Below are 57,671 nucleotides of genomic sequence, written 5' to 3'. Positions count from 1 at the left end.
GTTGTCGTCCTGGATCCGCGACTATCTGTATATCCCGCTCGGTGGAAATCATGGATCGCGCCTGCGGGTAACCTTGAACCTGTGGATCTGCTTCCTCGCATCCGGGCTCTGGCACGGTGCGAGTTGGACCTTCGTGTTCTGGGGCGCCTATCATGGCCTATTCGTCTCGCTTGATCGCATCGCGCGCGAGCGCGCATGGCCGCGTTTGCCGTCATTGGTCGGTATCGCCGCGACTTTTTTTCTGGTGCTTATAGGCTGGGTCTTGTTTCGTGCCACGACGATCTCCCAGGCCTTCGCATTTCTCGGCGCGATGGCCGATCCGACCCGTGTCTCCGGACTGCCCGATCTGTGGGTGACTACCGACGTCTACATCTTGCTCGCTGTCGGTTTCGTGTTGTCGTTCCTTCCGCTGCAACAGGTCCGACGCTGGACAGCGTCGCTGTCGGAGCCATTGGTTCGCGCGACGCAGCATGTGTTTCTGTGGGCCGCGACGGCGTGGAGCCTCGGCCACGTCTATACGTCGTCGTTTCAACCCTTCATCTATTTCCGGTTCTGAACGATGCGGTCAGTTCAATCCATTCTGTTCCTGCTCGGTGTCGCCGTCCTCGTTCTGGCGCCTGGCTTGGCGCTGCTGGCCCAGACGAGCGATTCACCGCAGTGGGACGCACTGCGCCGGAACAGACTGGTGGGTGCGGTTATCAACGCGAAAACACCGGCACTTGACGCCCAGAGCTTCTGGGACGGTCAAGGGCAATCCGGCATCGAACCATGGCTCGCCGAGCGGATGGGCGCGCCGCGCGAGTTCCTCATCCGCGTCAATAACATGTTCGACTACTGGGCCGGCCGCACCAAGGTGCCGGGCCTTCTGATCGGTCGGGACGGCTATCTGTTCGGCCCACCGATGCTGACGGACTGGTGCCTGCGTCGCGATCCCGGACTTTCGGCGGAGATGGCCATCGGCCTGAAACGCGCGCAGCAGAAGCTCGAAAGCCTCGGTAAAACGTTTGTCTACGTTATGAGTCCGAACAAGGCGGCGATCTATCCGGAATATGCGCCCGGCTATTGCAAGCCATCCACCACTCCGCGCTTCCACGATCGCTTCGCGGAGGAACTGACGCGCAACGGCGTCAATTTCGTCAATGCCCATGCCCTGCTCGACGCCGAGCCCAAGACGCCCATAATGTTCGGCAAATATGGCGGTCACTGGAACGACATCGGCCAATTTTACACCGTGCGTGCGCTGCTCGCTTTGCTGGAAGCCAAAGGCGGTCGCGCGATCGGCCAGCTCGAACTACGTGACGTGCGAACCGATCGAAAGCCGCGATGGGATGAAGCCGATGCGGGCGCCCTATTGAACCTGCCCTATGAGCTGGCCGCGGAATCGCCGCACGCCCGGTTCGGCATCGCCGCCCGCGGCAAGCCGATCAATGCCATCTTCATCGGCTCCAGCTTCATGTGGGGGCCGATGCGGCTCCTGAGCGAGCAAGGACTGATCGGGAACGCCAGGCTCTACTACTATTTCAACTCTACCTACCGTTACACCGGAACATCGGAACAGCAGGTGCATGTTCCGAACGTGGTGCGCGAAGACTTCGGCAAGGCTCTGCTCGACGTGGACTACGTCATCCTCGAAAGCAACGACGAGTGGCTGGAATCGCCGCATGTCACCAACTTCATCAAGGCCGTCGACAGCCTGTAAGGCGCTGGCGCCGTGTCGCGGCAGCCGACGCGGCTGCCCATCCGCGCCGGAGCGGTCGGGAACGTCCGCACGGACCATCCCGCCGCCATTCCCTCTCGCCCTACTTGCCCTGCCAGTTTGGCTTGCGCTTGTTCAGGAAGGCATCCATGCCCTCGCGGAAATCCTCGCTCATATAGGCCTTGAGCACGAGATCCTTGCCCTCCTCGCGTGTCAGGGTCGGGCGCAGCCGGCGCACGGCTTCCTTGGTCACTTCGAGAGTGATCGGCGCGTGGCTGGCCACCAGTTGCGCGAGTTCCAGCGCGCGGCGCTGCAGCGTCTCGACATCGGGCACGATCTCGTTGATCAGACCGAGTGCCAGTGCCTCGTCGGCCTCAATCAGGCGCGCCGTGAAGATCATGTCCTTGGTGCGCGCCGGTCCGACCAGCGCCATCACGCGGCTGATATTGGACATCGACAGGCAGTTGCCGAGGGTGCGGGCAATCGGGAAGCCCATGCGCGTGGCAGCCGTACCGATGCGCAGGTCGCAGCAGGCGGCAATGCCGGCGCCGCCGCCGGTGCAGGCGCCGGCGATCGCGGCGATGGTCGGCACCCGGCAGGTCTCCAGCGCGGTGAGCACACGGTCGATCCGCGCTTCGTAATCGAGCGCGTCCTGCGCTGTCTTGAACTCGCGGAATTGCGAGATGTCGGTGCCCGAGGCGAAGGCCTTGTCGCCGGCGCCGGTCAGGATGATCGCCTTGATCGAGCGGTCCTCATTAGCGGCCTGGCAGATCTCCGCCATCCGCTCATACATCGAGAACAGCATCGCGTTGCGCGCCTGCGGGCGGTTGAAGGTGATCTTGGCGATCCCGTTCTCGACGGAATACAGCAGGTCTTCAGTGGCGGGCGTTGGTGCGTTCATGTGATTCGTCCTCTGGTGCAGCATTCCGCCGCAACATGTTGAAAAGGCTGGAGCGATTATGCTCCAGCCTCCAGTAGATTGTTAGGCCTCAAAGACGGGATTTCGTGGCCTTTAAGCCACCGCAGCCTTGGTCATCGGCACCACGCTTTTGCCGGTCAGCACATCCATCGCTGCCATCACGCCGCCGGCGCGATGGGGGACCTTGGCGAGTTCGAGACCCATCTCGACGCCGGCCAGTGTGCCCATCAGCATCAGATCGTTGAAGTGGCCGATATGGCCGATGCGGAAGATCTTGCCCTTCCACTTGTTGAGGCCGGTGCCGAGCGACATGTCGAAATTGTCCAGCACCACTTTACGGAACTTGTCGGCGTCGTGCCCGTCCGGCATCAGCACAGCGGTCAGTGCCGGCGAGTGATCATGCGACTCGATGGAAACCGTCTCGAGGCCCCAGGCCTTGACGGCGGCGCGAGCGGCGGCGCCGTGGCGCTTGTGGCGCGCGAACACGTTTTCAAGCCCCTCTTCCTCCAGCATCGCCACGCCTTCCTTCAGCGCATAGAGCAGATTGGTCGCGGGCGTATAGGGCCAGGAGCCGAGCTTGTTGGCGGCGATGATTTCGGCCCAGTCCCAATAGGAGCGGAACGAGCTGTTGGCCTTGGAGGCGGCCAGCGCCTTGTCGGACACGGCGTTGAAGCCGAGACCCGGCGGCAGCATCAGGCCCTTCTGCGAACCGGCGACGGAGACGTCGATGCCCCAGGCGTCATGTTCGTATTCGAGCGAGCCGAGGCCGGAGACGGTGTCGACCATCAGCAGCGCGGGGTGCTTCACGCGGTCCATGATCTTGCGGACATCCTGCGGATGGGTGACGCAACCGGTCGAGGTCTCGTTATGGACGATCATCACGGCCTTGATGGCGTGCGACTTGTCGGCGGCGAGACGCTTCTCGATCTCGGCGAGATCGGCGCCGTGGCGCCAGTCGCCCGGCACGAAGTCGATATCGAGCTTGAACTTCTCGGCGAGGCCCCGCCACAGCGTGGCAAACTGGCCGGTCTCGGCCATCAGCACCTTGTCGCCCGGCGACAGCGTATTGACAATGGCGGCTTCCCAGGCGCCGGTGCCCGAGGACGGATAGATGATGACCGGCTGCTTGGTCCGGAATACACGCTGCATCGCAGCAATGACATGGAGACCGAGTTCGGCGAATTCGGGACCGCGATGGTCCAGCGTGGGCATATCCATCGCCCGCAGCACCCGGTCGGGTACGTTGGTCGGGCCAGGAATCTGCAGGAAATGCCTTCCGGTGTGCACGGTCATGTCTCGTCCTTCCCAGGGAGTCCATTTTTATTGAAACGCCCGGATAGCACCTTTCAAACGGCTTGTCCCGCGTCTGGTATACCAGAGCGCCGAAGAAAAACGTGGGGCAGCCATGAGGATTTCTTATCCCTCCCGTATCTCCTTGTTGCCACTGCCGGAGCGCGGCACCTCCGGGTTGCCAAGCCGGAATCCGGATGCAAGACAGGGCGATAGAGGGACAAGGCTGGAATCCATGGCGAAGGCGGCAATCATTCGGAGCACGGCTGCAGACAGCGCGCTGGCTGCCAGGCTGTCACGGGAAGTCTCCGGCGACGTGTTCTTCGACCCGTTCAATCGCGGCCGTTATGCCACCGATGCCTCGTTCTACCAGATCGTACCGTTCGGTGTGGTCGTGCCGCGCACCATCGACGAGGCGCTGCGCGCGCTGGCAATCTGCCGCGACGATGGCCGCATCGTTACGCCGCGCGGCGGCGGCACCTCGCAATGCGGACAGACCGTCAATGACGGCATCGTCATCGACCTCTCCAAACATCTCAACAAGCTCCTCTCGCTCGACGTCGAGAACCGCACCTGCATCGTCGAGCCCGGCATCGTGCTGGACGATCTCAACCGGCAGCTCAAGAAACACGGGCTGTGGTTTCCAGTGGATGTCTCCACCGCGTCGCGCGCCACCATCGGCGGCATGGCCGGCAACAATTCATGCGGCGGTCGCTCGCTGCGCTACGGCACCATGCGCGACAACACGATCGCGATGGATGCCGCACTGGCCGACGGCAACCTGCTGCATTTCGGCGAATTAAATTCCGGGGACGATGCGCCTGCCCTGTTTCGCGACATGCTGGCGCTTGGCGAGCGTGAGGCCGCGGAGATCGCGGAACGCTTCCCGCAGGTGCAGCGCCGTGTCGGCGGCTACAATCTCGATGCGCTGACACCGCGCAACACCGCCAACAACCTGGCGCATCTCCTCGTGGGTTCCGAAGGCACCCTCGCCTTCACCACGCAGGTCGAACTCAAGCTGTGGCCGCTCATCGGCAGCAAGGCGCTCGGTGTCTGTCACTTCGGCAGCTTCTATGAAGCGATGGATGCGACCCAGCATCTGGTCAAGCTCAAGCCCATCGCCGTCGAACTGGTCGACCGCACCATGATCGCACTCGGCCGCGACATCGCGATGTTCCAGCCGATCATCAAGAATGCCGTGCGCGGCGATCCGGATGCACTCCTGATCGTCGAATTCGCGGAAGAGGATCAGGCCGCCAATGCCGCCAAGCTGAAAGAGCTAGGCACATTGATGGGCGATCTCGGCTTTGGCTGGAATAACGAGCCGCGCAAATGGGGCGGCGTCGTCGACGTCACCGAGCCCGCGCTTCAGGCGGGTATTGCCGAGTTTCGCGCGGCCGGCCTAAACGTCATGATGTCTATGAAACAGGATGGCAAGCCGGTCTCCTTCATCGAGGACTGTGCAGTGCCGCTGCCGCATCTGGCCGACTATACCGAACGCCTTTCCGCGATATTCAGGAAGCACGACACCACCGGCACCATGTATGCGCATGCCTCCGAAGGCTGCCTTCATGTCCGCCCGGTGCTGAACCTGAAGCTCGACAAGGACGTCAAGGCAATGCGCGCCATCGCCGAAGAAGCCTTCGCGATGGTCAGGGAATACAAGGGCTCGCATTCCGGCGAGCACGGCGACGGACTCGTGCGCTCGGAATTCCACGCCGAAATGTTCGGCGAGCGCATCATCAGCGACTTTGCCGAAGTGAAGCATCGCTTCGATCCGCAGAATGTTCTCAATCCCGGCAAGATCGTCGATCCGCCCAAGATGGACGATCGTTCGCTGTTTCGTTACACGCCGGACTATCGCGTCGGCGAATTGAAGACCGCGCTCGACTGGTCCGCATGGCCCGGCGCTGGCGGCGGTTTTCAGGGCGCCATCGAGATGTGCAACAACAACGGCACATGCCGGAAGTTAGAAGGCGGCGTGATGTGCCCGTCCTATCGCGCGACGCGCGATGAGAAGGATGTCACCCGCGGCCGTGCCAACACGCTGCGGCTGGCAATCTCCGGCCAACTTGGCCCGGATGCGCTGACGTCGGATGCCATGGCCGACACGATGAAACTTTGCGTGTCGTGCAAGGCCTGCCGCCATGAATGCCCGACCGGCGTCGATATGGCCAAAATGAAGATCGAGGTTCTGTCCGCACGCGTCGCGAAACATGGTCTCACCCTGCGCGATCGCCTCGTCGGCTATCTGCCGCGCTATGCCGCTTTGGCCGCGCATGCCGCGCCGCTGGCGAATTTGCGCAACAAGAGCCCGCTGCTGCGTAACCTGCTGGAACGCTATGCGGGTATCAGCGCCAAGCGCAGCCTGCCGGAATGGCGCAGCGACGTGTTTCACAGCGACGCCGAAGCCGTCGGTCCCATCGATGGCCGCGAGGTCGTGCTGTTCGCCGACACCTTCAACCGCGCCTATGAGCGCGAGAACCTCGACGATGCATTGCGCGTGCTCACCGCCGGCGGCTACCGCGTGCATCTGCCGAAGCCAGTGGATCGCAGCAGTCGTGCCCTGTGCTGCGGCCGTACCTTCCTTTCGGCAGGCCTCATCGATCAGGCCCGCGCCGAACTCGACCGTCTCGTCACCACCTTTGCGCCCTTCGCGGCACGCGGCGTCCCCATCGTCGGCCTTGAGCCGAGCTGCCTGCTGACGCTACGCGATGAATTGCTGTCGCTACGTTCCGACGATAAGGCCAGGAGCGTCAGCGCGCACGCCATGCTGTTCGAGGAATTCCTGGTCCGCGAGGCCGAGGCCGGCCGGCTGCAACTGCCGCTGAAGCCGATCGCGCCGAAGGCGATGGTTCACGGCCACTGCCATCAAAAGTCATTCGGTGCGTTCAAACCGGTCGAACAGGCCTTGCGCCTGATCCCTGATCTGAAGGTCGAGACCATCGAATCCAGTTGCTGCGGCATGGCGGGCGCGTTCGGCTATGGTGCCGACACCTATGACGTCTCGATCCAGATGGCCGAAGCGTCCTTGCTACCCGCCGTGCGCAAGGCCGACGCCGATACGCTGATCGTCGCCGACGGCACATCCTGCCGGCATCAGATCGCTGACGGCGCCTCGCGCCATGCGCTGCATGTCGCGCGCGTGCTCGCGATGAGCCTCGACGGCACTGCAACAAACGTCCATTCTTCCACGCTCAACTAGGAAACAACCGACATGGCCGACCTCACCCTTGACGTAGCCCGCAAGATTCTCGACGCCTCGCTCGCCAAGGTGATCGAGATGAAGTTCAAGCCGATGGTCATCACCGTGCTCGACGCCCGCGGCTGCGTAAAGGCCACCATCGCGCAGGATGGCACCAGCCTGATGCGCGGCGAAGTCGCCCACGGAAAAGCCTATGGCGCATTGGCCATGGGGCTCGGCTCGAGGGCTTTGCTCAAGCGTGCCGAGGAACAGCCGTTCTTCATCGATGCCGTGAATACCATGGCGCGCGGCGCGCTGATCCCGGTGCCGGGCGGCGTTCTCATTCATGACGCATCGGACAGCCTGCTCGGTGCCATCGGCATCTCCGGCGACACATCGGACAATGACGAGATCGCAGCCGTCGCGGGCATCGAGGCGGCCGGCCTCAAGGCCTCGACCGGCTAGATCGACGTTGACTCAGCCACCGCATCCCCCGATCGACGACAGCGCGCTGCGCCCGCTGATCGACCGTATCGGGGATGCGCATGTGAAGGCACGGCTGGAGATCGAGACCCATCGCGATCACCAGCTGTTCGGCCAGGGCCGCTTGTTCTTCAATCTGGAGAACTGGCTCACCGCACCACCGATCGTCCGCACCGTGCTGCAACTCGCCGGCCTCTATGGCCGCGCCCGCCGCGAGGCCAACCGCGTGTTGGTGCGCGAAAATATCGTCGCCTCACCGCGCCTGCCCGCCGCGTTCGACGGCTTCACGATCCTGCATATCAGCGATCTCCACGTCGATCTCAGCGAGGCTGCGCTGCGCCACCTGATCTCCTTCGTCGGCGATCTTGATTACGACATCTGTGTGCTGACGGGCGACTATCGCGGCAAGACCTATGGGCCATATCAGCGCGCCACCGAAGGTGTCGGTGAACTTCGCACGAGGCTGCGCGATCCCGTCTATGGCGTTCTCGGCAATCACGACAGCATCCGCATGACGCCGGCGCTGGAAGCCATGGGCATCCGCATGATGTTCAACGAATGCGAGACGATCGCTCGCGGCGACGAGAGGATCTATCTCGCCGGTGTCGACGATCCGCATTTCTACCTTGCCGACGACATCCCGAAGGTCGCGTCGCAAATTCCGAAGGACGCCTTCTCGATCCTGCTATCGCACACGCCGGAGACCTATGCCGAGGCGGCCGAGCACGATTTCGATCTGATGTTGAGCGGCCACACCCATGGCGGCCAGCTCTGCCTGCCCGGCGGCTACGCCATCAAGCTGGAAGCTGTGCTGCCGCGCCATATGGGCAACGGCGCGTGGCGCCATGAAGGCATGGCCGGCTATACGTCCGTCGGCGTCGGCACCAGTCTGCTCCCGGTGCGGCTGAATTGCCCTCCGGAAGTGACGCTGCACCGGCTGAAACGCACCGGCTAGTTGATAGATACGATTTACTAACCAAAGCCGCTGTCGGCCGCCACCTGTCACCACGAGCTGCCGTTTATTAAGCTGACAGGGCTAGTGTCAATGGTCGCCCGACGGCTTCCAGGCAGGACCATTCCGACATGACGGTGATGATTACAGGCGGTGCTGGGTTTATAGGTTCGCATATCTGCGTGGAGCTGATCCAGGCCGGCCGCAACGTCGTCGTCTATGACAATTTCTGCAACAGCCATCCCGAAGTCATCAACCGCATCCGGCGGATCACCGGCACCGCTCCCGAAGTGGTCAAGGGCGACGTGCGCGACGTCGAAGCGCTGATATCGGCGCTGTCGGCGCATCGCTTCAGCGCCGTCATTCATCTCGCCGGGCTGAAGTCGGTTGCGGATTCCGTCACCAGCTCGGCCGAGTATTACGACTGCAACGTGGTCGGCACGCTGAGGCTAGCGCAGGCGATGCAGCAGACCGGCGTGCGCAATATCGTGTTCTCGTCGTCGGCGACCGTCTATGGCGAGCCGGACGTACTGCCCTTGCGGGAGGACCACAAGCTCGCACCATTCAGCCCCTATGGCCGCACCAAATTGCAGGCCGAGGAATTACTGAGCGACATTGCACATTCCCTGCCCCCGTTGAATGTCGTAATTCTCCGCTATTTCAATCCGGTCGGCAGCCACGAAAGTGGGTTGATCGGGGAAGATCCCAACGACGTTCCGAACAATCTCATGCCCTATATTTCGCGCGTCGCGATCGGGCGACTGCCTGTGCTTAATGTTTTTGGCAACGATTACCCGACATCGGACGGCACCGGCATACGCGACTATGTCCATGTGGTCGATCTAGCCGCCGGCCATGTCGCCGCCCTTGACCATGTCCACAAGCAGAAGGTCCTCAAAGTCAATCTGGGAACCGGACGAGGCACAAGCGTGCTGGAGCTGGTCGATGCCTATACAGCTGTGAGCGGCAGGACGATTCCTTTTGCCTTCGCACCACGACGGGCCGGTGACATCGCCAGCTACTATGCGAGCGGCGACGTTGCCGAAGAAACGCTGGGATGGCGTGCCCGGCGCGATATTTCGGATATGTGCCGCGATGCCTGGAACTGGCAGCAGAAAAATCCCAATGGCTATCTCGACCAGTAATCCCGCCCCGGCCAACATGCGGTCCGCGGGAATAATCGTTTTTGTATTGCTTGCGGGCGCTTCGCTTCTCCCGACTGTGCTGACTCCGATTCCGGCGATGGTCGATTATGTCAACCACCTCGCCCGCATGTATCTTCTGGCCCAAAATGGGCAGCCCGGCGCCAACCCGTATTACGAGGTGCACTGGGCGCTGTATCCGAATCTCGGCATGGATCTGCTCGTCCCGCAGATCGCACGATGGGTCGGCGTGGAGAACGCAACCCGGCTGTTTTTGCTCTGCAGTCAGTTACTGATCATTAGCGGGGCGCTCGCGCTGGAGCGGGTTGCAAAGGGCCGTGTTCAGATCGGCGGCTTTGCTGCGCTGCTGTTCGTCTATTGCCTGCCCTTCAGCTGGGGGTTTCTGAATTTCGAATTCGGCCTGGGTATCTCGCTCTGGGGCATCGCCGCCTATCTGGCGGTGATCGAGCGTGCTCCGCTGATACGGCTCGTCGTCAATGCCTGTTTCGTCCCGGCACTTTTCGCGGTCCACTTCTTTTCGCTCGGCATCTATGGCGCAGCCATCGGTCTGTATGAACTTTGGCGCGCCCATCAGCGGAAGGTGCCCTATCGCGCGACTCTGTTGCGCCTCGTCCTTCTCGCACTGCCTGTGGTGCTCTTGCTGATCATGATGCGCGCGACCTCCGGATCGGTCGGCAGTGACGGCACGGAGTGGCTGCTTCAGTACAAGCCAGTTTGGGTATTCCGTATCCTCAATGGCTATAACATGACGGTCTCCGCCATCAGCGTTCTGGTCCTGCTGGTATCGCTGTATCTGGCGTTCAAATACGAGGTTCTGAAGATCGAACCGGTCGGCATCTGGCTTGTTGCCGGCTTTTCGTTTCTCTATCTCATCATCCCTTCGAAGCTTCTCGGCACATCATTTGCTGACCTCCGGATTATCCCCGGCGCGGTGATCATCGTTGCGGCCTTCTGCTCACTATCCCTGCCGGAACGGCGATCGCTCGCTGCCGCCTTGCTGGTGGTCAGCGGCGTCATCCTCGCCAATCTCGCAACCGTCTTTGCCGTCTGGCTCTCCTATCGCGCCGACTATGCGGCGCTGATCGCTTCGTTCCAGAAGCTTGATCGCGGTGCACTGGTTCTTGTCGGGACAAGCGGCAATGGCGATGACCCGCCGTTCAACGACCTGACAGATTATCCGATGGCCTATGCCCCGACCCTGGCCGTGCATTACGCCAATGCGTTCGTCCCCAACGTGTTCACCGAGACCGGCAAGCAGCCGCTTCGCCCCAGTGCCACCGTGCAACGTCTTGCCATTCCTTATGGCGGGCCCGTGCCGATGCGGTTGCTCAGTGCAATCGCCACCGGCAACGCGCCAGACGGCGCGCCGTCCTTCATCCAGACCTGGCACAGGGACTTCGACTATCTCTATGTGCTCGGTCCCGCTGCGGCGCCCCCGCTGCCCGACAGATTGCAAGAGGTGGACAGGTCAGCACGATTTGTCCTGTACAAGATTGACAGACGGCCATAGCCGAGCGGACCGCCACGCGGTCTGGTTCGCACCTGGGCCTGCCTCATGGAACCGCGCAAAGGCGGCCCAAGGCGCCTGATTTCAAGGCTCTTTGCAAGGCCGCCTTAACCATCAGGGCCTAGGATCCCGCCATTCAGCAGGGCGGAACTCCAAAATGGCGATTGATGGCGGGCGGATCATCTACAGCATCGTCGTGCCGGTCTATAACGAGGAGGCCGTGCTGCCTGTGTTGGTCCGCCGGCTGGGACTGCTGCTCGACCGCCTCGACGCGCCCGCGGAAGCCATCTTCGTGGACGACGGCAGCTGCGACACCAGCCCCATCGTGCTGCAGGCACTCGCCAAGAGTGATCCACGCTTCCGTTACATCGGCCTGTCGCGCAATTTCGGCCACCAGGTGGCCATCACCGCCGGCATGGACGCCGCGCAAGGCGACGCGATCGTCGTCATGGACGCGGATTTGCAGGACCCGCCTGAAGTCGTCGAACAACTGATCGCCAAGTGGCGCGAAGGCAATGACGTGGTCTATGCGCGCCGCCTGTCCCGCGCGGGTGAAAGCGCGTTCAAGCGCGCCACCGCCCATGTGTTCTATCGGGTGCTTGGCCGTATGACCTCGGTTCGTATCCCGGCAGACGTCGGCGATTTCCGACTGATCGACCGCAAGGTGCTGGACGCGTTGCGCCAGATGCCGGAGCGCGATCGCTTCGTGCGCGGCATGATCGCCTGGCTCGGCTTCCGGCAGGCCGAAGTGAGCTTCCATCGCCTCGAACGCGCCGCCGGCGAAACCAAGTATCCGCTGTTCAAGATGGCACGGCTTGCCATGTCCGCTGCGCTGGGCTTTTCCGACGCGCCGCTGCGGCTGGCGATCTGGTGCGGTCTCACAGTGTCGAGCCTGGCTCTGCTGTATGGCGGCTGGGTGTTGCTGCTGTGGATGACGAACGACCCGCATCTGGTCGCCGGCTGGTCGTCGATCATCGTTATCGTGTCGCTACTCTGCGGGTTGAACATGCTGATGACCGGCATCGTCGGCCTTTATGTCGGGCGCATTCACGCAGAAGCGAAACATCGTCCACTTTATGTCGTGCAAAACCGCGTCGGTTTCGACCGCGATCAAAGCGAAGCATCTTACCGCACCTCGCGCAGCGCCTGACGGAGCGGATTGTCATGAGCCAGCTGTTCGACAGCTACCGCAGCAACTACCGCGACGTCGTTCAATCCTCGATCGACTTTTCCGGCCTGCCGCATAGCTTCTTCATGCGCGCCAAGGCTGATCTATTGCGCGAATTGATCGCAGCGCGGCTTCAATCAAAAAAGCCTGACATGCTCGATGTCGGCTGCGGCGTTGGCAGCTTCCATCCACTGCTGCGCGGCATGGTCGGTCAACTCAGCGGCATAGACGTATCCTCCGCCAGTATTGCGCAGGCACAGGTCGACAACCCCGACGTCGACTACCGGGCCTTCGACGGCAACGTCTTTCCGTTCGCCGATGCCAGCTTCGATCTGGTCACCACGATCTGCGTCATGCATCACGTCCCGCCCGCGGAATGGGCGGGTTTCATGCGTGAGATGCGGCGCGTTGTGCGGCCAGGAGGGCTGGTCTGTGTCATCGAACACAACCCGTTCAATCCGCTGACCCGTTTTGCTGTCGCGCGCTGTGAGTTCGATCGCGACGCGGTATTGCTCGGCGCGGGCAAGACGCAAAAGATCATGGCGGGCGCCGGCCTCCGCGACATCGCTTCGCATCATTTCCTGCTACTGCCCTGGGAAGCGAAAGCCGCGCGGCGTGTCGAAAACGCCTTCAGCGGCCTGCCGCTTGGCGCACAATACGCCACTTTCGCCACTGCTTAATTACTTCGCCGTTGCATTCTGCCGCTTGTGGACCACCGCGACGTCGTCGCCATAGACGCGCTTCCAGTCTGGCAGCCGATCGAGCAACGCCACCGCCGGAGTTTCCGGCTCCAGCAGCGTGGCATCTATTTTGTAATCGTCGAGCAGCTTCAGAAAATCATTCAGGTCCGCCAGCGAGAGGCCGCTGTTGTAGCGATGAAGAAAGCGACCGCCATAGAGTTCACCGCGACCATCGATGAAAGTGGGAATTCCCGCGAAGATCAGATAGCCGCCAAACGAATAATCGTTGAGCACGCGGTTCGCCGCGGTCAGACCGGCGCTGGCCACCGCTGCCTGCGGCGTATTTCGCGCGGCGGGGCGAACGTCGCGCGCCGAAGAGATTACGGTCGCCAGGATCATGACACCGACGGCACCGACCTGCAGCGTCCGACCTGAGCCGACCTCATTGGATGCGGCCCAGCTGCGAAACTGCCGCGCGATCGGCGCGGCAAGATAGAGCGGCGCCAGCATGGCAAGCAGATCGACGTTGCGCACCTGCGCCAAAGCAAAATGCAACAGGCCGATTAAGACCAGCGCCCGCACCATGGGAAGCGTCACGCCGCGCGACAGCGCAAAGATTCCCCCCAGCAGCAGGATCTCAAAGATCCCGATGCGGCCGAAATTCTGTGGCCGCCATTCGCCGATCCAGTTGAGCGCATCGCCAAGACCGAGCGTCGTCAGCGGCATCAACAGCGTGCCGGGCCCGTAAGGGGTCAGGCACGATGCGGCAACAGCGAGAGCCGTGAAAGCGAGCCAATGGAGCACTTCGCGAGGCCGCTCGCGGAGCTTGTTCCGTATCAGGACTTCGAGGATCGCGGGGCCGATCAATCCCAGCGCCAGAATGACGCTGCCATGAAGATTGGCCCACAGAACCAGTAGGGGTAACGCCCAGTAAGGCGGCCGTGCACGCGTATCCATGGCACGAACGAGCGCGGTCGCCCACGTCATCATGACCGGCAGTGCCAATACATGCGGCCGCGCCAGCAGATGCGGCGCGAGAAGAACGACCACGGCTGTAACGATGATCAATACCGGCTTCGGCGCAAGTTCGCGCAGCAGGAACCGGGTCAGAATCCCGACGGAAAGCGCGATGGCTGCGGCAGCAAGCGCCACAACGCCTTGCCAGCCGGCAAACGTATAGACCGCCCCGTAAATGACCTCGGAGAGCCATTCGAAGGCAAGCCAATGACCGCCACGCATGGAGAACGAGAACGAGTCGGTCGACGGAATGACGCCATTCGCCAGTATCCAGCGGCCGATCGCGATATGAGAATAGCTGTCCGGATCGTTCAGCAGCTGCGGCCCGAGCGCCAGCAGCAGGCCATAGACGCACGCGCCCACGAGCAAGGGCATCGCTGCCCGCACCGGGAACTGTTTGGCTGGGCTGCTGATGGCCTGGTCGCTCACGGGCTACGAGGGTACGGCGACACTGTTAATTCCACTTTAAGGCTGACAATGCGCCGGCACGCCGGCTCGATGGTCTGCCGTGGCGCGCCACCGAGAGCCGCCTATTTACCTGGCCATACCGGCTTGCGCTTCTCGCCAAACGCCTTGAGGCCTTCCTTCGCATCCTCGGTCATCGACAGGATCGCGATCTGGCTTTCGGTATACGCAATACTCTCGTCGAACGACATCGCGGCGATGGCGCGCATCGCATATTTGCCGCGGCGGATCGCCGTCGGCGACTTGTCGGTGATGCGCGAGATCAGCCAGTCGACCTTGCTGTCGAGCTCGGCCGCCGGCACCACGTGATTCAACAGGCCAGCGCCAAGCGCGGTCTGCGCGTCGAACGGCTCGCCGGTGATGCACCATTCGTTGACCAGGCGACGTGGCGCAATGGACTGCAGCAGCGCCAGCACCTGCATCGGAAACACGCCGACCTTCACCTCGGGCAGACCGAAGATCACGTGGTCCGCGGCCACCGCCATGTCGGTCATGCACAGCAGCCCCATGCCACCGGCCATGCAGACGCCGTTAACGCGCGCAATGGCGGGTTTCGTGGCGTTTTGCGACAGCCGCATGAGATCGGCGAGATCGCCGTTGGGCTTGGAGAAATCCATCGAGAAGGCCGCACCCGCATTCGCCAGATCAGCGCCGGCGCAGAACGCCTTCTCGCCCGCACCGGTCAGCACGATGACGCGCACGCCGGCGTCCTCATGCGCCATGCGATAGCCGTTGGCGATGCCGGCGATGATATCGCCATTCATGGCATTGCGCTTCTCCGGCCGATTGATGGTGATCCAGAGTGCGGCGCCCTTCTTCTCCAGGATTACGCTATCATTGGCCATCGGTCTGCTCGCTCGTTTTGAATATGGTTCGGTCGGTATAGCCGCTCAGAAGCGGCGCGCCAAACCCAGCGCGTCGCCGGCGCGGTTCTCGGACTCAACCGCACGCAGGTAGCCCTCGCGCTGCTGCAATCGCGCCCAATAGGCTGTGACACTCGGCCCGAATTGCGATGCAAGCCCGAGACGATTGGCCAGCAGCAGTGCATAGCCGACGGAAATGTCCGCGGCGGTGAAACGGCCGGCGCAGACATAGTCTTTGCCGGTGGTGATGGTCTCGATCATACGCAACCGTCCAAGAAAGAATTTCGAATAATCCTCGACCACCTGCGGATGACGGCGCTCTTCCGGCTCGAGCTTCGAATAACGCAGCACCAGCGCCTGCGGGAAGGTCAGCGTCGCCTCGCCGAAATGCAGCCAGTTCAGGAACGCGCCGTAGTCCGGCTCGTCGATGCCGACGGCCAGCGGCGTCGGACCGTATTTGGTCACCAGATATTGCGCGATCGCCGCCGATTCCGTCATCCGGATCTCGCCATCGAGCATCAGCGGGATGGTGCCGAGCGGATTGATGCCGAGATATTCCTTCGCAAAGACACGCGGCGGGAACGGCAGCATCTTCAGCTCATAGGGCAGCCCGAGCTCTTCAAGCGTCCATAGCGGGCGGAACGAGCGCGCGCGGGCGCAGTGATAGAGCGTGATCATCGGGCGAGACCTCCAGGCAGGCACGGACTATCGCCATGCTGCCAGCCAATGAGAAGCAGCCGCGAGGCTTCGTCAAGTCTTGCCCTTCTTCGTCAAGACTCGCCCTTCGCTACATGGTCCCGGCAAACCGGCTTCGCCCTTCCCGATCCGACGACACCCATCACCACGCGCGCGTCACCGAGGCCGATCACGACGGCTTCGCCCCTCGGTTGCAACTGATGCGGCCAGCGGAAACGCTCCTCCACCGACAATGACCAGGTGTGTTCCAGCGGGTTCGGCACCGCATGCAGTGGATGATAGAAATTGAACGTGTAGGTCAGAAGGCTCAGCGTATGCGCCGGACCCAATCTGAAGATGAAGTAGCAGACGAGCACCGTGAGGTAATAGACCGGGAAGATGCGCAGCGCCCGGCGCATATAGAAGTCCTTGAAGGAGATGCGGCCGGTCTTGGCCCGTTCGCGTAGCAGCAAACGCGTGATTGGGTAAACACCACCACGCCAATCCCCCGGAAGCCGTCGAACGCCGGAAATTTCTCCAGCCGCTTGGCGACGCCTGCATTCTCCGACATTGCGATCTCCCCGTTTGAACCGGGGATAGCAACGGCGCGAATAACGAGGGTGAAGGCGATTTACAGGCCTACCACCTCAGGCGAAATGTTCGGGCTTAACGTGAATGTCCGTTTGCGCGGGAGTATTAGGGTCGACGCCGCCGCGTTTACCACAATCAGGACAATCTTCACTGCGAATCCAGCGCCGCTTACGGTCCGTTAAGCATCAGGGGACAGGCTGGGAACGATCAAAATTGACTCAACTTGTATCAGCAAGTGTGAGGGCAACAGATGACCAGGGTTCAGTATCTCAGAGAACAAGCGATCCGTGCCGAACGGTTGGCAAAGACCATTATGGATGCCGTCACCGTCACGCGACTTGTCGAAGCATCGCACGCATACCGCCAGGAAGCCGATCGCCTTGAGCAACACGAGGCGAGCGATCAGGCGACAACGATGCGGATGCCTCACTAGGGCGTGAACCCATAAACTTGGAGCGGACGGCGGACGTCCGCTTAGGTGCCGATAACGGACTCAGGTCGGACATCGCCTCAGGTCCGAAAAGTCCCACAAGCGGAAGTCAACTCATCGAGATGTGCTCGGAAAGGTATCGATGCCGGCCGGCTCTCTCCGGTCGTCCTAGTCAGGCAACCCGAGCTTTCGGAGGTTTTCTGCCATACGGTTCAGAACAGCAGGCGAAAACACCATTGCCTGTTTGAATTTTGAAATCGTCAGATCGGGGTAAGTAAGCATCAACTCCTCGAATGCTTGTTTAGCTTCGCCGACCCGGCCGGCTCCCGACAGGACCGACGCCAAATTGCGATAAATCCAACTAGCGTTTGGCCGTTCTTCGAGGGCGCGCCGATAGAACGCGGCAGCCTTGTCGTATTCTTGCGCTACTTCATGCGCAGAGGCTATTCCTACATAGTTGTTGAAATTCATTGGATCAATCGGGCTCAGGCGCAGAGCGCGCTCGAAATTGTCAATTGCCTTCTGAGGCTGATCGGCATAGTTCTCTAACCATCCGAGCCTACTCCAGGCCCATGCAGCGTTCGGGTCGAGGCTGACGGCTCGCTCAAGCAGTATACGCGCGGTTCCATGGTTGCGTACGAATGTGTGCACTGCGCCGAGTACCGCCAGAATGATAGGGTCATCGCCACTCATCTCTGCTGCCCGCTCGGCGAGCGATCGCGCCATTGCCTGGCTTCCAACGATGTCGTCTGCCCAGTTATAGACCGAGCGCTGGGCGTGGCACCAACCAGCAAGCGACAAAGCTAGGGGATATTCGGGATCAATCGCGAGCGCCTTTTCGAGGAGTTCAATCGCTTTAGCGCTTTCTTCCTTCTCCAACGCCCAGACATGAGGCATCGCTCTCATAGTATAATCATAGCTGCTCAGGTCTTGCGGCCGTTTGCGTCGCGACCGCTCAATCTCGGCAATGCGGATGGAAGGCTGTAGAGCGCCTGCCACCTGCTCGGTTATTCGGTCTTCGAGGTCAAAGAACTCGTCGACTGCGCCGTCAAAGCGTGAGCTCCAAACGTGTGCCCCTCCCTCGGTTTCGATTAGCTGAACGATAATGCGGAGGCGATTGCCGACTTTCTGCACGCTACCCTCAAGCAAATAAGCAACGCCCAACTCCTTACCAACGTTGCGCGCATTTATCGCGCGGCCCTTATAGGTGAACGCTGAGCTACGGGCGATGACGAAAAAAGAGCGAATGCACGAAAGAGCTGCGGTAATTGCCTCGACGATACCATCAGCAAGGTAATCCTGACCCGCCTCAGCGGACATGTTGTCGAACGGCAGGACGACGATGGACGGTTTGTCAGGTAGCGCTAGATCTCGAACTTGTTTCGCAGACGAATTTGACGGGATCGCAGGGGCGCTCTCGCGGGCAAGCCGTATGAGCCATACGCGCATTGGTTCGGCAATATTCTTTAAAGTCTGCTCGCCGATGTCGTCGAAGGCGACGTCGAGCTTGCCGCGAATTTGCCTGTGTGCATCATCGGAGATGCAGATGCCGCCTGGCTCGGCAATTCCCTCAAGACGGGCTGCGATGTTGACACCATCGCCGAAAATATCGTTGTCGTCGATGATGATGTCCCCAACGTGTATGCCGATGCGAAATTCAATCCTGAGTTCCGGCGGAACGGCGGCGTTTTGTTGAGCCATCTCTTGCTGGATTTCCACCGAACAGCGCGCTGCATCGACAGCACTGGCGAATTCGACCAGCATGCCATCGCCAGTGGTCTTGACGATGCGACCGCAGTGCGTGGCGATCCTGGGATCGACAAGCGTCTTTCGAAACGTCTTTAGCTCCGCAAGCGTGCGCTCCTCGGCATGACCCATCAACCGGCTATAGCCGGCGACATCCGCCGCCAGCACAGCCGCCAGTCGCCGTTCCACGCGCTCGCCGGGCAAAAAACGCTCCCTGGCTCGGTGAAAAACTATCTGCCTCTACCAAAGCATAGGCGGTGGCTGTTCCGCTAGGTACAATGTTCAAAACAGGTCCATTTGCCGCGCTACGATCAATCAGGACGGGCGGTGAAGTCGGGTACGCCCTGAAAGCTAACTCTTGCGCGCCCAATGATTGTCCCCAATAACCGAGGGCAGCTTCGACGCAATGCATGGCAATTGGAGCCGTCGCAAACAACGCAATGTCGGGAAATGCATCATGGGACGGAAATATCAAAGTATCGTCGAAACGATCGGTAATACACCGGTAGTGCGGATCAATCGTCTGGCGCCGGAAGGCGTGAATCTTTTCGTAAAGATTGAAGCCTTCAACCCGCTTGGTTCAGTGAAGGACCGATTGGCTCTCGGAGTAATCGAGGCGGCCGAAAAATCCGGAGAGCTCAAGCCTGGTCAGACGGTCATAGAGGCGACAAGTGGAAATACGGGCATTGGTCTTGCCATGGTCTGCGCCGCCAAGGGATACCCGCTTGTGATCACCATGGCAGAGCCATTTAGCGTCGAGCGGCGTAAGCTCATGCGGTTCCTTGGAGCGAAGGTCATCGTAACTCCCGCGGCTGAGCGCGCCGTAGGCATGATCAACAAGACCATCGAGCTCGCCAGGGCGCATGGCTGGTACATGACTAGGCAGTTTGAAAATGAAGCCAATCCCGATATTCATTCGCGTACGACAGCGCGTGAGATACTCGACGATTTCTCCGGAGAACGGTTGGATTATTGGGTCACGGGCTATGGAACGGGCGGAACGTTAAAGGGCGTCGCGCGGGTGCTCGCAGAGGAGCGTCCCGAAACGAAGATAGTGGTTTGCGAGCCAGAGGATGCGCAGTTGTTGGCCAGTGGCACCCCGCAGTCGCGAAACTCAGATGGAACTCCGGCCGCCCCGCATCCGACATTCAAGCCCCATCCGATGCAAGGCTGGACGCCGGATTTCATCCCAAAACTCACCGACGATGCCGTCGCAATGAAGGTCATCGATCGCATCTTAGCGATCTCCGGTCCGGATGCCATTCGCTGCAGCAAGGACCTTGCTACCAAAGAGGGCATCTTTGTGGGTATTACCTCAGGCGCAACCTTTGCGGGCGCGCTCAAGGTTGCAGCCGAGGCAGAGAAAGGGGCAAATATTCTCTGCATGCTTCCCGATACCGGCGAGCGCTATTTGAGCACACCCCTTTTCGCTGATGTGTCGGCAGACATGAACGAGGAAGAGCTTGAGATCTCACGCTCTACGCCGAACGGACAGCTCAAGCCTGGCTCTTGATTTGCAAAGATCGAATAAAAAAACATCCGACGTTATGAGGCCCGGACCGGAACGCTATGCTCTGCGCGCAATCAGTTCGCCCGACAGACGTCTCGTTGCGCTTTGAAAGCAGCAATGAATAACTCGAGGCCGGCCGAGGTTAATCCGCTTTCGGTGATCAGACCGAGCCGCATGAGGTTGACTGTTTCTATCGGACCATCACCATAGGCTGATCCGCCACCGAACAGCTTGTTCATAATTCGCTGTTCGCGGCGCGTTAGCTCGTTCCAGAGGATCAAATCATTCATCCCAAATGCCTCGCGAGAATCATTGCGTGACGTTGAGAGATTAGCCGATCGCTCGGAGGCGAAATCGTGGCGATTCAGTTGTCGCCATTGAAAGTAGATTCGACGCCAGCGACTTCGAAGCAGGACATGCAAAACGCGTGCAGCGGACACCTTGTTGATCACTGGTGATGGCCGTGGCTGACGATGCTCAGCCAAGGCCACCACGCAATAGCGGCAGTCGATCAACTTTCGCTTTCACAGCGAACGCGACGGTTTGCGAGAGTACTACCAGTTATTTCGCGGCGTCGCGGGTGACGTCCCTGTGCTCGCCGCGCTCCTGCGACCGCGCGCGCCGGTGCCCAGGAGATCGAAACAGCCCATGTCTGGTGTGGGTCATTCGGGTCGATTTTGGCATGTCCGGATATGTCCGCTTACGGGGCAATCTCGCAAGTACGGTCTTCCGTTTTTTGCCAGTTGAAGGCATCGGCTTAGACGTGATTCAAGCGTCCAAAGCGGAGCATCGAATCATGCGGTATGAACTCACGGACTTCGAATGGGCAGCCATTGTTCACATCGCACGAACATGGCCGAGCGCCAGGCCGATGGTGCGCGCCGCTTCCATCACGTGAACGGCGTATTCCTTGATCTGCTTTCGCTTGACCCGGATGTCTGGGCCAGACATCCCGATGGCTCCGACGAGTTCACCGGAGCGACCAACGATGGCGCAAGCGCAGGCGGCTATACCTTCCCGCCATTCGCCATGCAGCACTGACGAGTAACCTTGTGCCCGTGCCGCATGGATGTCTTCGCGCAACTCCTCGATGGTCGTTCGCGTCGTATCCGTATAACGCCTGAGATGCGGGCGAAAGTTCTCCAGATATTCGTCTGGCATTTGCGCGAGCATCGCCTTCCCGGTTGCCATGGTGAATGCAGGCGCACGCATGCCGACGCTGGTATGCGCGCGGATATGATGCGCGCTTTCAATCTTGTCCACATAGACAACGTCGGTGCCCTCGAGCACCGACAGATGAACGGTCTCTCCAGTAACTTCGGCCAGCGCCGTCATCGCCGGGCGTGCGATACGGATCAGATCCATGCGCTGAATGACGTGGTTGCCGAGCACCCATAGCTTGGTTGTGAGTTCGTAGGTGCTGTGCGGCGGAATCTGGCGAACGAAGCCCTGCGATTGCAGCGTCGCCAGCAGTCGATGCACGTTGCTCTTGGTGAACTTCAGCTCATTGGCGAGATCGGTGACCCCGCGTGGCTGCTCGCTCATCGCGAGCGCCTCGAGGAGCCTCAGTCCCTTGATAAATGCCTTATCCATCCAAGCAGCCGATGTGAGGTAGTTCTCTGTTGCGAACAGACCGGCGGCGCTGGGCCGCCGCCGGTCTCATTGTTGTATGGCGCGATTTACTGGGCAAGCAGTGCGTTCAGCTTTTCCTGCGCATATTCTTCATTGGTCGAATTGCCAGCGGGCGATGGCGCTCCCCAGAAGTCCGGGCTCCATTCGATCGCCTTGGAGACGTTCTCAGGATTGTTCGCCCAATAGCGCGCGACGTTCTTATCCGTCGCAGCATCGAACACGACCTTCGAAGGAAGCGCGACCGGGAAAGTGGAGGTCAGCTGGGCGGCGCGCTTGGGGTCGAGACGCCAGGACAGCAGCTTGAGCGCGTTATCATAGTTCGGCGCGCCCTTCGGAATCGAGAAGAAGTCGTAATAGACGAAGCCTTGATTGAAGGTGAGATCAATCGGAGCGCCTTCCAGCGCCAGTTTGCTCATCGACCCCGTATAGGCCTGGCACATATCGGCCTCACCATCGAGGATCAGCTGTGGCGGCTGCGCGGCGGTGGTCCACCATTTGACGATGTGCGGCTTGATCTCCTTGATCTTCTTGAGCGCACGCTCCATGTCGATCGGATACAGCTTGCTCTTGTCGACACCGTCGGCCATCAGCGCGGCCTCGAAGGTGAAGCGCGGCCAGGCCGGCATGCAGCGGCGCCCCGGAAACTTCTTCACGTCCCAGAAGTCGGCCCAGTTCTGCGGTGCCTTATCGCCCTTGAACTTGTCCTTGTTGTAGACGAGGCCGACGCCGATCACTTGCAGTGCGACGCCCTTCTTGCGCTTCAGATTGTCCGGCATCGCCGCCAGGGTCTTCTGCGCGGATTCCGACAGTTTGGAATAGTCGATGTCAGCCAGGCAGCAGTCGCCGAGCAGCTTGGTTTCCTGATCGAAGATGAAGGTCAGATCCCACTGCGCCTTGCCGGCTTCGGCCTGCGCCTTGATGCGCGGACCGCTGCGTGCTTCCTGCACGGTGACGACCTTGATGCTGGTTTCCTTCTCGAACGGATCGTACATCACCTTGCGCAGCGCATCGCCATAGCCGCCGCCCGGATCCTGCATGATGACGACGTTGCTCTGGGCAACGGCCAGACCCGTCCCCATGGCGATGAACGCCGCCGAAGCCAAGGCCGGCAGCCTGAAGCGTTTCATTCCCAGCATAGTGTGTTTCCTCCTGTTTGATCGTTTGTCATCAGGTCGCTTTTTGCGACGTTGCGAGCACTGGCCGGGCGATGAACAGTCCTCCCACGACCAGCAGCACTTCGAGCGTGGACACGACGGCCAGTACCGGGTTGAGCCGGTAATTGATGTCGCCCCACAGCATCAACGGAAGCGTCTTCAACTGAGCGCTCGACAGGAACAGGGTCAGCACCAATTCGTCGAACGAATGCAGGAACGCAAAGAAGGTCGCCGCCGCAAGGCCCGGCGCAATCGCCGGCAGCGTCACCAGCCGCAGCACCGTGAGCGACGACGCGCCATGGACCGAGGCGGCCTGTTCGAGCCGCGAGTCCACGCTCTGCAGCGCAGCAGACAGGATCACCACCACGATCGGCAAACCGCCGATGGCATGGGCCGCCGCAAGGCCGAACACCGAGCCGACCAGATCGAACTTCAGGAACAGCGTGTAGAGCGACAAGCCGAGCACCACCGGCGGCACGATGATCGGGCTGACCAGCAGCAGCATGATCGCGGATTTGCCGCGCACATTCCCCCTGACGATGCCCAACGCCGCGCATGTACCGAGACCGACCGCAATGAAGGCCGAGACTGCCGCGATCAGCGCGGATGTCCAGAACGCGCGCATCCAGTTGGTGTCGGAGAAGAACTGCTCGTACCAGCGCAGCGAGAAGCCCGGCGGCGGAAAGGTCAGATAGCTGGCGTTGCTGAACGAGATGATCATGACCACGATAATGGGCAGGATCAGCAGCGCGATCACCAGGCCACCCATCAGGCGGACCGTCCATGTGCCGCAACTGGCCGGCAGCATGCCGAACAGCCGTAACAGCGGCCAGCCAATGGCGTCAGCAAATGCGCTGCCGAAGGTGCGACGTGCGGTGCCGGACGTTGCCGCTGGCGCGACCTTCCCTGCTGTCGTCTCGGTGAGCTTGCGCCCGCCCCAGATGAATTCCAGGCCAAGGAAACGTCCGGCGATAGCGACCACCAGCAGCGTGATCAACAACAGCACGACGCCCAGCGCCTGCAGGAAGCCCTCCGACGTCACCGAGTCCGCCTGCTGCGTGATATGCATGGCGAACATCTGGTCGCCCGGGCCACCGAGCAGCGTCGGCGTGATGAAGAAGCCGATCGCGGCCACGAAAACCAGCAGGAAGCCGGCGCCGATGCCGGGCAGCGTCAGCGGCAGCAGAACCCGCCAGAACACGGCGATAGGCCCTGCACCGCTGGCCAGCGCCGCACGCGTCAGGCCAGGATCGAGCCGCGACACGCTCGAATAGATGGTCAGAACCATCAGCGGCAACAGCACCGCCGTCATGCCGAGCAGCACGGTGCCGCGGTGAAACAAGAGCTGAACCGGCTCGCTCAGGATACCGATCGACACCAGGAACTTGTTGACCGGGCCGTTGCGGCCGAGCAGCACCATCCAGGCATAGGTGCGGATCAGGATCGCAATGAAGTATGGCAGTACGATCGCGGTGGCGATCAGCGCGCGGGTGATGCCGCGGGTGCGATGGATCAGCAGTGCGGTGGGATAGCCGAACAAAAGGCATAGGAATGCGACCGTGACCGAGATCTGCATGGTGCGGACCAGCGATTCCCAATAGAGCGGCACCGCAAAGACGCGCTGGAAATAGGTCAGCCAGCTTGGCCCGCTGATGCTGATGCGAATGAGATCGACCAGCGGCAGCAGATAGATGAACGACAGGAAAGCGACCGCGGGCAGTAGCAGCAGCGCGGGGTTCTTGAGCTTCATGGCCAGGTTGGAACTCGCCTGATGCCGCGGCTCCTGGGACAGCGAGATCGTCGTCATGACAGCACCCAGCAGTCTTCCGGACCCCAGCTCACATGCAGGCGATCGCCGACATCGGGCAGCGGCCGCCTGGCGGTGTCGGTGCAGCGGATCAGCAGCGTGTCGCCGCCGTCCATTTGCGCCTCGATGCGCAAGATCTCGCCAAGGAAGATCGCCGACGTCACAGTCACCGGCGTCGAGCTTGCGGTCGGCTCGTTGGCGATCGCGATGCGCTCGGGCCGCACCAGCACGGTGACGCGGCCGACATCGATGGCGTCGCGGCTCTCGGCATCGAACACATAGCCGGCGCGGTTCTTCAGCGTCACGGTGGTGCCGCGCTTCTGCATGATCTCGGCTTCGATCAGATTGCTCTCGCCGACAAACGACGCCACGAAACGATTGGACGGGTGACGATAGATGTCGAGCGGGCGGCCGATCTGCAGGATCCTGCCGGCATCCAGCACGGCGATGCGATCGCTCATGGTGAGCGCCTCGCCCTGATCATGCGTCACGAACAGGATCGTGCTGCCGATCGTCTGATGCAGATCGCGTATCTCGATCTGGATCGATTCGCGCAGCCGGCGGTCGAGCGCGCTGAGCGGCTCATCCATCAGCACGACCTTCGGCCGCATCACGATGGCGCGCGCAATCGCGACGCGTTGCTGCTGTCCACCGGACATTTCCGATGGCGATTTGTTCGCATGATCCGACAGGCGCATGATTTCCAGCGTCTCGGCGACGCGCCGCTCGGTGGTGGCGCGATCGACGCCGGCCATGCGCAGCGGGAACGCGACATTCTGTGTCACCGTCATGTTGGGAAACAGCGCATAGCTCTGGAACACCATGCCGAATCCGCGTTTATGCGTGGGCACGTTGTGCACCGGCCTGCCGTCCACGAGAATCTCGCCGCCGTCGAGGCTCTGGAAACCGGCCAGCAGGTTCAGCAATGTGGTCTTGCCGCTGCCGGACGGGCCGAGCAGCGTGATGAATTCGCCGGGTTCGATATCGAGATTGATACGATTGACGGCATGGAACTGGCCGTACCGTTTCTCGGCATCGCGAACTGCGATGCGCGAACCGATGACCTGACGCTCGCTTGCGCCGCCCGACTGCGACGCCGGAACACCCGCGCCGGAATGTCCCACGCGCAGCGCCAATGGCTCAGCCATCATCAACCTCCCTGGTCGTTCTATATTATGAGACGTTATTCCAATTATTGTTGGCGTGACGCATCGTCTTGTCAAGTGAATGCGCGATGCGACGACGCGTCGGTCATCATCGACTTACCGACGGGTTTGCATTTTCCCCTATTGGCAAAGCGCTTCGCGACACAAACGGATTGACAGCCGCGGCGCGGCGCGACTAACTTTATTTAGAACTATGTTCTACAATATAGAACAATAAAATCGGGAGGCGAACTGTGGTAAGCGATCTTCGCGCGTTGGCGAAGTATGTGGAGCCGGGAGTCCGGCTGGCGCTGCCGGTGGATTATGCCGGCGTCTCGATGGCGATGACGCGCCCGATCATTGAACGCAACACACGCAATCTCGATCTCGTCTGCGTGCCGACCGGTGGCCTTCAGGTGGACCAACTCGTCGGCGCCGGTCTGGTTCGGTCGGTCGAGACCAGCGCCGTATCGCTCGGCGAAGCCGGCGGCGCGCCGCGCTTCAACGCAGCCGTCAAGGACGGCGCGATCGCATTGAAGGACGCCACCTGCCCCGCTATCCATGCCGGCCTGATGGCCGCGCAGAAAGGCAGCCCGTTCATGCCGATGCGCGGGCTGATCGGCAGCGACCTGCTGCACCACCGCAGCGACTGGCGCGTCATCGACAATCCGCTGGCGGATGGCGGCGATCCCATCGTGCTCATCCCCGCGATCAAGCCCGACATCACGATCTTCCACGCACCGATGGCCGACCGATTCGGCAATGTGTGGATCGGGCGACGCCGCGAACTCGCCGCGATGGCCTATGCATCGGCCACCACGCTTGTCACTGTCGAGCGCATCGTGGATGAAAGCCTGCTCGCCAGCGAAATGAGCGCGGCGGGCGTGCTGCCGGCGCTCTATGTCACCGAAATCGCCGTCGCGCCGAAGGGCGCGTGGCCCTACGGCCTGTGGGGCGAATATCCGACCGACACGACCGAGATTCTGCGCTATGCGCGCGCCGCGCGCAGCGCCGAGGGTTTTGCCGACTACATGACGAACGCGCAGATGGAGCCCGCATGATGAGCGAGGTTCACCCGCGCGAGATCCTGATCTGCACCGTCGCCAAACTGCTCGACGGCGTCCGGCATGTCGCTGTCGGTGCGTCCTCGCCGATCCCCGCGGCCGGTGCCATGCTGCTGCGGGCGCTAAAGCAGCAGGCCGGCGAGAAAGGCCCGCGCATCTCGATCCTCGGATCGGTGGAGCACAATTTCTTCACCAACGGATCGGCCGAACTGTTCGATTGCGCCGGCCAGGGCCGCATCGATGCCTTCTTCCTCGGAGGCGGCCAGATCGACGGACGCGGCAATGTCAATCTGGTGGGCACCGGCGACTATCCGCAAACGCAAGTGCGATGGCCCGGCTCGTTCGGATCGGCCTATCTATATTACGTCGTGCCGCGCGTGATCCTGTTTCGCGAGGAACATACGCCGCGCGCTCTGGTCGAGAAGGTGGATTTCATCAGCACGCCGGGCGTCAGCGACAATGGCGTTTACCGCAGTGGCGGCCCGATCGCGCTGTTGACCAGCAAGGCCCTGTTCCGTTTCGACAAGGCGCGTCCGGGCTTCGATCTACAGAGCATCCATCCCGGACACGACCTCGCAGGTATCAAGGACGCCACCGGCTTTCAGTTCGCCCATGAAAGCCAGCCGGAACAGACCGCGCTGCCGGATTCGCAGACGCTGGCTTTGCTGCGCGGGCGTGTTTACGACGAGGTTGCCGAAACCTATCCGGACTTCGCCGCGCAGATGCGGCGCGAGATCGAACGGCCGCTGTCCCATGCATCCTGACAGGACCGGCGAGCAACGACACGGAGACGATGCGTGAGTGAGATCAAGCGGATCCCGCATTGCAGTCACTGGGGCGCCTATACGATCCTCGTGCAGGACGAACAGATCGTGGGCATCGAGCCGTTCGCCCATGATCCCGCCCCCTCGCCGATCATCCATTCGGTGCCGGAATGGGCCAATCCTGAACGCCGCGTTCTGCGTCCGATGGTGCGCTCCGGCTGGCTCGACAAGCGCGAGCACAGCGATCGGCGCAAGCGCGGCGCGGAGAAGTTCGTGCCCGTCAGCTGGGATGAGGCGACCACGCTGGTGGCCGACGAAATCTGTCGCGTCTCCAACACCCACGGCAATGCGTCGATCTTCGCGGGCTCCTATGGCTGGACCAATTCGGGCCGCCTGCATCATGCGTCGTCTTTGCTCAAGCGCATGCTCAATCTGGTCGGCGGCTTCACCCGGCATGTGGATACGTATTCCATTGCTGCAGGCCCGGTGATCCTGCGCCATACGCTGGGAAGCTCGGATGCTTGCGACGGCCAGGCCAATACGCTCGACACCATAGCCGCACACACCGACACGCTTGTGGTGTTCGGCGCGCTATCGCCGCGCACTGCGCAGACCGAGGCCGGTGGCATCGGCACCCACCGCCTCGAATCCTATCTCAGGAAAATCGCCGAGCGCGGCATCCGCATCGTTCACGTCTCGCCGCTGAAGGACGATATGCCGGATTGGGTCGATGCCGAATGGTGGCCGATCCGCCCGAACACTGACACCGCGCTGATGCTGGGCCTCGCCGGCGAGATCGTGAAGGCAGGCCGGCACGCCCGGGATTTCCTTGATCGCTGCACCAGCGGCGCCGAGCAACTGCTCGGCTATCTCGACGGCTCGTCGGATGGCATTCGCAAGGATGCAGCCTGGGCCGCGGAGATCTGCGGGCTCGATGCCGATGGCATCCGCCAGCTGGCGCGACGCCTCGTCGATACCCGCAGCATGCTCACCGTGAGCTGGAGCCTGCAGCGCGCGCATCATGGCGAGCAACCGTTCTGGGCAGCGCTCGGCCTTGCCTCCATCGTCGGCCAGATCGGACTGCCGGGCGGCGGTGTCGGCTACGGCTATGCCTCGCTCGGCGGCGTCGGCTCGCCCTTCAATCTCGGCAAGTCACCGGCCATCTCGCAACTGACGCGCCCGATCGACAGTTTCATCCCGGTGGCGCGCATCAGCGACATGCTGCTCAATCCCGGCACGACCTTCACCTATGAGGGCGAGACGCGAACCTATCCGGACACAAGGCTGGTCTACTGGGCCGGCGGTAATCCCTATCATCACCATCAGGATCTCAACCGGCTGTCCGAAGCCTGGACGCGACCCGAGACCATCATCGTCCAGGACCCGATGTTCACCGCGACGGCGCAGCGCGCCGATATCGTGCTGCCGGCAACCACATCGATCGAACGCAACGACCTTGCCGGCAACAGGCGCTCCGACTTCATCATTGCGATGAAGCAGGCCATCAAGCCGGTCGGAGACTCGCTGCCCGACTTCGAGATTTTCGACCGCATCGCCGGCAGGCTCGGCGTTGCCGACCGCTTCAACGAAGGCCGCGACGAAATCGGCTGGGTCCGTCATCTTTATGAGGCGAGCCGGCAGGACGCCTCCGAGCGGCTCGGCTTCGACATGCCCGATTTCGAAACATTCTGGCACGACGGCTACGCGCGCTGCCCGGTGCGCGCCGACCACACTTTCCTCGCCGATTTCCGTATCGATCCCGGGGCGCATGCGCTCAACACCGAAAGCGGTAAGATTGTGCTCGGCAGCGAGACCCTCGCCCGGCTCGGTTATGCCGATTGTCCGTCGCATCCGGCCTGGGTTGAGCCGGCGGAATGGCTCGGCAACGGCAGCGCTGCGTCCGACTTGCACATGATCTCGCATCAACCGGCCGGCCGGCTGCACAGCCAGATCGAAACCGGCGTCGCCAGCGTGGCGACCAAGCGCAATGGCCGCGAACAGGCACGGCTGCATCCGGACGACGCCGCGGCGCGCGGCATCAGTGACGGACAGACCATCCGCATCTGGAATGCACGCGGCGCCTGTCTCGCCACTGCTGACATCACCGAAAGCGTGCGCCCCGGCGTGCTGGTACTGCCGACCGGCGCCTGGTTCACCCCGCGCGCTGAGACTGGTCTCGAAGTCGCCGGCAATCCGAACGTGCTGACGCTCGACATCGGCACCTCGCAATTCGGCCAGGGCTGCTCGGCGCATACATGCCTGGTCCGCGCCGAACCCCATATTGCAGATCAACGCGACGCTTTTGAAGAATACCAGGACAGACTGGTCGCACTCGCGACCGCCTGAGAGGAAACAGAAACCATGAACACCCCAGCCATCAGCCGCTTCCCCGTCCCCGAAATCTCCAGCCTGCCGGAGGACATCCGCACGCGCATCCTCGCGGTGCAGGAAAAGTCCGGCTTCGTGCCCAACGTGTTCCTGACGCTGGCGCATCGGCCCGATGAATTCCGTGCCTTCTTCGCCTATCATGATGCGCTGATGGACAAGCCAGGCCCGATCACCAAGGCCGAGCGCGAGATGATCGTGGTGGCCACCAGCAATGCCAACCAGTGCCAGTATTGCGTGGTGGCGCATGGCGCCATCCTGCGCATCCGCGCCAAGAACCCGCTGATTGCCGACCAGATCGCGGTGAACTATCGCAAGGCCGACATCACGCCGCGGCAGCGCGCGATGCTCGATTTCGCCATGAAGGTCTCGATGCAGGCTTACGAGGTCGGCGATGCCGATATCGAGGCGCTGAAGCGCCACGACTTCACGGAGGACGACGTCTGGGATATCGCTGCCATCGCCGCCTTCTTCGGCATGTCGAACCGGTTGGCGAATGTCACCAGCATGCGGCCGAACGACGAATTCTTCGCCATGGGGCGCTGACCCGCCTCGCACCGATATAACGATCGCCCGCAGCGGCCGGTAAGAGCCGCAGCGACGACTTTCGAGGAAACAAGCCATGACGCATCCAAGCGCCGCAGACGTCGCAACCCGACAGGCCATCATCGATGCCTGCCACGAAATGTCGGCTGCCGGTATCAATCAGGGCACGTCCGGCAATATCAGCGTCCGCACCGGGGACGGCATCCTGCTGACGCCGTCCGGTGTTCCCTACGACAGCATGCGGCCGGAAGACATCGTCGCGATGAAATGGGATGGCTCGTGGACGGCGCCGGCAGGCCGCGTGCCCTCGACGGAATGGCGTTTCCACCTCGACATACTCAAGGCCAAGCCCGAAACGAATGCCGTCGTGCACGCGCATCCAATCTTCTGCACGATCATCGCGATCATGAACCGCAGCATTCCCGCGATCCACTACATGATCGCGGCGGCCGGCGGCAACGACATCCCCTGCGCGCCCTATGCGCAATATGGCACCGCGGAACTGTCGCAAGCGGCACTGGAGGCGCTGCGCCATCGCCGCGCCTGCCTGCTCGCCCATCACGGGCTGATCGCCATCGGCCCCAATCTGCGCAAGGCGATGTGGCTTGCAGTGGAGGTCGAGGTGCTCGCCAAGCAGTATCACGGCTGCTTGCAACTCGGCACGCCGCCGCTGCTGCCGGATGCCGAGATCGACAGCATCCTGAAGCGATGGGGACAATACGGCCTGCGCGACAGCGACGGCACGCCGAAAACCTCGACCTAACAAACCAGCACCAACAATTGCGAGACTTGCCACATGGCCCATCCCCACGACGTCAGCGTCTGCGGCACCTACATCCTGGACATCCTCGGCGTCCCCATCACTGAAATCCCGGCCGGCGGCGGTCGCGCGCTGATCGATGAGATCCGGCTCACGGTCGCTGGCACCGCGGGCGGCACCGTGGTGCCCTGCGCGCGTCTCGGACTGAAGGCGATCGCCGTCGGCGCGGTTGGCGCCGACGAGAAGGCCGACTGGGTGCTGAATGCGATGGAACGCGAGGGCATCGATATTTCGGTGATGGAGCGGATGGCCGGCGTGCCGACCTCCGCCACCATCCTGCCGATCCGTCCGGATGGCTCGCGCCCGGTGCTACATGCGCGCGGCGCCTCCGCGCGCTGGAAGATTTCGCCCGAAGCGCAGAAAGCCGCCTGCCGCAGCAAGGTGCTGCATCTTGGCGGCGTCGGCTCGCTGCTGGCGATGGACGGCGAGCCGACGGTGGCGCTGCTGCGCGATGCCAAGGCGGCCGGCTGCATCACCACCGTCGATCTCATCCAGGCACGCGGCGAGACGCTGGCACTGGTCGAACCGCTGATGCCCTATACGGACTTCTTCATGCCGAGCATCGACGAGACCCACGCGCTGGTCGGCACCGACGATCCCGCGGCCTGCGCGCAGTATTTCATCGGCAAGGGCGCCGGTGCCTGCGCGATCTCGCTCGGCGAACACGGCTCTTTCATCGTGACGCGCGACGGGCGGCAGTTCACGGTACCGGCCTTCGAGGTGACGGTGCGCGACACCTCCGGCTGCGGCGATTCCTATACCGGCGGCTTCATCGCCGGCCTGGTCCGCGACTGGGACCTGCTGGACTGCGCAAAACTGGCGACAGCCACGGCCGCCATCGTCGCGACGGGGCTCGGTTCCGGCGCCAATCTCGTGTCCTTCGAGGAGACGGTCAAGGCGATGAACACGCTGCCCGTCCGCGGCGCACGCGCCTAATCCATCCATCGACAGCTTTCACAGAAGCAGGAACATCACATGACCAGACATGCCATCGTCACCGGCGCCAGCCGCGGAATCGGACGTGCCATCGCCCTTGGCCTCGCCAAGCGCGGCTACAATCTCGCTCTGACGGACATCGCGTCGCAGGAGAGCACGCTGCTGGAGACCGTCACGGATGTGAAGAAGCTCGGCGGCAAGTGCATTCCGGTGCTGGCAGATGTCAGCAAGCTCGAGGATTGCCAGCGCTCGGTTGCGGAAGCGGTCGCGGGTCTCGGCCATGTCGATGTTCTCGTCAACAATGCCGGCATCCTGCGTCTCGCGACCATCGAAGAAACCACGCCCGAACACTGGGACCAGACCTTCGCCGTGAACGTCCGCGGCGTGTTCCAGATGACCCAGGCGATGGTCGTCCACATGAAGGAGCGCAAATACGGGCGCATCGTCAACATCGCCTCGCTGGCCGCGCGCACCGGCGGCCCCGGCCAGTCGCATTATGCCGCGTCGAAATCCGCTGTGGTGGGCTTCACGCGGGTCTCGTCGATGGAATTCGGTGGCCATGGCATCACGGTGAATGCCGTATGCCCCGGCATCATCCTCACCGAGATGGGCCGCAACAACCTGGGCGATCCGGAGCGGGTCACCTATTTCGAGAAGATCACCGACCTGCATCGGCTCGGCGAGCCGGAAGACGTCGTCGGCCCCGTCGCATTCTTCGCCTCCGACGATTCCGCCTTCGTGACGGGCCAGGCACTCAACGTGGATGGCGGTATCTTCTACAGCTAATCGACCTCAATCCGAGATCGACGCCCGGCAACGAACGCACGACCCTGCCGGACTTCGCGGACGTGCGTATCCGGGACCGCGCAATGATACGGCGGCCCCTGCTCCATACTCACAAACGATAACGCAGCGCTTCGACCAGACGCGTGAAGGCGGCGGTCGAACGTCGAAGCGATCCTGGACGCGCCCATCTGGACATTAGGCTTGGGATTTTGGCGCGGTCAGAATGAGGTGACGCCTCGGCCGGCAGCTTTTTTTGCCCCGCGCTGCAACCAACGGGGTTCACGGATGTTGCAGCATTTGCTGGGTGGCCGTCCATAGGAGCGCATCCATGTGTGATTACAGCCTGCACGCGGTCGCCAACCGTCCCGCAGAGGTGGCGGATAGGTTGGTATCGACAAGATTTCCTTCGACGACGACCAAAGGGTTCGCAAGCTTCGACGATCCAAACGTTGCGGTATGCCTTCGCCCTGGCACCGAGATCGCTTTTGAAGAAAACGTCCGAGTCGATGGATGGGTGTTTCGCCGCAACGTCAACGATCGACTAGCCCGGTTTCGTCAAATTGACATGGGCCAGTATCACAATCACCACGACGCGCTGGAATTCTCAAATGGCAGGATTGTTCTCGTCACAGACCTGAGGCCCGGGCAGAAGGCAGTCGTGCTGCAATTACCGGTCAGCCAGGCAATCCAGAAAACCAGGACCGCTGCGCCCGCAGCGACGCCGCGGGTCGCTCGGACCACTCCCTGACGCGCCATATCGCCAATAGGTAGAAGAGACCCGCCGACGCTACTCGGCGGGTCTCATTTCATTGATAGGGTCTAGGCTATTGTTCGACGCCTGGCGGCATATTAGCCGAACCGCAGACCGCCATAACCCGCTCGATACCCTCGGGCGTTTTTTCTTTGGCTCCCTTGAACCTTTCAGCCACGTCCATCGTACCAATTTGTACTGGGGATTTCAGGGCCCAGTGTTTAGCCAACGTCGCCGGGGCGATCATACTCCGCCCAGGGCGGCGTTGCGCGTACGATCCCACCCGCCTCACCCGCGGGCTTTTGCAGAGCCGCACGCCATCGGCTAGAATGCCGGGATGACGAACACAAAAGCATGGCAGTCCAAGCTGCTCGACGAACCCAGGATCGGCTTTGTTGAAGAGCACGGTTCGCGCGCGGCCAATGCCGAGCGCGCCATGGTCGTCGAGCGCCGGCACAAACCGACGGCATCCCCTCGGACGACTCCGAAACACGATCCTCTGGCGAAGATCCTGAACGAACCGCGCGTGGGCTTCGAGACTATCCATCGATCCGCCTCCAGGTCGCCAAAATGAAAGAGCCGCCCACTGAGGCGGCCTTACTGCTTGGGAAGCCTAAAACCAGATCGGTGCCGAAAATGAAAATACAGGCCGGCGCCTATTCCCAACACCCAGCATATCGTTGCGATGCCATGGATCATGTACTTCACCACAGGATGATCGTTGGGTATTCCGAACTGACTGACGCCCAGCACGAGCGCTAGACACAAGATTACCGTCGCCAGAATCCCGGCCGCCGACCCCGCGCAAAACCACAAAAAGAGCTTCATCTGCAGATAGTGGCCCGTCTGCCCCTAACGTTTCTTAAATTCGGCCACCACGGTTTTCAAACCAGGCCACTGAGGTCGGACGAATAGTCTAGAGCTTCGCCTGGACCGTCCAGAATGATGCATCTTTATCGGACAGGTCATTGTGGATGGTGCTGTCGCTCGGGGCGTGTGGACGCAGCCGCCAAGCCTCCGAATTGATCTCCAATTCGAGCTCGCTGTGCGAAGCTGAGATCACCTTACCTGACACCCGACTTTTGTTAGGGTATTCGAGCGCAAGCGTTTCTCCCGGCGCCACCGATTTGGCGACGACAGAAATCACGGTGCCGGTTTTGATATCTTTTCCGTTGATGAAGGCGCTGAGCATCGACAAACTCCCATTTGCTGCTTGGTGATTGGACTTGAATGCAAAGCGCGCCGCACGACGGCACCAGAATGCTGTTTCTCCACATGTAGGAACGTGCACGCATCCCGGCGGTTCCACCTGGCCACCTCCCACAGAGGGCTCGGGACCAATAGAAAAATTCGGTCCGCGTTTTCGCTCGGGTTCGCAAAGACCTCCGGAAAGGTCGCTACAGCGCGCGGAGGAGGCTCAACGGGTTTTCGACGTTTTGGGCCTTCGTGGCTTGGCCGTCTGGCTGATGGATGGCTCAGCGAAAGACCAAAAGCAGGTGCCACGTCAGAATGACGGATGATGTCCGGTCGGAACGACTGACCACCGAAATTCTAACAATCTGATTTGTTGAGATTTTATGGTGGGCGCACTAGGGCTCGAACCTAGGACCCGGTGATTAAGAGTCACCTGCTCTACCAACTGAGCTATGCGCCCGGATCCAGATCCGGATATCCCCGTGGGGACGGCGTCGTTTAGCAAAGCGATCCGGGGATGTCCAGCGACGCTGTCACAAAAATTGCACCGTTTTTCGCAATCGCAAAAATGCGAAAAAGCCGCTGGATTTCAGCGGCTTCTTCGTCATTGCGACAGTGGAAAACTGCTCCGGATCAGAGCCGTTCGGCGCCCGGTGCGGCGTCGTGGTCGAATCTGTCGCCGGGGCCACCGGGACTGCGATCGTCGTCATCGCCGAAACGCGGGCGATCAAAGCCGGGAGGGCCGAATCCCTCGCCTTCGAAGCTGCCGCGCTCATAGCCCGGCCGCGGGCCGCGATGACGCCAGCCGCCCTCCCCGCCGCCAAAGCGACGGTCCATATGGGTCAGCACCGCCAGTCGGCGCTTCTGGCCATCATCGAGGGTCTTGTAGAGCGGGTCGGCGGCATCGGCGATCTTCTTCAGCGCGGCGGCCGTGGTGGCCATGTCGCCGGCGCGCTGCTGCAGGCGGGCGACCGGATTGTCCGGCGTGTCGGTCCGCTTCGCGTTGTCGTCGCGGTTCTTGCGCTCTTCCATGCGCGCATTGGCGCGGTCGATGCGCAGCTTGGCGAAATCGCGCACAGCGCTCTCTACCGCCGGCCACATCTTCTCCTGGTCCGGCGTCAGCTTGAGCCCGGCCTTCACGGCAGCGATGCGCGCATCGGCGAACGCAGCGCGGTCTTCCGGATTCATCCGGACGTGATGATGCATCCATGGACGGTGCTGGGCATAGACCGCGGTGGAACCGGCGATCACGGCGACAGCGGCACCGGCGAGCAAGATCTTCTTCATGGCAACCTCCTTTGGAAAGTCACCTGAAGATGATCCTGCGCTGCCACGGGTTCAACTTACGCTTTGGCCATATATTTTCCGGATGTGTTCGATTTCTGAATATGCATTCACGATGGAAACACTTCAGAATTCTTTTGTCACAGCATCCCGAGCAATCGCGGCAGCCACAGCGAGAGTTCCGGAATGTAGGTGATGAGGCCGAGGAAGATCAGCAGCGTGATCAGCCACGGCAGCACGGCAATGGAGAGTTCGGTGATCCCCATCTTCGCGATACCGGAGGCGACGTAGAGATTGAGTCCCACCGGCGGATGACACATGCCGATTTCCATATTGACCACGATGATGATGCCGAAGTGCACCGGATGAATGCCGAGCTTGACTGCGATCGGATAAAGGATCGGCGCCATGATCAGAACGATCGAGGACGGCTCCATCACGTTGCCGGCGAGCAGCAGCAGCAGGTTCACCACCAGCAGGAACGTGATCCAGTTGATGCCGCTGTTCGTGATCCAGTTCGACATCGCCTGCGGGATCTGCTCGCTGGTCATCAGGAACGAGAACAGCACCGCGTTGGTAACGATGTAGAGGATCATCGCGCTCATGCTGGCCGAGATCAGAAGAACCTTGGGCACGTCCTTCCACTTCATGTCCTTGTAGATGAACATCTCGATCAGGAAGGCGTAGACGGCGCTCATGGCGGCGGCTTCCGTCGGCGTGAACCAGCCGAGATAGATGCCTCCCAGCACGATAACGATCAGCGAAATGCCCCAAGCTGATTCCCGAAAGGCGTGCCAGCTCTCGGCCCAGGTTGCCTTCGGTATGCGCGGATAGTTGTTCTTCCACGCGCGATACCAGGTGGTGGCGGAGAGCATAATGGCAAGGATCACACCCGGTACCATTCCGGCCATGAACAATTGTCCGACCGAGGCGGAAGAGACCTTCTCGCCGGCAGGGCCGAAGTAAACCGCGCCGCTGGTCGATACTGCGTAGATCACCATGATGATCGAAGGCGGAATCAGATTGCCGAGCGCGCCGCCGGTGACGATGACGCCCGCGGCAAAGCGCTTCGGGTAACCGACCGACAACATGGCCGGCAGCATGATCGAGCCGATCGCCACCACAGTCGCCGGCGACGACCCCGACACCGCTGAAAACAGCGCAGCGGCCATCGTGGCTGCAATGCCCAGTCCGCCGGCCCAATGGCCGATCATGGTGCGCGCGAATTCGATCATTCGCCGCGCGACGCCGCCATGCGTGAGGAAGTTTCCGGCGAGGATGAAGAACGGGATCGCCATGATCTCGAACTTCTCGATGCCGGTAAACAGCTTCAGCGCGACGGATTCGATCGGCACGTTGGTCATGAAAAACAGGAACGTCAGCACCGTGAGGCCGAGCGCGATCGAGATCGGCATGCCCGTCAGCATCAGCACAACAAGCAGTCCGAAAATAATGGCAGCGATCATCGGATGATCCTCGCGGCGCTGGCGGCGGCGGCTTCGGGATCGATCCCCTCCACGTCGGTCTCGTCATGATGTGGGAGTTCGCCGGTGCGCCAGAACTTGCGAGCAACCTGCAGGAAGCGGAAGCACATCAGATAGGAGCCGAGCGGAACACAGAGATAGATGATCCAGCTCGGCAGTTCGAGATCGGGCGTCACCTGATCGGTGTACATCAGCCCGTAGACGAATTTCGCGCCCATGCTGCCGACCACAAAGGTGAAGAGCGCGCCGCAGAGCAGACCGAACATCACCACCGTCTTGCGCCAGGGCGGGTCGAGTTGGTTCACCAACACATCGACGCCGACATGGATGCCGGTCCGCACGCCGTAGGCGGCGCCGAACTTCGCCATCCACACAAACATCAAGATGCACAGCTCCTGCGCCCACGACAGGTGGATCGGAAACAAAAACGGATAGAAGAACGGGATGCCGACGAGGTAGCGATGTGCCACTGCAATGAAAATGATCACGGTCGCGGCCGCGATCAATGTCATGATCAGCAGTTCCTCAAGCCGATCGAGGATGCGAAGAAACATTTAGTCCCCCAGTGTGGGTCAACCGGCAATTGATCTGATCGCGGCGTGACCTTGCGCTAACCCCATTCCGCAGTCAGGCAACTGCGGCCCCCGGGGCGTCAGTGGCTTCCGCACCCGAGGGCGCGGAAGCTCACATCGTCAATCCTAGTTGGTGGCGCCGCGCGTTTCCTTGAGAAATTCGTCGATCAGTGGCTTGCCTACCCGGCCTGCCACATCGGTATAAACTGACTCCACCGCCTTGCGCATGCCGGCATCCTGCTCCGGCGTCAGTGTGACAAATTCGGTCTTGCCGCTCTTCTTCATCTCGGCGAGTGCGTCGTCGTTTTCCTTCGCCGACTGGCCGTTGCCATAGGCGGTGGCTTCCTTCATGGCCTTTTCCAGAAGGCCGCGAGTATCCGCCGGAATGCCATCCCAGAATTTCTTGTTCACCACCACAACGTAACCGATGTAACCGTGGTTGGTCAGCGTGGTGTACTTCTGCACCTCATGCATTTTCTGCGTGTAGATGTTGGACGGGGTGTTTTCCTGGCCATCGACCACGCCGGTCTGCAGCGCCTGATAGACTTCGGAGAACGCCATCACCTGCGGAATCGCGCCAAGCGTCCGGAATTGGGCTTCCAGTACCTTCGACGACTGAATGCGGAACTTCATGCCTTTGTAGTCCGCGGGAGTGAGCAACTTCTTGTTCGCGGTCATCTGCTTGAAGCCGTTGTCCCAATAGGCAAGGCCGGTCATGCCTTTGGAATCCAGCAGCTTGAGCAGCCGCGCGCCAAGCGGGCCGTCAGTCACCTTGCGCAGGGTGGCGAGGTCCGGAAGGATGTAGGGGAGATCGAAAACCTCGAACTCCTTGACGCCGATAGGCCCGAACTTCGAGTTCGACGGCGCCAGCATTTGCACCGCGCCGAGCTGCAAGGCTTCCAGCTCTTCCTTGTCCTTGTAGAGCTGCGAGTTCGGATAGACTTCGACCTTGACCTTGCCGTCGGTGTATTTCTCGGCGAGTTCCTTGAACTTCTCCGCAGCGAGGCCCTTCGGCGTGTTCGGCGCGACGACATGACTGAATTTGATGATGATAGGCGCCTGCGCGGCGGCCGGTCCTATCAATGCAAGCGCGGCAACCGATGCTGCTGCGAAAATCAATTTGCGCATGTGTTTCTCCCGTATGACCTGGGAGCTCATTGAGCGGCTCCCGCTTGTATGCCAGTTGCAGCAATACAGAGATCAATGCGCAAACACCATTGCCCCTTCGCAGGGGTGCAACATGAAATCGATGCTGCAACGCAAAATGCGGAGCCGAAGCTCCGCGTTGATTACGCGTCAAAGTTTTAGAGCGAGATTAGCTCGCGGCTGCAACCGGCGCCGGCATGTCGCGTGCGCGCTTCATGACGATCTTGTTCAACCCACCGAGATAGGCCTTGGCCGAAGCGACCAGCGTATCCGGATCGGCCGCACGCGAGGTCATCGAGCGGCCTTCATGGGCCAGACGCACCGACACTTCCGCCTGCGCGTCGGTGCCTTCGGTGACGGCGTGGACCTGATACAGTTCCAGCTTGGCCTCGTGCGGCACCAGCGCCTTGATGCAGTTGAACACCGCATCGACCGGACCATTGCCCTCGGCCTCCTCGATCTTCATCACGCCGTCGACGTTCAGCTTCATGGTCGCGCGCTGCGGACCATGGGTGCCGGCGATGACCGTCAGCGACACCAGCTTGATGCGGTCATGGGCGGCAGTCATTTCCTGATCGACCAGCGCTTCCAGATCCTCGTCGTAGATGTCCTTCTTGCGATCGGCCAAGGCCTTGAAGCGCACGAAGGCGTCTTCCAACTGGTTCTGGCCCAGCTTGTAGCCCATCTCCTCCAGCTTGTGGATGAAGGCATGACGGCCGGAATGCTTGCCCATCACCAGCGAGGTCTGCTTCACGCCGACCGTCTCCGGCAGCATGATCTCGTAGGTCTGCGCATTCTTCAGCATGCCGTCCTGATGGATGCCGCTCTCATGGGCGAAGGCGTTACGACCGACGATGGCCTTGTTGTACTGCACCGGGAACGAGGTCGCGGCCGAGACTTCCTTCGAGGCCCGCATCAGCATCGTGGTGTCGATGTTGTTCCAGTACGGCAATTTGTCATTGCGTACCTTCATCGCCATCACGATCTCTTCCAGCGCGGCATTGCCGGCGCGCTCGCCGATGCCGTTGATGGTGCATTCGATCTGCCGCGCACCGCCGCGGATGCCGGCCATCGAATTGGCGACGGCCATGCCGAGGTCGTTGTGGCAGTGAACCGAGAAGATCGCCTTGTCGGAATTCGGCACGTTCTCGCGCACGCGCTTGAACAGGTCGTAATATTCCTCGGGCACCGAATAGCCGACGGTGTCGGGGATGTTGATCGTGGTTGCACCGGCCTTGATCGCCGACTCGACGCAGCGGCACAGGAAGTCGAATTCGGTGCGGGTGCCGTCTTCCGACGACCATTCGACGTCATCGGTATGGTTGCGGGCACGAGTCACTGACGAGATCACCAGATCATGGACCGCGTCGGGCTCCATCTGCAGCTTGTACTTCATGTGCACCGGCGAGGTGGACAGGAAGGAATGGATGCGGCCGCGCTTGGCCGGGCGGATCGCCTCGGCGCAGCGGTCGATATCCTTCTGGCCGGCCCGCGACAGGCCGCAGACCACGGCATTCTTGGTGCGCTTGGCAATCTCGTTGACGGCTTCGAAGTCGCCGTCGGAGGCGATCGGGAAGCCGGCCTCAATGACGTCGACACCCATGGTGTCGAGCATCGCGGCGATCTCCAGCTTTTCCTCGAAGGTCATGGTGGCGCCGGGGCACTGCTCGCCGTCACGCAAGGTGGTGTCGAAAATGATGACGCGGTCCTTGTCGGACTTGTCCTGAACGGACGGGGTGGTCGAAGTCATGAGATATTCCTTAAGTCGGGGCGCTAATGTCTGGGCGCCAGAGGGAGCTGATGGTTCTGAATGTCATGATCCCCTGAGTACCCAGGCCAAACGGCCCAGACGGCGCTCAGGGGCAGATAAGCAGAAGCAGCCCGCCAAGAAGGAGGTTCGAGCGCAGCGCAGCCGGAATCGCGTCGGGACCAGCGGCAACAGCCACTCCCCCGGAAACTCCAACCATGTCGCTGCGAATCAGCATTGCCACACCTTCAGGCCCACATCCTCGGCCAAAACCAGTCTCAAGGAAAACCCTTGATGGTTCGTTGCCGACGAGGGCCTGAGGTCGTTCTAGACGACAAATGCGGGACCCTGCAACGGCTAAGAGGGTCAGGAGTACTGACCTAAATCCTCCTGCGAGAAGCTCGGGCGCGCGGCCGACTGGCCTAGCCAGAACATCGTCAACTGGACGTTTTCGCAGCCACCCTTTTGCCCTAAGACCGAACGGCAATTGCGAGGACAGGACGATGACTTTCGCCAGGGGATTATCCGCTTTCCCGATCACACCGATGAATACGAATGGCAGGGTCGATACGCCCGCGCTACGGCGGCTGGTGGCACCGCTGGCGGCCGCGAAGGTCGATTCCATCGGGCTGCTCGGCAGCACCGGATCGTATCCGTTCCTCAGCCGTGACGAGCGCCGGCGCGCCACTGAAGCCGCCATTGCGGAGGTCAACGGCCGCGTCCCCGTGCTGGTCGGCATCGGCGCGCTGCGCACCGACGAGACGATCGAACTCGCCCGCGATGCCAAGGCGGCCGGCGCGGCCGCCGGCCTGCTGGCGCCGGTGTCCTACACGCCGCTCACCGAGGACGAGGTGTTCGAGCACTTCCGGACGGTTGCCGGCGAGAGCAAACTGCCGATCGTCATCTACGACAATTTCGCCACCACGCATTTCAAGTTCACGCCCGACCTGGTCGGCCGCATCGCACGTATTCCCGGAGTCGTCGCGGTGAAGGGCACCTCCCCCGAAGCCAGCCTCGCCGCAGATCACCTGAAGCAGATGCGTGCCGCCGTGCCATCAGGCTTTTCAGTCGGCTATGCCGGTGACTGGAATTCGATGGAGACACTGCTGGCCGGCGGCGATGCCTGGTATTGCGTGGCGGCGGGCCTGTTTCCAAAGAGTTGTCTGGCCATCACCCGCGCAGCCCAGACCGGCAATGCCGACGAAGCGCGCCGCCTCAACAACGCGATGCAGCCGCTGTGGGATCTGTTCAAGCAGTTCTCCAGCCTGCGCGTGATGTATGCGGCTGCCGAGCAGATGGGGATCACCGATGCGCAGCCGCCACGCCCGGTGCTGCCATTACCGCACGCTGCGCAGGACAAGGTGGCAGAGGTGCTGAAGGAATTGAAGCTGAGTTAAACTAGCCCGCCGTAGCTGTCGTCCCCGCGAAGGCGGGGACCCATAGCCACGGTCGAACTAATCAAAACGGCAAAGTCGCGACGACAACGTACGAACGGCCTCTTCGGCGTGTATGGATCCCCGCCTTCGCGGGGATGACAGCCAGAAAATATCACGTTTTCTTCGCCACTTTCTTCTTGGCCTTCTTGGCCACCTTCTTCTTCGCGACCTTCTTCACCACAGGCTTGCCTTCCCGCCGCGGCCCTTCCTTCTCCAGCGCCTCGCGGATCAGCGTAAAGTCCTTCTTCGCCTCGCCGTCCACGGTCGGGAAGTGCAGGTCCAGCTTCTCCAGCGCGTTGACGATGGCCGAGCCGATCACCACGCGTGAGAACCATTTGCGATCCGCCGGCACCACATGCCACGGCGCCTCCTCGCAGGACGTATGCTTGATCAGGTCCTCATAGGCCTCCTGATACTTGTCCCACAGCGCGCGCTCGGCGATATCGGCCGATGAGAACTTCCAGTTCTTCGCCGGCTGCTCGAGACGATCGAGGAAGCGCTCGCGCTGCTCTTCCTTGGAGACGTTGAGAAAGAACTTCAGCACCACGGTGCCGTTGCGCGCGAGGTATTTCTCGAAGGCGGTGATGTCCTCGAAGCGCTCGCGCCAGATATCTTTTGTCACCAGCTCCGCCGGAATTTTCTGTTTGGCAAGAATCTCCGGATGCACCCGCACCACGAGACATTCCTCGTAGTAAGAGCGATTGAAGATGCCGATGCGGCCGCGCTGTGGCAGCGCGATGGTGTGGCGCCACATGAAATCGTGATCGAGTTCGTTCGACGACGGCGTCTTGAACGAATGCACCTCGCAGCCCTGCGGATTGATGCCGTCGAACACGCTCTCGATGGCGCTGTCCTTGCCGGCGGCGTCCATGCCCTGGAAGATCAGCAGCAGCGACCAGCGATCCTGTGCATAGAGCTTTTCCTGCAGCTCCTGCAGCCGGCGGCGGTTGGCTTCGATGATCTTCTTGCCGGTTTCCTTGTGCAGCCCGCCGCTGCCATTGGTGTCATGCGCCTTGAGGTGGAAAGCTTTCGAACCGTCGACCCGATACGGCTCGATATAGGACTTCAACGCGGATACAACGGGCTTGGCAGACATGAGATCGGCAACTCCGGGACACGGGGATTGCAAGCGTAGCGTGCCGATCCCGGCAATACCAGCAGATCACGTCGCTGACGTCAGTTGCGCTGTCATAAACGCTGTCACAAACAGCGGCATCGTCGGGGTGAAGTCGGCTTCGCTGCGCACCAGATGAATTCCGCTGAGCTCCGGCGACGCCTGACCGGCAAGATTCGCCTCGATGGTGCTGCGCAGCGCCTCACCCGGCCGATCCGCATTTAGAATACGCATCATCGCTACCGAGAAATCCGTCACGACGCAGAACCAGCCAGCGTCGGCCCGGTAATCGGCTTCCGTCAGACCGAGCTCTTCCTCGACTTCACGCGTCACACTGCCCGCGATATCGACCACATCGCCACGGAGGTCGTCCAGATCGGGCGTGCCCGCCGCAAAATAGATACGTCCGGCATTGGATGTATGTTGTCCCATCTCGCCGAGCACGAAGGCGCCGTCGCTGGCACGCAGCGCGCCCATGCCAAAGCCGTTGAACACGGCCGGATCGGGACAGCGCCAATCCCGCCACGCCAGAAAGCTCGCAAAATCGGTCTCGAAATAGTCCGCGCGAAACCGCTCGCCGGTGAACTGCGCATTGCGCGCCAGCAACACGCGCCCATTGAACAGTTGCGGCTTCTCGGCGCGCTTGCTTGCGAAGTGAGCGTCGATCTCCTCCCGCTGCTCACGCGCGAATGGCCACTGCCAATCGCTGCGTGTGAGGTTGAGTTGCGTGACGCGGTGAATGACCGGCGTCATCATGCGCAGAACCTACTTCGCATTCGTCCCCATCGTCTTGGCAAACTGTTCGACATATTTATTGGTGTAGGTCTTGCTGACATCGATATTGGCTTTCGCCACCTCCGGCGAGCCCTCGCTGAACACGGCGAGCACGGCAGCCGCGCCCTTCGGATCCATCAGCCCCGTCTCCGAATACATCGGGAGCGTGTTTTTGAGCGCCGCGAGATAGAGCTCCTTGTCCTTGCCGACGATACCTTCCGGCATCTTCGCCATGATCTCTTCCGGCGTATGACTGTGGATCCACTTCAGCGTGTTCATGATCGCGTTGGTCAGACCCTGCACTTCCTTCTCATGTCCCTTGACCCATGCGGTCGTCGAATACAGCGCGCCGCCGGGATATTCGCCGGAGAACACCGCAAGCGTGTCCCTCTGCGTGCGGGTATCGCTGAGAATCGTGAGGTCTTTGTGGCTGCCCTGCAGCACGGTGACGGCAGGATCGAGCATCACCGCGGCTTCGATCTGCCCCTGCTCCATCGCCGCTACTGCCGTCGCGCCGAGGCCGACGCCGATCACCGCAGTACCGGCCGGATCGAGGCCGTTCTTCTTGAGCTGATACTTCAGAAAGAAGTCTGTCGACGAGCCCGGCGCGCTGACGCCGACTTTCTTGCCGGCGAGATCCTTGATCGACGTGATCTTGCCGGTGTGCTTCGGCGACACCACCAGCACGAGACCGGGATAGCGGTCATAGACCACGAAGCTCTGCAGCTCCTGCTTCTTGGCCGCGAGGTTCACGCAATGATCGAAATAGCCGGAGACCACGTCGGCGCTGCCGCCGAGCACCGCTTTCAACGCATCGGAGCCGCCCTTGAGATCGACCAGTTCGACCGCGAGACCCGCTTTCTCATATTCGCCGAGCTGCTTGGCCAGCACGGTCGGCAGATAGCACAGGCACGCCCCGCCGCCGATGGCGATGGTCACCTTGGTTTGCGCTGCAGCGGGATGAACGAGAAACAGCGACAGCAGACCAGCGAAGAACAAACGGCCTGAAAACAAACGGTTCGGGAATAAACGGCTCAAGTTGGTTTTTATGTTTTTTGTCATTGTTTCCTCCGCTGCTATCGGGCGCAAAGGATAGATGAGCCTCTGCCGGATGGAAAGCCGGCACTGGTCAACGCACCCGGCGCGACATAGCATCCGCGCGACAAATCACTGTCATTCAGGGGGAACGTTCATGCAGCGCATCACCGCAACACTCTCCATCACGGCCGCTTTCGCCGCCGGCTGCCTGATCACGCATCTCGTGCCCGAGGGCATCACGCCGGCACAGGCTGCGGAAAACATCACCGCCCAGGTCATCCACGTGCCCGAACTCGTCGGCGACGCACTCGGCCCGGCCTCGCCCACCGGCTTCCGCTCCAAGATGTTCATGCAGGCCGACGGCGCGACCATCTCGGTGCAGGACGGCAATGTGGTGAAGCACATGCATCCCAACACCAATGAGATCCAGTACATCCTCGAAGGCACCGGCACCGTGTGGCTGGGCGACAAGGAAGTTCAGGTCAAGGCCGGCGACCTCATCATCATCCCGAAGGGCACGCCCCATGGCGGCACCAAGCCGGACGGCAAGCCGTTCCGCGCCATCGCCATCAAGACCCCACCGCAGGCGCCGGACGACACCAAGCCGCTGCCGTAAGTAGCGACGCTCTATCCACCGTCATGGCCGGGCTTGTCCCGGCCATCCACGTCTTCTCTTGCTTGCGGCCAAGGCGTGGATGCCCGGGACAAGCCCGGGCATGACGATCTCTAACATGCGCAGGGTCCGCGGCAGCTAGTTTCGGCCCGAAGCGCCATCCGGCTTCCACACCAGCAACCGCTTCTCGACCACTGACACCAGCACATCGATCACGATCACGAAGGCCGATAGCACGAACATGCCCGCGAACACGCCGGCGACATCGAATGTGCCTTCCGCCTGCTGGATGACATAACCCAGCCCCGCCGCCGATCCCAGATATTCGCCGACCACGGCGCCGACGACGGCAAAACCCACCGCGGTATGCAGCGACGAAAACATCCACGACAGTGCCGACGGCCAGAACACATGGCGCATCAACTGCCGCTCGCTCATGCCCAGCATGCGGCCATTGGCGAGCACCGTCGGCGAGACTTCCTTGACGCCCTGATAGACGTTGAAGAACACGATGAAGAACACCAGCGTGACGCCGAGCGCGACTTTCGACCAGATGCCGAGCCCGAGCCACAGCGCGAAGATCGGCGCCAGTACCACGCGCGGCAGCGCATTGGCCATCTTCACATAGGGATCAAAGATCGCGGCGAGCCGCGGCTGGCGCGCAAACCAGAAGCCGATCAGCACGCCCAGCGTCGAGCCAATGACGAAGGCCAGCACGGATTCCAGCAGTGTGATGCCGAGATGCTTCCAGATGATCCCGCTAGCGAACCAGCTAACAATCTGGCTGCCGACATCCCAGGGGTTGGAGAAGAAGAACGGCGGCAGCAGGATGCGGCCGAACACCGGCACGGTGGTGAACACATGCCACAGCCCGATGACGACCACGGCGACGAGCACCTGACACAGCAGCAGCACGGGACGCGTCATGACGCGGCTCCCATACCAGCGGACTGCGCATAGCCCTTCATCACCTCGTCCTTCAGCACGCTCCAGATCTCGCGATGAAGCGCGTGAAAATCCTTGTCGAGCCGCACCTCGAAAATATCGCGCGGCCGCGGCAACGGCACTTTCCAGTCGCCGATGATGCGCGAACCAGGCCCCGCCGACATGATGACGACGCGGTCCGCCAGCGCGATTGCCTCTTCGAGATCGTGGGTGACGAACAGCACCGCCTTGCGATCCCTGCTCCACAGATCCAGCAACAGGTTGCCCATCACCTGCCGGGTCTGTGCGTCAAGCGGCCCGAACGGCTCATCCATCAGCAGAATTTTCGGATTGCGGATCAGCACCTGCGCAAGACCGACGCGCTTGCGCTGGCCGCCCGACAGCATATGCGGATAGCGCCCGGCGAAGGCGCCGAGACCCACCGAGGTCAACCAGTCCTGCGCCCGCGTTAGCGCCTCGTCGCGTGCTATGCCGGCGATCTCCAGTCCGATGGCGACATTGTCGAGCGCGGTCTTCCAGGGAAACAGCGCGTCGGCCTGAAACAGGTAACCCGCCTGTGCGTTCAGTCCGCCCAGCGGCTGACCAAATATCCGGACAGCGCCGGAGGCTGGCGCCAGCAGACCGGCAGCGACATTGAGCAGTGTAGATTTGCCACAGCCGGTCGGCCCGACAATGGCAACGAACTCGCCATCCGCGACCCGGAGTGTCGCCTTCTCTACCGCCGTATAGACGCGGTTGTCAGCAATACCGAACGCCACCGTCGCGTCATCAAGCGCCACCGCCATCGATGCCGCGGCCTCACCTGCCTGCACGCGCGTCCCCCAGAGTGTTTTTGTTCCGGGACTGGCTTAGCGCTGCAGGGCAGACAATTCAACGGTGGGGCCGGGTTGGTGGGCCAGATGCTGCATGATAGCTTTGCAGCGATGATTTCAGAACTCGGTACATCGATGGCGCCCCATCTTCACCCTACCCTGGAGGGGGAGGGTCGGGCGACGCGAACGATGCGCAGCAGCGGTCGCGTTGTCCGGGGTGGGGTGACATGTTCATCCATGGAGCTTCCCATTCACCCCACCCCGCCACGTGCTTCGCACGTGGCGACCCTCCCCCTCCAGGGGAGGGTAAGCGACGACGCACCGCGTAAGATATCCGGCGCATGAGTCCCCTCATCCGCTTCTCTCGCATCAGCAAGAGCTTCGACGGCGGGGCCATCAAAGCCGTCGATGACGTTTCGCTCGATGTCGCCGAGGGTGAGTTCCTCGCGGTGGTCGGCGGCTCCGGCTCTGGCAAGACCACGCTGATGCGGCTGGCCAACCGGCTGATCGCGCCGGACGCGGGACACATCGCCATCGCTGGCGAGGACGTCGCGCAGGTCGATCCCATCGAGCTGCGCCGGCGCATCGGCTATGTGTTCCAAAGCGGCGGGTTGTTTCCGCATATGAGCATAGCCGACAATATCGGCATCACGCCGAAACTGCTTGGCACGCCGCCCAAGGAGATCGCCGTGCGTGTCGATGAATTGCTCGATCTCGTGCGCCTCGACCGCACGCAGCATCGCAACCGCTTCCCGCACGAACTCTCCGGCGGCCAGCGCCAGCGCGTCGGCGTCGCGCGAGCATTGGCTGCGAAGCCGCGCATCGTGCTGATGGACGAGCCTTTCGGTGCGCTCGATCCGCTGACCCGCGATGCGCTTGGCGACGACTACCGCGCGCTACATCGCAGCCTCGGCCTCACCACCATCATGATCACCCATGACATGACGGAGGCGATCCTGCTCGCGGACCGGATCGCGATGATGCACTCCGGCAAACTGCTCGCGGAGGGCACGCCCACCGAACTGGCTGAAAACACCGATGCCTATGTCGGCGAGTTGCTGGGCACACCGCGCCGGCAAGCAGAACGACTTCAGATACTGCTGCCGAAGGATAGTGCGGCGCCCCAAGGCGGCGCGACATGAGCCTGTTCACCGATCCGCGCTGGAGCGACGCGCTCGGGCATCTGCCGGATTATCTCGGCAGCCACGTGCGCGTCAGCCTTGCAGCGCTGGCGCTCGGTCTCATCATCAGCCTGCCGCTGGCCATCATCGCGCGGCACCGGCCGGTGATGCGCAGCGCGCTGCTCGGTGTGGCCAGCATCGTGCAGACAGTGCCGGGCCTGGCACTGCTGGCTTTGTTCTATCCCCTATTGCTCGCGCTTGCGGCGCTGTCGCTGCAATATCTCGACGTCAGCTTCTCGGCCTTCGGATTCCTGCCGGCCGTACTGGCGCTGGCGCTGTATTCGATGCTGCCGGTGCTGCGTAACACCATCACCGGATTGAACGGCGTCGATCCCGCACTCACCGAGGCGGCGCAAGGCGTCGGTATGACGCCGCGGCAATCGCTGACCATGGTCGAACTGCCGCTGGCATTGCCGGTCATGATGGCCGGCATCCGCACCTCCGCGGTGTGGGTGATCGGCACCGCGACACTGTCGACGCCGATCGGCCAGACCTCGCTCGGCAACTACATCTTCGCGGGGCTGCAGACGCAGAACTGGGTGCTGGTGATCTTCGGCTGCGTCGCCGCAGCAGTGCTGGCATTGGTCGTCGATCAATTGCTGGCGCTGATCGAAACCGGCATCCGCCTGCGCAGCCGCATCCGCACGACCATCGGCGTGCTCGGTATCGCGGCGCTGGTGATCGTCACACTCGCGCCGTCATTCGCCCGCTCCGGCACACGCATCGTGGTCGGCGCCAAGACCTTCACCGAACAATATGTGCTGGCCGCGCTGATGTCGCAGCGGCTGCAGGCAGCCGGCCTGCCCGCCACCACGCGGCAGGGTCTCGGCTCCAGCGTGATCTATGATGCGCTGGCCTCCGGCGATATCGATGTCTATATCGATTACTCCGGCACGCTGTGGGCCAACCAGTTTCACCGCACCGAGATCCTGCCACGCGAGCAGTTGCTGACCGAGCTGAAGACGACGTTGGCGAAACAAGGCATCACGCTGTTCGGCGAACTCGGTTTCGCCAATGCCTATGCGCTGGTAATGCCGCGCGCAAAGGCGCAGGCTCTGGGGATCAGGACCGCCACCGATCTCGCGGCGCTGAGCGCCACCATGACCATCGCCGGCGATTACGAGTTCTTTTCGCGGCCGGAATGGGCGGGACTGAAAACGGCCTATGGCCTGTCGTTCAAGACCCAGCGCACCATGCAGCCGGATTTCATGTATGCCGCCGTGGCCTCCGGCGAGGTCGATGTCATCGCCGGCTACACCAGCGACGGGCTGATCGCGAAATACGATCTCGTGGTGCTGGACGATCCCAAACATGCGATCCCGCCCTATGACGCGATCATGCTGCTGGCGCCGAAACGCGCGGATGATGAGAAGCTGCGCAGCGCCTTGCAGCCGCTGCTCGGCAGGATCGACCTGCCGCTGATGCGCGAGGCAAACCTGCGCGCCGCCGGGAATGATGCGACGAGCTCGCCGGAGAGCGTTGCAAAGTGGATGTGGGAGAAGATGGGGACGAAGTAGAGTGTTCTTTTTCCCCTCTCCCCTTGCGGGAGAGGGTGCCTGAGCGAAGCGAAGGCGGGAGAGGGTAGTCGCAAGGTGCGCCGCGCGTGGCGCCCCCTCTCCCGTCTCGACCGCCCGCGCGAAGCAAAGCTTCGCTAGAGCGGTCGATCCACCCTCTCCCACCTTGCGAAGCTTCGCTTCGCGGGGGAGAGGGGAAGAAAGAGAGACTACAAATTCTTGATCATCCCCGCATCGATCAACAGGCGATTGAATCGTCGCGCTTCCGCGCCGTCCTTGCAGGCGTAAAACAGTCCCTTGCAGCGAAGCATGATCTTCTTTTGCTCCTCGAAGGACGGGTCCAGCGGAATGCCTGCAGCTTCCTGGATGACCAGCGGCAGATAGGGCCCGTCGATCGTATCCATCACCGTCGCGCTCTTCACCGGTTCGAAATTGATCGCGTCGATGGCGTAATAGGTCGCGTAGTAGCGCGGATCGTAACTCTGCAGCTTCTTGCCGAGGCCCGCTTCATCCATGTTGGGATCGAGAATGCCCGGCGCGAATTCCGGCTGATGATCGCCATAGCGTACGATCAGGAACGGCTGCGCTGGAAACTGCTTCTTCAGCTTCGCGACGAACGCACTATAGTGATCGACGCTCATCGCTTGCCGGCGCAGATATTCATCAACCACCGGCACGTTGCCGGGCGCACGCCAGCCCGGCGTCATGTCGGGGCGAAATCTGGTTTCCCACGGAAAGTGATTGGCGGCGAGGTAGACGAACATGAACAGCGGATTGGCCGGCGGCTGCTCGGCCATCAGGCGCGCCGCTGAATCGTAGAAGAAGCTGTCGGGCTCGACGCCCTTGGCGCCGAGATCCTTGGCGTCATAGAAGCGCTCGACGCCGGTGGTGGTCTGGAAGCTGCGCGCGCTCATGAAGGCGCCGAAGGCCGGATAGAGCGAGATAGTGCTGTAGCCACAGCGGCGCAGCGCCAACGGCAATCCGCGCTCGACGCGGCCCGAAGCGATGCGCGTGACGAAATAGGAGAACGGCCCGAACGAGCGCGACGACAGTCCGGCCAGTACGTTGTATTCGGTGAACCAGCTCGGCCCGCCATTGCTCTCGGCGAGAAATTTGCGCGCCTTGCCGTCCCATGAATCGAAGTGGCTGCCATAGCCTTTCGGCGTCTTCACGCCGGCGGCCTGACGGATGTCGAAGGACGACTCGTCATGCACCATGATGATGTGCGGACGACGTCCCGCCGGATGGCAGGAATCCTCCAGCGGCAACTTCAGCCGCTCGGTGATGACCGCGTCGGACTCCATGAAACCGTGGCTGCTGAAGTCCGACACGGCGGTGACGCCGGAGCGCGCGAATTTCGACAGATAGCCGTCATCGTAATAGCCGCGCCAGGCTTCATCGGGCCAGGCCAACGCATAGCCCGTCAATGCGGCGAGGCAAGCCGTCAGCGCGGCCAGCGCCGGCAGCCGCCGGATGCGGAACGGATCGAGCCACCACAGCGCATACATGAGTGGCACCACCACGACGGCGGCGCCAATGGCGGACCAGCGCAGGTTCGGAAAGATCATGAACAGGAAGGCCGCGGTATCGCGGTCGATCACCATCAGGTCGACGAAGTTCGCGGTCATCTGGACCACGTCGTGCTTCAGCCGCGACAGCAGCACGAGGATGACGACCAGGGTCAGCGACAGCGCTCCCGACAGCGCGGGACGGCGCAGCAGCGCAATCCAGAACAAGTTGAGAATGGCCCAGGCCAGGACGAAGCCCACCCGTCCCACCAGATCGGTCTCGGTCTGGACCATCACCAGCAGCGCGCCGAAATGCGGCGCAGCCACGGCCAACAGCCGCCACACGCTGGTCGGCGCGGCGACAGCAGTTGACGAGACGCTGGGTACTGGATTGAGCGGAGGCGCCATGGCGGCACGCAACACCACCGGCGAGGCCTCGGGCCTGGGCTGGCGACGGCCAGAGGGCGCATGTCGCAGCCGGAAACTGCGATATGTCATTAATTTGTAATGTAATTGTCACGAACGAGCAATGAACTTGGCTCGAACGGGATGGACGGAACCAGCGGACACCCTGCCCTCACTGCTGCAGCCGGCCGGGTCAGAGATCCTTGATCAGCCCCGCATCGATCAGCCAGCGATTGAACCGGCTCGCTTCGTCGCCGCCCTTGCAGCCATAGAACACGCCCTTGCAGCGAAGCATGATCTTCTTCTGCTCGACGAAGGATGGATCGAGCGGCACGCGTGCGGCCTCCTGCACCATGAGCGGCAGATAGGCTGCATCCAGCACCGGCAACGCCGATGCCAGGTCGGGCCGGTAGTTCAGCGCGTCGATGGCGTAATAGGTCGTATAGTATCTGACATCATGCGTCATGATCCGGTCGGCGCGCTTCGGCTGCGGCAGTTCGGGCTCTAGCAGTTTCTGCGCGATCGCCGGCTGATGATCGCCGAACCGCACCAGCAGGAACGGCTCGGTCGGATGGTCCTTCTGGAGCTGCGCGACAAAGTCCTTGTAGTCCGCAGCCGTCATGGCCTGGCGGCGGATATACTCATCCACCTCCGCCGTATTGCCCGGCGCCTGCCAGCCGGCCGGCGTCAGGTCGTCCCGATAGGTCGTGGTCCACGGAAAGTGATTGGCGGTGAGATAGACCAGCACGAAGACCGGCTGGTCGGTCTTGCTCTCGCGCGCGATGAGGTCCCTGGCCTGATCGAAATAGAACCTGTCGGGCTGCATGTCCTCGCTCACGCCCATCGCGGCCATGTCGATAAAGCCATCGATGCCGGCGCCCTCCTGGAAGCTGCGGGCGCTGAGGAAATTGCCGTAGGTCGGATACAGCGAGAAGGTCTTGTAGCCGCAGCGCTGCAGCGCCTGCGGCAGGCCGCGCGAGATCTTTCCGGCGGCGATACGCGTCACATAGAACTTCAGCGCGCCGAAGGACCGCGCTGACAGTCCGGTGAAGATATTGAACTCGGTGTACCAGGTCGGCCCGCCGCTGGACTCGGTGATCAACGCACGCTGCTGGCCATCCGACGACTTGAAGTTATCATGATAGCCCGCCGGCACCTTGATGCCGGGGGCCGCGGACACGTCGAAGGACGACTCGTCGAGCACCATCACGATATTCGGCCGCTTCACGCCCAGCTCGCAGGTGGTCATCGGCGACGCCTGCGCCGAGCTGACGAGGCTCTTGGAATCCGCCTCGATCCAGCCGGTCGCGGTCAGATGCGAGACCGAGACCACGCCCGAACGCGCCAGATTGGAAATGTGATTGACGCCCTGGAACGGCTCCCATGGCTTTTCGGGATTGGCCGCCGAAAGTCCGACGATTCCGACCATGCAGACGCCCGCACAGGCCAGCGCTGTGCGGCGGCGCAGGCGGAACGGATCGGCGCGCCAGATCAGCCACAGGATCGGCAGCGCGACGGCAGCGGCGATAAGGAGCCAGGTCCGCAGCTGCGGGAAGATCGAATGCAGGAACGAGATCGTGTCACGATCGATGATCAGGAAATCCAGGAAGGTCAGCGTGAGCTGCGTGATCCCGAATTTGAACTGCGACAGCACGATCAGCGTCGTGACCAGCAGCAGCGACAGCACCGCGCTGACCCCCGGCCGCTTGAACAACGCGAGGAACAGGAAGTTCAGCAAACCCCAGGTGAACAGCGCCAGCGTGTTGGCGAACGGGCCATATTCGACCGAGGCGAGAACATAGATCGCGAGCGTATGGATCGCAGCGATCAGCGCCGTGCGCAGCGGCCACTGCCGAACATATTGCCAAACGGCTGCCAATCGCTCCCTGAAGCGGCGGCCGGCTTGCTCCGGGGAGACTGAGATCGGCGACGGCAGCATGACTTGCCTGCGAACACCCGGCAAGAAAACTACCCTGTCTGGCAACGGCCAGCCGGCTCACACCGCGACCGGACCCTGCGGAATGTCACAAAATCGTAATACAGGCGTCATGAACGGACAATGAACCTTTCGACGCAGGCGGTGCCGGTCCGGGCGCCGCCTGCCGTCGTCATCCCTCGCCTCTACCGCACCGCGGTCGGCGTCTCGCCCTTGATGATCTCGCCGAAGCGCTGCCAGCGCTCGCCCTTGAAGCTCATCATCTGGAACTGGTCGATGGGCGAGAAGTCGGTCGGGCTGGTATTGACGGTCACGCCCGGCAGCAACCCGTCGAGCTGCACGTTCTTGAGGTTGGCGGCCTGCTTCATCAGGTTCTCATGGGTGAGATCGTCGCCGCACTGCTTCAGCGCCTCGACCATGGTCTGGGCGATGCTGTAGCCGGATAGCACGGTGCTCTCCATCGCCTTCCCTTCCGGAATGTACTTCTCGACATAGGCGTAGAACTTCAGCATGCCCGGATCGTCCTTCCACTGCGGATCGGTCGGATCCTTGGCGAAGGTCGCGGAGACGACGTCCTGCGCATTCTCGAGGCCGGCCGGACGCAGCACGCTGCCGAGCGACGAACTCGCATTCGGCACGATATGCAGCGGCTTCCAGCCGAGCTCGGCAACCTTCTTGATCGACTGCGCGGCGAACTTGCCGGTGGCGAAGGAGAAGATCGTGTCGACGCCGGCAGCCTTCAGCTTGACGATGTGCGAGTCGACGGTCGGCTCGGAGACCTCGTAGCTCGTCTCCATCACGATCATCGTTGAGGCCTTGTCGCCAAGGCCTTCCTTCAATCCCTTGACATAGTCCTTGCCGAAATCGTCGTTCTGATAGAACACGCCGATCTTCGCATCCGGCTTCTCCTTCAGAAGATACTTCGCATAGGCCGCAGCCTCGGCGTGATAGCTCGGCAGCCAGCCCATGGTCCATGGAAACTGCTTCGGATCGTTCCAGCGGGTGGCACCGGTCGCCAGGAAGAGTTGCGGCGTCTTCTTGGCATTGACGTATTTCTGGATCGCGGCATTCGCGGCCGTGCCGACATTGCCGACGATGGCCATCACCTCGTCGCTCTCGACCAGCTTGCGGGTCTGCTCCACGGTCTTCGGCGGCGAATAGGCGTCGTCATAGCTGATGAAGACGATCTTGCGGCCGTTGATGCCGCCCTCATCATTGATCTTCTTGAAATAGGCGGCATAGGACTTGCCGAGAATGCCGTAAGCAGACGCCGGGCCGCTATAGGGCACGGTGTTCCCGATCTTGATTTCGGTATCGCTGGCGCCGGGGCCATATGTCTTCTGCGCCAGTGCCGGGCTCGCGGCCAGTGCAATCGCAGCTGCGAACGCAGCCATGATGCTGGCGGCCGCTGGCGCGGCCCTGGAAGTCGTCGTGATACGCATTTTCTGTCCTTCTTTTTGCGTTTCCATAAGTGACGGCCGTTGCCGTATGCGATCCGAGCCTTCCCGTTTGTCGGGATTGTTGAACGGCCCGTCAGATGCGTGTGTTCGTCGTGATCAGTCCTTGACGTCGGAGTCTGTGGCGCCCTGCTCGGCCAATGCTCGAACGTCTTCGGCGGCGGTCTGCACGTGGCGATGCACCAGCATTGTGGCTGTCGCTTCGTCGCGCGCTGCGATCGCGGCGACAAAAGCGCGGTGATCAATGAGCGAGCGCTGGCGGATCTCGGCAGAGGCGAAATAGCGGCGCCGCCAGCCCGTGCTCATCAGCATCAGCGGCGTCAGCGTGCGCACCAGCACACGGTTCTGGCTCGCCGCGACAACCGCAAGATGGAATGCGACGTCTTCATCGGCGAGATTGCTGCCATTGGCGACGAGCGCCGCATAGGTGTCGAGCAGCTGATGCAGCTTCTTGAGATCGGCGTCGGTGCGGCGCTGACAGGCCAGCCGGAACGCCTGTTCCTCGCACAGAATTCTGGCCTCGGTGACATCGCGCGTCACCTGCGCATCGAAGGGCAGGCCAAGGTCGGCCTGCAGCACCAGCGCATCGAGCCCGCTGTCTTCCAGCGCGTTGCGCAGATAGATGCCTGATTTGGGCTTCCGCTCGGTGATGCGCATGGCATCGAGCACCGCCAGCGCCTCGCGGACCGAGCCGCGCGTCACCCCGAACCGCTCCGACAGATCCCGCTCCGACGGCAGCCGGTCGCCTTTCGCAAGCCGGTGGTGCCGGACGAATTCGAGCATTTTCCGAACGGCGTCGGAGGTGTCGGTACTGACCGCAGCGAGCATGGATTGACCCTACCAATCTGGTAGGACCAATTAGGCCATTTTGGCCCCCCTGTCGAGGCGACAAATGGCCCCGCTATTTGGGCCGCAGCCCGAGTTGCTTGGCCATAATCGCGTCCAGCCACCGCTTTGGCAGCAAACCGGCGACGAAGGTCTGGACCGGCTCCGGCGACGCCACCACGCGCAGCTTCGGCCGGGATGCGGTCAGCGCTCGGTGCACCAGCTCAGCGATCTTCTCCGGCGGCAGCCCGTTCTTCGCCAGCTTCATCAGCATCTCGCGCAGCTTCGTTAGCGCCGGCAGAAACGGCGACGCATCGAAGCGCGCCATATCGATCGCCTCGGCCTTGTCCCAGATCGGCGTGCGCACGGCCCCCGGCGCGATCACCAGCACGTCGATACCGAACAGCATGAATTCGCGTCGCAGGCTCTCGGCCAGCCCCTCCAGTGCGAATTTCGACGCGCTATAGGGCGACAGCAGTGGATTGCCGAACTGGCCGGACACCGAACTCATCATCACGATGCGCCCGGGCGCGCCCGTCATCGCCGAATCGGCGCCG

General features: G+C 61.9%; 52 protein-coding genes and 1 tRNA gene (2 of these 53 running past the window's edge). 23 read left to right on the top strand and 30 right to left on the bottom strand.

Translation table 11 applies throughout. The features are described 5' to 3' along the window. Positions 1 to 556 carry the 3' portion of an MBOAT family O-acyltransferase gene (locus SFY93_RS14355; RefSeq protein ID WP_320447586.1) on the top strand. It extends 842 nt beyond the left edge of the window, so the window shows 556 of its 1,398 coding nt (coding positions 843-1,398); the start codon falls outside the window, past its left edge; its stop codon occupies positions 554 to 556. 66 nt (positions 557 to 622) lie between these two features. Next, the gene (locus SFY93_RS14350; RefSeq protein ID WP_320447585.1) at positions 623 to 1,699 is read left to right on the top strand and encodes an alginate O-acetyltransferase AlgX-related protein; all 1,077 of its coding nucleotides are present in this window, start codon (positions 623 to 625) and stop codon (positions 1,697 to 1,699) included. A gap of 100 nt (positions 1,700 to 1,799) precedes the next feature. Here SFY93_RS14350 and SFY93_RS14345 read toward each other — a convergent pair whose 3' ends face one another. Beyond that, positions 1,800 to 2,597 (bottom strand): enoyl-CoA hydratase/isomerase family protein, encoded by a 798-nt coding sequence (locus SFY93_RS14345; protein WP_320447584.1) that lies wholly within the window; start codon positions 2,595 to 2,597, stop codon positions 1,800 to 1,802. Between the two features lie 111 nt (positions 2,598 to 2,708). After that, positions 2,709 to 3,908, bottom strand: coding sequence for a pyridoxal-phosphate-dependent aminotransferase family protein (locus tag SFY93_RS14340; protein ID WP_320447583.1), 1,200 nt, complete (start codon positions 3,906 to 3,908; stop codon positions 2,709 to 2,711). A 232-nt stretch (positions 3,909 to 4,140) separates the two neighbouring features. On the opposite strand from SFY93_RS14340, the gene SFY93_RS14335 reads away from it, so the two are divergent. From SFY93_RS14335 to SFY93_RS14305, 7 genes are all read left to right on the top strand, one after another. Further along, positions 4,141 to 7,110 carry an FAD-binding and (Fe-S)-binding domain-containing protein gene (locus SFY93_RS14335; RefSeq protein WP_320447582.1) on the top strand — a complete coding sequence of 990 codons (2,970 nt, stop codon included), beginning with the start codon at positions 4,141 to 4,143 and terminating at the stop codon, positions 7,108 to 7,110. Between the two features lie 12 nt (positions 7,111 to 7,122). Beyond that, complete coding sequence (locus SFY93_RS14330) at positions 7,123 to 7,554, top strand: GlcG/HbpS family heme-binding protein (RefSeq protein WP_320447581.1); 432 nt, start codon at positions 7,123 to 7,125, stop codon at positions 7,552 to 7,554. Positions 7,555 to 7,561: 7 nt separating this feature from the next. Next, positions 7,562 to 8,527 (top strand): metallophosphoesterase, encoded by a 966-nt coding sequence (locus tag SFY93_RS14325; protein WP_320447580.1) that lies wholly within the window; start codon positions 7,562 to 7,564, stop codon positions 8,525 to 8,527. 128 nt (positions 8,528 to 8,655) lie between these two features. Continuing rightward, entirely contained in the window at positions 8,656 to 9,669 is a 1,014-nt protein-coding gene (galE, locus tag SFY93_RS14320) for a UDP-glucose 4-epimerase GalE (protein ID WP_320447579.1), read from the top strand. Between the two features lie 97 nt (positions 9,670 to 9,766). After that, entirely contained in the window at positions 9,767 to 11,197 is a 1,431-nt protein-coding gene (locus tag SFY93_RS14315; RefSeq protein ID WP_320447578.1) for a hypothetical protein, read from the top strand. A gap of 154 nt (positions 11,198 to 11,351) precedes the next feature. After that, positions 11,352 to 12,344: a glycosyltransferase family 2 protein gene (locus tag SFY93_RS14310; protein ID WP_320447577.1), complete on the top strand. Its 993-nt coding sequence runs from the start codon at positions 11,352 to 11,354 to the stop codon at positions 12,342 to 12,344. 14 nt (positions 12,345 to 12,358) lie between these two features. Continuing rightward, positions 12,359 to 13,042 carry a class I SAM-dependent methyltransferase gene (locus SFY93_RS14305; RefSeq protein WP_320447576.1) on the top strand — a complete coding sequence of 228 codons (684 nt, stop codon included), beginning with the start codon at positions 12,359 to 12,361 and terminating at the stop codon, positions 13,040 to 13,042. On the opposite strand, the gene SFY93_RS14300 is transcribed toward SFY93_RS14305, so the two are convergent. From SFY93_RS14300 to SFY93_RS14285, 4 genes are all read right to left on the bottom strand, one after another. Then, the gene (locus tag SFY93_RS14300) at positions 13,043 to 14,434 is read right to left on the bottom strand and encodes a hypothetical protein (RefSeq protein ID WP_320447575.1); all 1,392 of its coding nucleotides are present in this window, start codon (positions 14,432 to 14,434) and stop codon (positions 13,043 to 13,045) included. Positions 14,435 to 14,589: 155 nt separating this feature from the next. Continuing rightward, on the bottom strand, positions 14,590 to 15,369 hold the full coding sequence (locus SFY93_RS14295) for an enoyl-CoA hydratase/isomerase family protein (protein WP_320447574.1): 780 nt from the start codon (positions 15,367 to 15,369) through the stop codon (positions 14,590 to 14,592). Between the two features lie 45 nt (positions 15,370 to 15,414). Then, the gene (locus SFY93_RS14290) at positions 15,415 to 16,065 is read right to left on the bottom strand and encodes a glutathione S-transferase family protein (protein WP_320447573.1); all 651 of its coding nucleotides are present in this window, start codon (positions 16,063 to 16,065) and stop codon (positions 15,415 to 15,417) included. A 92-nt stretch (positions 16,066 to 16,157) separates the two neighbouring features. Continuing rightward, complete coding sequence (locus SFY93_RS14285) at positions 16,158 to 16,535, bottom strand: hypothetical protein (protein WP_320447572.1); 378 nt, start codon at positions 16,533 to 16,535, stop codon at positions 16,158 to 16,160. 368 nt (positions 16,536 to 16,903) lie between these two features. On the opposite strand from SFY93_RS14285, the gene SFY93_RS14280 reads away from it, so the two are divergent. Beyond that, on the top strand, positions 16,904 to 17,086 hold the full coding sequence (locus SFY93_RS14280) for a hypothetical protein (RefSeq protein WP_309946426.1): 183 nt from the start codon (positions 16,904 to 16,906) through the stop codon (positions 17,084 to 17,086). 165 nt (positions 17,087 to 17,251) lie between these two features. Here SFY93_RS14280 and SFY93_RS14275 read toward each other — a convergent pair whose 3' ends face one another. Then, positions 17,252 to 19,033, bottom strand: a complete 1,782-nt coding sequence (locus tag SFY93_RS14275) for an adenylate/guanylate cyclase domain-containing protein (RefSeq protein ID WP_231077522.1) — start codon at positions 19,031 to 19,033, stop codon at positions 17,252 to 17,254. A gap of 253 nt (positions 19,034 to 19,286) precedes the next feature. Here SFY93_RS14275 and cysK point away from each other — a divergent pair, with 253 nt between their 5' ends. Then, positions 19,287 to 20,342, top strand: coding sequence for a cysteine synthase A (gene cysK, locus SFY93_RS14270; protein ID WP_184514913.1), 1,056 nt, complete (start codon positions 19,287 to 19,289; stop codon positions 20,340 to 20,342). Positions 20,343 to 20,413: 71 nt separating this feature from the next. Here the strand turns inward: cysK and SFY93_RS14265 are convergent, their stop codons facing one another. The 5 genes from SFY93_RS14265 to SFY93_RS14245 form a co-directional block, all read right to left on the bottom strand. After that, positions 20,414 to 20,629 carry a hypothetical protein gene (locus SFY93_RS14265; RefSeq protein WP_175366776.1) on the bottom strand — a complete coding sequence of 72 codons (216 nt, stop codon included), beginning with the start codon at positions 20,627 to 20,629 and terminating at the stop codon, positions 20,414 to 20,416. A 547-nt stretch (positions 20,630 to 21,176) separates the two neighbouring features. Beyond that, a complete protein-coding gene (locus SFY93_RS14260; protein WP_320447571.1) occupies positions 21,177 to 21,932 on the bottom strand; it encodes an IclR family transcriptional regulator in 756 nt (251 codons plus the stop codon). A gap of 86 nt (positions 21,933 to 22,018) precedes the next feature. Further along, on the bottom strand, positions 22,019 to 23,107 hold the full coding sequence (locus SFY93_RS14255; RefSeq protein WP_320447570.1) for an extracellular solute-binding protein: 1,089 nt from the start codon (positions 23,105 to 23,107) through the stop codon (positions 22,019 to 22,021). 31 nt (positions 23,108 to 23,138) lie between these two features. Further along, the gene (locus SFY93_RS14250; RefSeq protein ID WP_320447569.1) at positions 23,139 to 24,932 is read right to left on the bottom strand and encodes an ABC transporter permease subunit; all 1,794 of its coding nucleotides are present in this window, start codon (positions 24,930 to 24,932) and stop codon (positions 23,139 to 23,141) included. After that, complete coding sequence (locus SFY93_RS14245; protein ID WP_320447568.1) at positions 24,929 to 26,080, bottom strand: ABC transporter ATP-binding protein; 1,152 nt, start codon at positions 26,078 to 26,080, stop codon at positions 24,929 to 24,931. Before SFY93_RS14245 ends, SFY93_RS14250 begins: the two co-directional genes overlap by 4 nt. Positions 26,081 to 26,331: 251 nt before the next feature. Between SFY93_RS14245 and SFY93_RS14240 the strand changes: the two genes are divergently transcribed. From SFY93_RS14240 to SFY93_RS14205, 8 genes are all read left to right on the top strand, one after another. Beyond that, the gene (locus SFY93_RS14240; protein WP_320447567.1) at positions 26,332 to 27,138 is read left to right on the top strand and encodes a CoA transferase subunit A; all 807 of its coding nucleotides are present in this window, start codon (positions 26,332 to 26,334) and stop codon (positions 27,136 to 27,138) included. Then, positions 27,138 to 27,905 carry a CoA-transferase gene (locus SFY93_RS14235; RefSeq protein WP_320447566.1) on the top strand — a complete coding sequence of 256 codons (768 nt, stop codon included), beginning with the start codon at positions 27,138 to 27,140 and terminating at the stop codon, positions 27,903 to 27,905. The genes SFY93_RS14240 and SFY93_RS14235 overlap by 1 nt, the downstream gene beginning before the upstream one ends. A gap of 33 nt (positions 27,906 to 27,938) precedes the next feature. Beyond that, positions 27,939 to 30,251: a molybdopterin-dependent oxidoreductase gene (locus tag SFY93_RS14230; protein WP_320447565.1), complete on the top strand. Its 2,313-nt coding sequence runs from the start codon at positions 27,939 to 27,941 to the stop codon at positions 30,249 to 30,251. A gap of 15 nt (positions 30,252 to 30,266) precedes the next feature. Beyond that, the gene (locus SFY93_RS14225; protein ID WP_320447564.1) at positions 30,267 to 30,836 is read left to right on the top strand and encodes a peroxidase-related enzyme; all 570 of its coding nucleotides are present in this window, start codon (positions 30,267 to 30,269) and stop codon (positions 30,834 to 30,836) included. A gap of 76 nt (positions 30,837 to 30,912) precedes the next feature. Further along, positions 30,913 to 31,599 (top strand): L-fuculose-phosphate aldolase, encoded by a 687-nt coding sequence (locus tag SFY93_RS14220; protein WP_320447563.1) that lies wholly within the window; start codon positions 30,913 to 30,915, stop codon positions 31,597 to 31,599. A 33-nt stretch (positions 31,600 to 31,632) separates the two neighbouring features. After that, positions 31,633 to 32,592, top strand: coding sequence for a sugar kinase (locus tag SFY93_RS14215; protein ID WP_320447562.1), 960 nt, complete (start codon positions 31,633 to 31,635; stop codon positions 32,590 to 32,592). Positions 32,593 to 32,631: 39 nt separating this feature from the next. Next, entirely contained in the window at positions 32,632 to 33,378 is a 747-nt protein-coding gene (locus SFY93_RS14210) for an SDR family NAD(P)-dependent oxidoreductase (RefSeq protein ID WP_320447561.1), read from the top strand. Positions 33,379 to 33,706: 328 nt separating this feature from the next. Next, positions 33,707 to 34,126, top strand: coding sequence for a hypothetical protein (locus SFY93_RS14205; RefSeq protein ID WP_320447560.1), 420 nt, complete (start codon positions 33,707 to 33,709; stop codon positions 34,124 to 34,126). 76 nt (positions 34,127 to 34,202) lie between these two features. Here SFY93_RS14205 and SFY93_RS14200 read toward each other — a convergent pair whose 3' ends face one another. The 8 genes from SFY93_RS14200 to SFY93_RS14165 all read right to left on the bottom strand — a co-directional run bounded on the left by SFY93_RS14200 (position 34,203) and on the right by SFY93_RS14165 (position 41,559). Beyond that, positions 34,203 to 34,676 (bottom strand): hypothetical protein, encoded by a 474-nt coding sequence (locus tag SFY93_RS14200; protein ID WP_320447559.1) that lies wholly within the window; start codon positions 34,674 to 34,676, stop codon positions 34,203 to 34,205. Positions 34,677 to 35,045: 369 nt separating this feature from the next. After that, on the bottom strand, positions 35,046 to 35,321 hold the full coding sequence (locus SFY93_RS14195) for a hypothetical protein (RefSeq protein WP_093760270.1): 276 nt from the start codon (positions 35,319 to 35,321) through the stop codon (positions 35,046 to 35,048). A 386-nt stretch (positions 35,322 to 35,707) separates the two neighbouring features. Next, positions 35,708 to 35,783: transfer RNA gene (locus SFY93_RS14190), tRNA-Lys, on the bottom strand. A 173-nt stretch (positions 35,784 to 35,956) separates the two neighbouring features. Continuing rightward, the gene (locus tag SFY93_RS14185; RefSeq protein ID WP_320447558.1) at positions 35,957 to 36,610 is read right to left on the bottom strand and encodes a Spy/CpxP family protein refolding chaperone; all 654 of its coding nucleotides are present in this window, start codon (positions 36,608 to 36,610) and stop codon (positions 35,957 to 35,959) included. A gap of 137 nt (positions 36,611 to 36,747) precedes the next feature. Then, positions 36,748 to 38,073 (bottom strand): TRAP transporter large permease, encoded by a 1,326-nt coding sequence (locus tag SFY93_RS14180; protein ID WP_068738414.1) that lies wholly within the window; start codon positions 38,071 to 38,073, stop codon positions 36,748 to 36,750. After that, positions 38,070 to 38,645, bottom strand: a complete 576-nt coding sequence (locus tag SFY93_RS14175) for a TRAP transporter small permease (RefSeq protein WP_068738416.1) — start codon at positions 38,643 to 38,645, stop codon at positions 38,070 to 38,072. The genes SFY93_RS14180 and SFY93_RS14175 overlap by 4 nt, the downstream gene beginning before the upstream one ends. Positions 38,646 to 38,789: 144 nt before the next feature. Further along, on the bottom strand, positions 38,790 to 39,791 hold the full coding sequence (locus SFY93_RS14170; RefSeq protein WP_068738418.1) for a TRAP transporter substrate-binding protein: 1,002 nt from the start codon (positions 39,789 to 39,791) through the stop codon (positions 38,790 to 38,792). Positions 39,792 to 39,978: 187 nt separating this feature from the next. After that, on the bottom strand, positions 39,979 to 41,559 hold the full coding sequence (locus SFY93_RS14165) for a 2-isopropylmalate synthase (RefSeq protein ID WP_320447557.1): 1,581 nt from the start codon (positions 41,557 to 41,559) through the stop codon (positions 39,979 to 39,981). A gap of 500 nt (positions 41,560 to 42,059) precedes the next feature. Between SFY93_RS14165 and SFY93_RS14160 the strand changes: the two genes are divergently transcribed. Continuing rightward, a complete protein-coding gene (locus SFY93_RS14160; protein WP_320447556.1) occupies positions 42,060 to 42,953 on the top strand; it encodes a dihydrodipicolinate synthase family protein in 894 nt (297 codons plus the stop codon). Positions 42,954 to 43,104: 151 nt separating this feature from the next. On the opposite strand, the gene SFY93_RS14155 is transcribed toward SFY93_RS14160, so the two are convergent. From SFY93_RS14155 to SFY93_RS14145, 3 genes are all read right to left on the bottom strand, one after another. Then, positions 43,105 to 44,088, bottom strand: a complete 984-nt coding sequence (locus SFY93_RS14155) for a polyphosphate kinase 2 family protein (RefSeq protein WP_320447555.1) — start codon at positions 44,086 to 44,088, stop codon at positions 43,105 to 43,107. Between the two features lie 66 nt (positions 44,089 to 44,154). Then, a complete protein-coding gene (locus SFY93_RS14150; RefSeq protein ID WP_320447554.1) occupies positions 44,155 to 44,862 on the bottom strand; it encodes an NUDIX hydrolase in 708 nt (235 codons plus the stop codon). A 9-nt stretch (positions 44,863 to 44,871) separates the two neighbouring features. Next, positions 44,872 to 45,894, bottom strand: coding sequence for an ABC transporter substrate-binding protein (locus SFY93_RS14145; protein WP_320447771.1), 1,023 nt, complete (start codon positions 45,892 to 45,894; stop codon positions 44,872 to 44,874). Positions 45,895 to 46,072: 178 nt separating this feature from the next. On the opposite strand from SFY93_RS14145, the gene SFY93_RS14140 reads away from it, so the two are divergent. Beyond that, complete coding sequence (locus SFY93_RS14140) at positions 46,073 to 46,534, top strand: cupin domain-containing protein (protein WP_320447553.1); 462 nt, start codon at positions 46,073 to 46,075, stop codon at positions 46,532 to 46,534. Positions 46,535 to 46,669: 135 nt separating this feature from the next. Here SFY93_RS14140 and SFY93_RS14135 read toward each other — a convergent pair whose 3' ends face one another. Further along, positions 46,670 to 47,458, bottom strand: a complete 789-nt coding sequence (locus tag SFY93_RS14135; RefSeq protein ID WP_320447552.1) for an ABC transporter permease — start codon at positions 47,456 to 47,458, stop codon at positions 46,670 to 46,672. Further along, positions 47,455 to 48,261: an ABC transporter ATP-binding protein gene (locus SFY93_RS14130; protein WP_320447770.1), complete on the bottom strand. Its 807-nt coding sequence runs from the start codon at positions 48,259 to 48,261 to the stop codon at positions 47,455 to 47,457. The genes SFY93_RS14135 and SFY93_RS14130 overlap by 4 nt, the downstream gene beginning before the upstream one ends. Positions 48,262 to 48,629: 368 nt before the next feature. Here SFY93_RS14130 and SFY93_RS14125 point away from each other — a divergent pair, with 368 nt between their 5' ends. Together SFY93_RS14125 and SFY93_RS14120 are read left to right on the top strand one after the other, a co-directional pair. Next, positions 48,630 to 49,430, top strand: coding sequence for an ATP-binding cassette domain-containing protein (locus SFY93_RS14125; protein WP_320447551.1), 801 nt, complete (start codon positions 48,630 to 48,632; stop codon positions 49,428 to 49,430). Beyond that, positions 49,427 to 50,986 (top strand): ABC transporter permease/substrate-binding protein, encoded by a 1,560-nt coding sequence (locus tag SFY93_RS14120; protein ID WP_320447550.1) that lies wholly within the window; start codon positions 49,427 to 49,429, stop codon positions 50,984 to 50,986. Before SFY93_RS14125 ends, SFY93_RS14120 begins: the two co-directional genes overlap by 4 nt. A 206-nt stretch (positions 50,987 to 51,192) precedes the next feature. On the opposite strand, the gene SFY93_RS14115 is transcribed toward SFY93_RS14120, so the two are convergent. From SFY93_RS14115 to SFY93_RS14095, 5 genes are all read right to left on the bottom strand, one after another. Further along, a complete protein-coding gene (locus tag SFY93_RS14115) occupies positions 51,193 to 52,899 on the bottom strand; it encodes a sulfatase-like hydrolase/transferase (protein WP_320447769.1) in 1,707 nt (568 codons plus the stop codon). Between the two features lie 190 nt (positions 52,900 to 53,089). Then, positions 53,090 to 54,775: a sulfatase-like hydrolase/transferase gene (locus SFY93_RS14110; RefSeq protein ID WP_320447549.1), complete on the bottom strand. Its 1,686-nt coding sequence runs from the start codon at positions 54,773 to 54,775 to the stop codon at positions 53,090 to 53,092. A 242-nt stretch (positions 54,776 to 55,017) separates the two neighbouring features. Further along, complete coding sequence (locus tag SFY93_RS14105; protein WP_320447548.1) at positions 55,018 to 56,274, bottom strand: ABC transporter substrate-binding protein; 1,257 nt, start codon at positions 56,272 to 56,274, stop codon at positions 55,018 to 55,020. Positions 56,275 to 56,388: 114 nt separating this feature from the next. Then, positions 56,389 to 57,117 carry a FadR/GntR family transcriptional regulator gene (locus tag SFY93_RS14100; protein ID WP_320447547.1) on the bottom strand — a complete coding sequence of 243 codons (729 nt, stop codon included), beginning with the start codon at positions 57,115 to 57,117 and terminating at the stop codon, positions 56,389 to 56,391. A gap of 73 nt (positions 57,118 to 57,190) precedes the next feature. Continuing rightward, positions 57,191 to 57,671, bottom strand: the 3' portion of a protein-coding gene (locus SFY93_RS14095) for an SDR family NAD(P)-dependent oxidoreductase (protein WP_320447546.1). The gene runs 368 nt beyond the window's last position; the window shows 481 of its 849 coding nt (coding positions 369-849); its start codon lies off the right edge, out of view; it ends in the stop codon at positions 57,191 to 57,193.

The organism is Tardiphaga sp. 42S5 (assembly GCF_034044155.1).
GTDB lineage: Bacteria > Pseudomonadota > Alphaproteobacteria > Rhizobiales > Xanthobacteraceae > Tardiphaga > Tardiphaga robiniae.
The sequence above is the reverse complement of the archived record's forward strand: the minus strand, read 5'-3'. Positions and strand labels throughout refer to the sequence as shown.

Coding starts and splice junctions, on each gene's coding strand:
- galE (WP_320447579.1), top strand. CDS start 8,656: ATGACGGTGATGATTACAGGCGGTGCTGGGTTTATAGGTTCGCATATC.
- SFY93_RS14345 (WP_320447584.1), bottom strand. CDS start 2,597: ATGAACGCACCAACGCCCGCCACTGAAGACCTGCTGTATTCCGTCGAG.
- SFY93_RS14250 (WP_320447569.1), bottom strand. CDS start 24,932: ATGACGACGATCTCGCTGTCCCAGGAGCCGCGGCATCAGGCGAGTTCC.
- SFY93_RS14330 (WP_320447581.1), top strand. CDS start 7,123: ATGGCCGACCTCACCCTTGACGTAGCCCGCAAGATTCTCGACGCCTCG.
- SFY93_RS14280 (WP_309946426.1), top strand. CDS start 16,904: ATGACCAGGGTTCAGTATCTCAGAGAACAAGCGATCCGTGCCGAACGG.
- SFY93_RS14295 (WP_320447574.1), bottom strand. CDS start 15,369: ATGGCCAATGATAGCGTAATCCTGGAGAAGAAGGGCGCCGCACTCTGG.
- cysK (WP_184514913.1), top strand. CDS start 19,287: ATGGGACGGAAATATCAAAGTATCGTCGAAACGATCGGTAATACACCG.
- SFY93_RS14115 (WP_320447769.1), bottom strand. CDS start 52,899: ATGGCGCCTCCGCTCAATCCAGTACCCAGCGTCTCGTCAACTGCTGTC.
- SFY93_RS14170 (WP_068738418.1), bottom strand. CDS start 39,791: ATGCGCAAATTGATTTTCGCAGCAGCATCGGTTGCCGCGCTTGCATTG.
- SFY93_RS14180 (WP_068738414.1), bottom strand. CDS start 38,073: ATGATCGCTGCCATTATTTTCGGACTGCTTGTTGTGCTGATGCTGACG.
- SFY93_RS14150 (WP_320447554.1), bottom strand. CDS start 44,862: ATGATGACGCCGGTCATTCACCGCGTCACGCAACTCAACCTCACACGC.
- SFY93_RS14140 (WP_320447553.1), top strand. CDS start 46,073: ATGCAGCGCATCACCGCAACACTCTCCATCACGGCCGCTTTCGCCGCC.
- SFY93_RS14300 (WP_320447575.1), bottom strand. CDS start 14,434: ATGCCCTTGCTCGTGGGCGCGTGCGTCTATGGCCTGCTGCTGGCGCTC.
- SFY93_RS14155 (WP_320447555.1), bottom strand. CDS start 44,088: ATGTCTGCCAAGCCCGTTGTATCCGCGTTGAAGTCCTATATCGAGCCG.
- SFY93_RS14255 (WP_320447570.1), bottom strand. CDS start 23,107: ATGCTGGGAATGAAACGCTTCAGGCTGCCGGCCTTGGCTTCGGCGGCG.
- SFY93_RS14160 (WP_320447556.1), top strand. CDS start 42,060: ATGACTTTCGCCAGGGGATTATCCGCTTTCCCGATCACACCGATGAAT.
- SFY93_RS14305 (WP_320447576.1), top strand. CDS start 12,359: ATGAGCCAGCTGTTCGACAGCTACCGCAGCAACTACCGCGACGTCGTT.
- SFY93_RS14290 (WP_320447573.1), bottom strand. CDS start 16,065: ATGATCACGCTCTATCACTGCGCCCGCGCGCGCTCGTTCCGCCCGCTA.
- SFY93_RS14235 (WP_320447566.1), top strand. CDS start 27,138: ATGAGCGAGGTTCACCCGCGCGAGATCCTGATCTGCACCGTCGCCAAA.
- SFY93_RS14125 (WP_320447551.1), top strand. CDS start 48,630: ATGAGTCCCCTCATCCGCTTCTCTCGCATCAGCAAGAGCTTCGACGGC.
- SFY93_RS14195 (WP_093760270.1), bottom strand. CDS start 35,321: ATGCTCAGCGCCTTCATCAACGGAAAAGATATCAAAACCGGCACCGTG.
- SFY93_RS14105 (WP_320447548.1), bottom strand. CDS start 56,274: ATGCGTATCACGACGACTTCCAGGGCCGCGCCAGCGGCCGCCAGCATC.
- SFY93_RS14175 (WP_068738416.1), bottom strand. CDS start 38,645: ATGTTTCTTCGCATCCTCGATCGGCTTGAGGAACTGCTGATCATGACA.
- SFY93_RS14200 (WP_320447559.1), bottom strand. CDS start 34,676: ATGGATAGTCTCGAAGCCCACGCGCGGTTCGTTCAGGATCTTCGCCAG.
- SFY93_RS14335 (WP_320447582.1), top strand. CDS start 4,141: ATGGCGAAGGCGGCAATCATTCGGAGCACGGCTGCAGACAGCGCGCTG.
- SFY93_RS14315 (WP_320447578.1), top strand. CDS start 9,767: ATGGTCGATTATGTCAACCACCTCGCCCGCATGTATCTTCTGGCCCAA.
- SFY93_RS14265 (WP_175366776.1), bottom strand. CDS start 20,629: ATGAATGATTTGATCCTCTGGAACGAGCTAACGCGCCGCGAACAGCGA.
- SFY93_RS14210 (WP_320447561.1), top strand. CDS start 32,632: ATGACCAGACATGCCATCGTCACCGGCGCCAGCCGCGGAATCGGACGT.
- SFY93_RS14245 (WP_320447568.1), bottom strand. CDS start 26,080: ATGGCTGAGCCATTGGCGCTGCGCGTGGGACATTCCGGCGCGGGTGTT.
- SFY93_RS14130 (WP_320447770.1), bottom strand. CDS start 48,261: ATGGCGGTGGCGCTTGATGACGCGACGGTGGCGTTCGGTATTGCTGAC.
- SFY93_RS14310 (WP_320447577.1), top strand. CDS start 11,352: ATGGCGATTGATGGCGGGCGGATCATCTACAGCATCGTCGTGCCGGTC.
- SFY93_RS14340 (WP_320447583.1), bottom strand. CDS start 3,908: ATGACCGTGCACACCGGAAGGCATTTCCTGCAGATTCCTGGCCCGACC.
- SFY93_RS14120 (WP_320447550.1), top strand. CDS start 49,427: ATGAGCCTGTTCACCGATCCGCGCTGGAGCGACGCGCTCGGGCATCTG.
- SFY93_RS14100 (WP_320447547.1), bottom strand. CDS start 57,117: ATGCTCGCTGCGGTCAGTACCGACACCTCCGACGCCGTTCGGAAAATG.
- SFY93_RS14205 (WP_320447560.1), top strand. CDS start 33,707: ATGTGTGATTACAGCCTGCACGCGGTCGCCAACCGTCCCGCAGAGGTG.
- SFY93_RS14135 (WP_320447552.1), bottom strand. CDS start 47,458: ATGACGCGTCCCGTGCTGCTGCTGTGTCAGGTGCTCGTCGCCGTGGTC.
- SFY93_RS14220 (WP_320447563.1), top strand. CDS start 30,913: ATGACGCATCCAAGCGCCGCAGACGTCGCAACCCGACAGGCCATCATC.
- SFY93_RS14185 (WP_320447558.1), bottom strand. CDS start 36,610: ATGAAGAAGATCTTGCTCGCCGGTGCCGCTGTCGCCGTGATCGCCGGT.
- SFY93_RS14165 (WP_320447557.1), bottom strand. CDS start 41,559: ATGACTTCGACCACCCCGTCCGTTCAGGACAAGTCCGACAAGGACCGC.
- SFY93_RS14225 (WP_320447564.1), top strand. CDS start 30,267: ATGAACACCCCAGCCATCAGCCGCTTCCCCGTCCCCGAAATCTCCAGC.
- SFY93_RS14215 (WP_320447562.1), top strand. CDS start 31,633: ATGGCCCATCCCCACGACGTCAGCGTCTGCGGCACCTACATCCTGGAC.
- SFY93_RS14260 (WP_320447571.1), bottom strand. CDS start 21,932: ATGGATAAGGCATTTATCAAGGGACTGAGGCTCCTCGAGGCGCTCGCG.